Raw genomic sequence first — 46,634 nt, forward strand, 5'->3', positions numbered from 1 at the left:
CCATTGTTAATCACGCCAACACTACAATTAATAGCAGTACTTAAGCTATTTCCTAATTGTTCAAGAGATCCCATATCAACCATAACGATGACATCCGCATTATGATTCATACGATTTAATCGTCCTACTAATACTTCTTTAATTTCATCAACTGTCACATCTAATGGCATATCCACAGCATCAAACACATAATTTTCTAATAAACTGTTCACTGCTTCTGCAATCGAAGTTGCTGTTGAATAACCATGACAAACAATCATTCCAAAAATATTTCGTCTTGAGACTTGAGCATTGTAATGATGTAAATAGATAATCATAATAATAGAGAGAATATCTATCATCTTCATTTCTAAATTTGTATTAATCAGATGTGTAATATCATCAACAATAATAGCTTCATACATCAATTCTGTTTTCATCTGACTTAAGACTTCATCTATCATCGAATGATGTTCAGAATGCCAATTTTGTATAGAAGAACTATAAAGTTCATTAATATAAATTAGTTTTGCAAGTGTACAACAGAATCCACTTGGTAGATTGATATACCTTTTCTTTAAAACAACATCTAAAATATTTGATAAAGAAATTTCAGTTCCTTTAATTCTTTCTGGTGGAATTCTTTGTTTATAAGATAGATAATCACTTAATAAATCAAAATTATGTTTACTATCTTGTAGTGCTAAGAGAAAGTCTTTTGTATGATAAAGCGGTTTGATAATACGATCAAAGTAATCTAGTATATAATCAATTTCTTGGCTTTTTTTGTAAGTTGTTGTATCGATGTAAATGATTGCTTCATCTGTGGCTATTGGCATTGTACGTAAGATCTGTTCTGGTAAATCATAAGTATGAATAATAACTTCTTTTTTACCTGCACTCTTTCTTAATGCTGTGGCACACATGATTTGAATTGTTGACTGCATTCCTAACATATTGTTTTCATAATCACCATTGACTAATGCTCTTAAAACAGCACTTGAAATTTTAATGATTTTATTCATCTTTAATCCTTCATTTTGAATAAAATGAATAATGAGTTCTTCTTTTTCTTCTTTGCTCTTATATTGAAGTTTAGGAATATCTAAGATAAGAGGTATGTTTTTAAGAAGTCTTTCACTCATATAAAGATGAGGATGAATATCACTTAAAATCATATAACGAATATTTTTATTCTTATACTTGCCTTTATGAACTGTAGTATTCTTATCTGTATCCATCAATTGACATAAATATTCTTGAAATTCATAAGACATATGTTGTGCTCCACATATGAGGAATACCAGATAATCATGACTATCAACAATCCCTAACTGATTATTTTGACCAAAAACCTTTACCAATAATTCATGACTATTCGTTGCTGAAAATTCTAATTTCACTAATTTTGTATTTTCATGAATTGTTCCTTTTCTTGCAGCATTTTCAAAAATTGTTGTACATAATGTTCTTTTGCCAGTTCCTTTCTCTCCACATAAGATGACTGGTAACCCAGCTGGTGGATATTCAAAACTTTCACGTAACTGTTTAATGACACCTGCTAACGATTTATCAGAACCAATGATTTTTGAATAATCACCTTCGCCATAAGAATGATTAGAAACATATTGTTTTACTTCCTCTAAATCATAGAAGTCATCATCTTGAAAAGTTGTTTTATAGAGTTCTTCCATTTTTTTACGATGTAAGAAATAGACCGGTCTAGAATTAATTTTCATAACAACTTTTTCTTTAACGAGTTCATTGAGATACTGGCTTGCAAGGCTTCTACTAATATGCATTTCATCACTAATTGAACTTGCTGTAAATGCATTAACTTGAGTAAAGTCAAAGTTTTCTGTCAGATCACTCATATAATTTAATATCAAATCTTTTGTACTATTTGCCATTTGTATCCTTCCTTTCATGAGTTTTCTGATTCATCCCTGCCTCACAACACCACTATATCGTATTATGACATCTTATAACATTAGTGTTGAAAGATTTGACACACATTTATTATTTTTTATCTTTTTCATACTTTTTCAACACTGTTCAACACTTCTCAACACTTATTTTCATTTGTTGCAAGATAGAGACGAATCTCCTTTTATTTTACAACATCTGACAACGGTTTCGGACTTTTTTCTTATTTCGTAATAAGTGTTGTTAAATTCACTGCCCATTCCCCTTTTTGATAACGTTTTAAGCCAAAATAGACACGAATAATCTGTTCTAACTGACAAATTAAGAAAACAAAAGCGATACTTTGAAGATGTAAAAAATGAACACTTATAAAAGCTAAAGGTATACCAATTCCCCACATGAGTCCACTATCTAATAATGTTAGCATTTTAGAATCTCCACCAGCACGAAGTGATGAAAACACAATCACAATAAAGAATCTTAAGGCAATTCTTAAAGCAAAAACTTTAACAATTAAGATAGCTTCTTTAATGACTTCAAAACTATTTAAGTGGAAAATTGAGACAAAAAATTCTGAGCATATAAATATCAATCCCATGACAGCAATAGATAAACAAATGGCCATACCAATAAAATAGTTTCCCTCTCGCTTTGCTTTTTCAATATCTCCTGATCCTAATGTTATACCAATAACTGCAGCAACTGCATTTGAGAAACCATTTGCAAATGCATAGAATATATCTGATATTTTTGCACCAACATAGTAAGCATCCATTGAAGCAGTTCCTAATGTTCCAAATGCCTTAATGAATAATGTAGAACCAAATCCAAAAAATAATTCATTTATAATGATTGGTCTTGTTTTACGCATAATAGGTTTTATGAAACGATAATCTAGAGAAAACATTTCCTGAAACGACCCAATAAATGGTTGCTTTGTACGATAAGCATATAGAAAATGACAAATTACACCACTCATATGTGCCATACAAGTTCCAAGTGCGGCTCCCTGTATTCCTAATTTAGGAAAACCATACATACCAAAGATCAATATATAGTTACAGACAATATTAATAATCATTGTCATCAACCCAATTATTAAAGGAATACGTGGTTTATTAATATTTCGATAGATAATATTAAAGGCGAATTCTAATGCTAAAAAAACATATGAAAACATTGCTATTCTAAGATAAAGCAAGCCATTATTAATAACAGATATGTCCTGAATATAGAAACATAATATCTGTCTGCCAAATAATGCTGCTAAAACAAGCCAAACTCCCCCTGAAATGACTGCCAAAATCATACTTAACCCAAATGATTTCTTTAGATTTAATATATCTTTAGCCCCAAAGAACTGGACTGAAAAGATACCTACACCTGCTGCACAAGCCCATGAGACAGCTGTACATAATGTTTCTATTTGAACTGCTGTTCCTACAGCTGTCACTTGTCCTATCCAGGAAACCATTAAAGAATCAATAATCCCCATACAACTTGTTATAAGTTGCTGCAACCCTAATGGTATTGCAATTAAACTAACATATTTATAAAACCCAATAGACCCAATATAACTTCTTATTCTCTCCATTTTCCCTAACCCCCTTTTTGTTAATTCTCATTATAATTTTTTCAAATGAAAACAAAAAAAGTGTTTAAAGACTCAACACTCTTTTGAGAATTCAAACACTTGATTTTCTATTTTTTGACTTATCTGACAAACGAATACTTTTCTCCAACAATATATTGCAAACTATAATGAACAGGTTCACCATGCTCATCACCCATAATTCCATCCATAACAAATAATGGTGCTCCAATAGGAACCTGTAATATTTTAACCAAATCACCACTTGCTGTCGTGACAGTAATCACAGTTTTTAAAGAACGGTCACAAATAATTCCTTTTTTCTCAGCCAATAATTCATATAATGAACCTGTTAATGGTTCATTATAAAGAAATCCATACTTTTGATAAGAATAATAATTATTTTCTATCATTAATGGAATTCCATCAGCTAATCTTAATCTTTGAATATATAAGACCTGATCATTATCATCTAATTTTAATATATCTTTCATACGATCATCCATTGGATGAATCTCTCTTTTTAATACAACAGAAGAACTTTGCATTCCAGCATTTTTACATGATTCACTAAATCCTACACTATCTTCCAACGGTCTAAATAGTTTTGGAGTTGTTGCAAAGGTTCCTTTACCTTGTTTTTTAATCAAATATCCTTCATTTTCTAAATCAGCTAATGCATTTCTGACTGTAATACGACTAACATCATATTTTTTGCAGAGTTCATTTTCAGAAGGGATTTTTTCACCCTTTTGAATTTCGCCACTATCAATTAAACCTTTAATTGTATTTTTTAACTGAAGATATAAAGGCATTGAATTATTATCATCTAGTTTCATATATATACCTCTCTTATTCTTTATTATATCCTTTTTTGAAAGAAAAAGCGATAGTGAAACTATCGCTTACTCGAATAATTCTATGACATCATGTAAAGAAGAAACAATGGCAAGTGCTTGTTGTTTTTGAGTTTCCCTAGGTGCTATTAAATCAGGAATCATAATACAAGGAATGTCTGCTCTATATGCTGCTTCTACTCCAACAATTGAATCTTCTAAAACTAATGCTTTTGAATGATCAATTTGAAAGTGCTGAACAACTTTTTGATATATTTCTGGATGTGGTTTACGTTTTGTCACTTCATTACCGCAGAGAAGATAATCAAAATGATGGAGTAGATTTAATCTATCTAATCTTTCTATTGTTAAATTTCGATCAGTTGCTGTAGCAACTGCTTTTGGAATGTTTAATTCATTTAATAATTCAAGGAGTTCATAGATTCCTGGTTTGGGATCAATATGTTCATCCAATAGCTTTTTCCCATAGACTCGTGCTTCTTCTAAAATCATTTCAGGATTAAGATGTTCATTTCTTAAATCATCATAAACGATTTGCTCTACTTCTTTTCCATTTCTCCCCACACATCTTAAAAAAGTCGTATATCCTAAATCATCTATTCCGTGTTTTAGACCTACTTCCTGCCAGGCCTGCTGCCACCTCGCTTCAGTATCTAGCATCAAACCATCAACATCAAATATAACAAGTTCTGGACGCATAACGTTCCCCCTTTTCCCTACAATTTATATTAGTATTCTAATTTCCACATATATCTACGTTTTGTAAGTGGATGATTTCTCACAATTGCTAATTGTTCGGCATAAATTCTTAAAACTGCTGAAATAATCATTGGGCTATAATATTCTGCAACCCCACCTGGTACTCGTGATCCTAGACCAAAGTCTTTTGCATCAATAACTGTTGTTTTTGCATCAAATCTTTCTAAGAATGTTAATGCTCTTGAATCCATTGCACGTGTACGTCCGTCATTCATTAATAAGATAAATGGAACATCTTTGTCTGTAATTTCAAATGGACCATGGAAGAATTCACCATCATGGAATGATCCAGAGTTCATCCATTGCATTTCCATTAATAAACAAATTGAGAATGAATAAGCGACTTTGTGAGTTGCTCCTGATGACATAACATAAATCACTTCATCATCTTTATAAGCTTCAGCAAATGTCTGTGCTGCTGGCACGACACTCTTCACTGCATCATCAATGATACCATAAATAGCTTGATTTGCTTTAATCATAGCATCATATGTTTCAAATCCTTCATATTGGTTTAAAATTTCTACTGCAACCAATAAAGCTTTATTCATTTTGTCCATTTTTGCTGAGTAACTCCCCTCCCAATCATGAACAACTAAATGATGACAAGCTTTTGCTAATGGAGAATTTCCATTGTTTGTGATTGCAATTACTGCTGCTCCTTTTTCCATTGCTAATTTTGAAGCGGCAACTGTTTCTGGTGTTGTTCCCCCTAATGAACAAGTCACAACAATTGCATCTTCATTTAACCCTACAGGTGTTGCATAATTAAATTCATTTGCTGTATATAAAGCAATACGTAATGTTTTTGCATTCGCTTCTAAAAAATATTTAGCAGGATATAACTCTGCTTGTGATGCTCCACATCCAACATAATAAACTGATTTTATATTTGGTTTCCCTTTCTTAATTGTTGCAATAATGTCTTTAATTTCCATTTTCTTCTCTCCTTTTAGTTTGTTTTAATACATCTTATAACAACTCACATACATAATATAACATCTTATTACAAGTATGTCAATGATGAAAATAAAAAACTTTAAAAGATTTATTTTAATCCTTTAAAGCCTTTTCCTAGCACTTGATTCACATCACTAATAATCACAAATGCATGCTGATCTATACTTTTCACGGTATCTACAAATACTTGAACTTGACGAGGAGAAAGAACACTCATTAAAACAGCTTTTTCCTCATTAGAATAGCATCCTTTGGCATATGATAAAGTCATACCACGATATGTCTTTTCAAGAAAATGATTACGAATTTCTTCCGGATATGTTGTAATAACCTGACACATTTTGGCCTGATCACCACCAACAATAATCACGTCACTCACTTTTCCACTTACAAAAAATTCAATAATTGAATAATAAACCAATGTATAACTCTGCGTAGCAAGAGTTGCAAGAGTAATGACAACAGCACTTAAAATCATTAACATCTGCCCCGGTGTCATCCAAGTCATTTTATGTAAAATAAGTCTTGCTAAAAGTTCAGTTCCTCCTGACGACATTCTTGAACGATAACAAATCCCTACACCAATTCCTTCAATGACACCACCAAACAATGCACTTAATATAACATCATCACACAAAATAGGCATAAAACTTAAAAAGTCTGTAATCACCCCCAGTATCAAGGTTGTTATAACTGCATCAATAATAAACTCTTTTCCTTCTTTCAAAAATGCTAACATAAATAGTGGAATATTTAATATAATGATAAGTGTCCCTATAGGTACATCGATTAAATGATGAATAGCAATGGCTAAACCTCCAAACCCACCAGTAACAAAACCATGTGGCGAAATAAATCCATTAATTGCAATAGCCATCAAAAGACATCCTAAACAACACAATGTATACTTTTTTACATATTTCATAGTATCCTCCCGATCATAATATAACATTATATTACAAGTATAAATAAAATGTTTATTTTGTCAACTATGAATTATTATTATCAAATTATTTTATAGAAAAAGTGTAGCTAATTCACTACACTTTCTAAAATAACAATTCTTTTTTTCTTATATATCCAATACATTATAACACTGATCACTATCACAATAATAATAATCATCATAAAACAATGCATGAAAAATGACTCAGGTAAGATAGTAATTACAGGATCTGTTGTATAATCAAAAATCCAATAATTATTTCTAAAGACAATATTATGGAATATAACAAATGCCTTGTCAAAATCTAAAGCTACAAAAAAGCCTAATATTGCTGGAATGCCAACCGAAAAGAAAGAAGTTAATTGTAAAAAGCGATATTCTTTCTGTTTTAAATTTTGGTAAATCATAATACCAGATATGACTCCAGTCACAACAAAAGTTATTTGTATAACTTCAAAAACTCTTTTCACTTCTTCAAAATGAATACGACCAGTTGTTGACATGACAAAATTGGGCATATTTAAAGTTCCTTGATAAAAGATACTCTGATACTGTATCAAAATATCATAATTTTGTTTAATAACTTCTTTTGATAGACCTGTATTTTTAGCAATATGAAGATAATCAATATCGAAATAATATAATTGTTTAAAGAAAACTGTAACTATCACTGCCAAGCATATAATACAAATCGTCAACAATAAAGCTAAAACAATATCTTTCTTTCTATTCATAAATAAAGTCTGCACCTTTTTGAACCTCTACCTTTGATAATTTTGGATAATCTTGCTGACGTAAGACTTCATAGATTCCTATTGCCACACAATTGGATAAGTTTAAGCTTCTTGCGTTTCCATCCATTGGAATACGAACACATTCATCAAGATGATCTTTTAATATATCATGAGGGATTCCATCATGTTCATGTCCAAAAAGGATATATTGATCTTGATCAGATACATAGTTTTGATCTGTATAACATAACTTAGAATAACGTGTAAAGAAATGAAAATCACCATGATTTTTTGATAGAAAATCTTCCCAATTTTCATATATTTCCATTTCTAAATCTTTAATATAATCTAACCCTGCTCTTTTCATATGTTTGTCATCTAATGAAAATCCCATTGGTTTAATAATATGTAACTTTGAATGTGTAGCTACACATGTTCTCATAATATTTCCAGTATTCTGTGGAATAGCTGGATGGACTAAAACAATATGATTCATTCTTATTTCTCCTTTAATATTTGATATAGTTTTTTGAGTGCTTTTGCACGATGTGAATATTGATTTTTTTCTTCTAATGTTAATGATGCAGAAGTTTTATGAAGTTCAGGCACATAAAAGATAGGATCATAACCAAAGCCATTTTCTCCTTCAATACAATCATTAATTTCTCCATTGAAATATTCTTCAATGAAAATAGGTTCTTCATCAGGTATACAAAGTGCCATTGCACAAACAAATCTTGCCCCTTTTTCTTTTCCCTTTACAGCATCTATAATATACTGATTCTTAATATCATAACTTGTATCATGTCCCATAAAACGTGCTGAATAAATACCTGGTTCTCCATTTAATGCATCAACTTCCAAACCAGAATCATCAGCTAATGTTGGTAAATGTATCATATCACAAATTGTTTTCGCTTTAATATAAGCATTCTCTTGAAAAGTTTTACCTGTTTCTTCAATTTCTATTTCTTCATCAAAGACATCTTTTATAGATTTCACTTCTATTCCTATTTCATTTAACATGGCTTTTATTTCTCTAATCTTTCCTTCATTTGTAGAGGCAACAACGATTTCTTTCACTTTTTTCACTCCATTCCTAAGGCTTTTTTAACTTCTGGTATTGGCATCTTTTGTCCTGTCCAAAATTCAAAAGAGACAGCACCTTGATATAAAATCATACCTTCACCATTCATATATTCTAAACCTTTTTCTTTTGCCATAGATAATATTTTTGTTTCTAACGGGTTATAAATAATATCAGCTACTTTTAATTGAGATGATAAATAAGATTTATCAATGAGACACTGATCAGTATGAGGACTCATTCCTACATTTGTTGTTTGTATTAATAAATAAGTATCACTTAAATCTTTTTTCAATTCTTCATGATGATCTAATGCTTTTAATACAATTGAACAATTTAATTGCTGTGCCAAACTTCTTATAAAAGGTTTATCACTACGATTATAAACAATAATTTCTTTAGCTCCAGCTTTTGCTAGGGCTACAAGAATTGCACATGCTGCTCCACCTGCACCCAATATAACAATTTTCTGCCCTTGTACATGCCATCCTTTGTTTAGACATGCCATCACAAAGCCTTCACCATCACTAATATGTCCAATTAACTTACCATTTTCATTTTTAACAGTATTCACTGCCTGACATAACTGTGCTTCCTGCGTTAATTCATCTAAATACTTCATGATTTTTATTTTGTATGGCATAGATATATTAAAACCTTTTATATTCAATGTTTTTACACTTGTTATATAATCACTAAGTTGACCTTCTCCTACTTCAAAAGCTAAATAAACATCATCTATCCCTAATACCTGGAATGCAGTATTATGCATCATTGGTGAAAATGAATGTTTAATAGGATTCGCAACAATCCCATATAAACCTGTATAACCTGTAATTGTATTTTTATTCAAGTTCTTCATCTCCTTACATCTCCCTTATTATATAGCAATATACTTCAGACAGAAAGAAAAAAATTGAATCTTATTTTCATAATGTTAAAATAATTTCCTTTTTCTTTCTTTTCGCTATATAATGGATATATATACGGGAGGATATAACAATGATTAAAAAACTGATTATGAATGCTGATGATTTTGGAATGACACAAGGAAATTCTATTGGTATCTTAATGGCACACGCTCAAGGTGTTTTAACATCTACAACTTGTATGATGAATATGCCTTATGCAGAATTTGCCTTAAATGAAGCAAAAAAATTCCCTAAACTAGGTGTAGGAATTCACTTTGTATTAACTGCAGGTAGACCTCTAGTAGATGGTGCGAAATCATTTACTGATAAAGATGGGAACTTTATCCGTCCTAAAGACTATCCAGATAAACAACCCCATGCTGACCCTGAAGAACTATATGTAGAATGGAAAGCACAAATGGAGAAATTCATTGCTGTTGCAGGACATAAACCAACACATATTGATTCACATCATCATGTTCACCTTTTACCTTGGCACGTAGAAGTTGCAAAAAGGCTAGCAAAAGAATATGATTTACCAATGCGTCAAAGAGAACAAGTTTTAGATACTTATGAATATGCTCGTTGTGATGATCGTATGTATGGTGATGATGCAAACTATGACTTTGTTACAAAAGCATATAGTGTTGATGAAAATATTCTTGAATTTATGTGTCATCCTGCTTATGTTGATCAAAGATTATATGATATGACAAGTTATTGTTTACCTAGAATGAAAGAATTAGAATTAATTCTATCTCCTGAATTAAAACAATTTATAGAAGATAATCATATTGAATTAATTAATTTCTCAGACATTAAGAAAGTGGCCTAAGCCACTTTTTGTTTACCAATTTTTATGAACATCCTCTTTTGTAATAGATCGAATCACTTCACATGGATTTCCAACTGCAATCACATATGGTGGTATATCATGAGTCACAACACTCCCTGCTCCAATAATTGCTCCCTGATTAATTTTCACTCCAGGCAAAATCGTCACATTTCCGCCAATCCAAACATTATCATAGATAATAACAGGTTTTGTATACTCTAGTCCTTTAATTCTTTGCACTTCATTGTAAGGATGTGATGCAGTATAAATATTGACATGTGGTCCTAAAATGACATTATCACCAAAACTAACTCCACCCTGATCTAAAATTGTTAATCCTACATCACTATAAAAATTAAGACCAATTGTTATATTATAACCATAGCTGCAATAAAAAGGCTGTTCAATGCATAATTCCCCTTTACATTTTAGTAACTTCTTTAATATAAGATCTCGACTATCTTTATCTAAAGGATTTAATAGATTATATTCATGCAGCAATCCTTTGCAAAATTCTCTATCTTTATAAAGTTCACTGCTATAAGGCTGATATAAATGCCCTTCTAGCATTTTTTGTTTTTCACTCATAACGTCTCCTTATTTTTATAAAAATTCTCTATTTGACCTAATAAAGCATCACAATCATAAGTTGCAAATGTTGTCGGATCTATACATTCAACAACTGTAGGTTTTAACTCCTGTGACAAAGTCACAACCTTATATCTTAATTGCGGAGCAATTAAGATTAAATCATAATCTTTATAAATTTGATTCAAATGATAGGCAGCTGTTGCCTTAATGTCATAAGGTATTTTATTAAGCTGACAATATTTATTCATCTTTTCAGCAAAATAACCTGTGGTCATACCACCTGTACAACATAATAAAATAGATTTCTTTTCCTCATTTTCTTCTGTTAGTTTTTCAACCATTCGATAAAACAAATCAGTCGCAAAATGAAAATTATAAAACTGATAATGCAAATAGAATAAAAGTTCCTCCCCTTGAGTTACAGCTTCTTCTACTATCCCAATTGGCCAAACAACAAACCTAGCCACTTTATCTTTATAAAATATTTTATACGTTCTTGAATCATACTCCTCTAAAGTCAATCGAGAATCATTTAAAACTTGATAATATACCCATTTCTTAAAAATTTCTATGTTTTCAATACGATAGAAAGGATCCATATCCTCACCCCTTTTTACATCTGTCCCTTATTTTGTTTACATCTTACAGAATAACTATATCACATATTTGAAAAGAAAAGAAAGATATAAATATCCCTTCTTTAAAATCCTTTGTATTTATCTCATTATTTTTACATTAATATATTTATTATATCATCTTTTTAAATTATATTGAGATTTATTCGGAATCAGAGGCTTTTCATCCGGAATCCGCCTATTTATCATTAGTTTTTATCATATCACATATTTTTAATCTATGCGTAATTTGTAATCAAATGGTCAATTCTTGTAATCATTCGGTCATTGAACAAACTTATTATTATAACATTTTTTCATTTAATGATGAGATTTATTCGGAATCAGGGGGGTTTCATCTGGAATCCGCCTATTTATGATTAGTTTTTATCATATCACATATTTTCAATCTATGCGTAATTTGTAATCAAATGGTCAATTTTTACAACTATTCGGTTATTGAATAAATAATTTATTATATCATCTTTTTAAATTATATTGAGATTTATTCGGAATCAGGGGGTTTTCATCTGGAATCCGCTTTTTCATGATTAATTTTTTATCAATCTTACTCATCTGTTTCTTCTTCACTGATATGGTTTTCTTATGCCATGTCTTCTAGGATTTCAGTATACCTCTGGCTTCACTAATAGCACTTAGTAGTAAATAGTCGCTTGTATGATAGATGTTCTTTAAATACTTTGGATTCATCTTATGATCATAATATTCTTCTCTGTAGGCCTTATGAAGTATAGATTGATAGAGAACAATATCATGATGAACAGTCAATGCATCATCAAGAGATAAATCCTTATAATAGACACGCGTTGAAGAAATAGTGATCCTAAGCATAATAGACTCCTTTCAGTAGAATAAAGAAAGGACAAAACAAAGACACATATCACATGCATATTCATCTCATCCTCAAAAACTTCCGCACCCATATTATATCACAATCAGCAAATATATTTCATAAATATTTGACGAATCCAAAATTCTTTATAGACAAAAAAAGAAAGATATTTCTATCTTCCTTGATTATAACTTCTCACCATTACTTTCAATAACTTTTTTATACCAGTCAAATGACTTTTTCTTTCTTCTTTCTAATGTTCCATTTCCTTGGTCGTCTTTATCGACATAAATAAAACCATAACGCTTACTCATTTCACCTGTACTGGCTGCTACTAAATCTATACAACCCCAGGTTGTATAACCCATCAAATCGACACCATCTTCAATCGCATCTTTCATTGCTTTGATATGTTCTCTTAAATAATCAATACGATAATCATCACTAATTGAACCATCCTCTGCAATTTCATCTTTAGCACCCAATCCATTTTCAACAATAAACAATGGTTTTTGATAACGATCATATAAAGCATTTAAAGTAATTCTTAGTCCTAAAGGATCAATTTGCCATCCCCAATCAGATGTTTGTAAGTAAGGATTTTTAACAGACTTGACAACATTCCCATCTGTCATTCCCATTTTTGGATTTGCACTGGCACAACGTGACTGATAATAACTAAATGAAATAAAATCTACAGGATATTGTTTTAAAATTTCTAAATCACCATCATGAATATCCAAATAAATATCTTTTTCCTTAAATACTCTTTGTGAATAACTTGGATAATACCCACGCACTTGAATATCAATAAACATTAAATTTTCTCTGTCTTTATTCATGGCTAACCAAACATCATTGGGATCACAGCTATATGGATAGAATTGCCCACCTGCTAACATACATCCCACTTTATTATTTGGATTGATTTCATGTGCTATTTTTGTAGCCAAAGCACTTGCTACTAATTCATGGTGAGCAGCTTGATATTTGACTTGTTCACGATTTTCACCTGACTGAAAACTAATTCCCGCCCCTGAAAAAGGTGAATGTAATAAAATATTAATTTCATTAAATGTTAACCAATATTTGACTAATCCATCGAATCTTTCGAAACAAACTTTCGCATATTTCGTAAAACAATCAATCATTTCACGACTTTTCCATGAATCATATTTTCTAACTAAACCCATTGGGACATCAAAATGACATAATGTCACTAACGGTTCAATACCATACTTTTGACATTCTTTAAACATGTCAGTATAAAAAGCAATTCCTGCTTCATTAGGCTTTGATTCATCACCATTCGGAAAAATTCTTGCCCACGCTATAGAAGTACGAAATGTTTTAAATCCCATTTCAGCAAATAAAGCAATATCTTCTTTATAATGATGGTAGAAGTCAATCGCTTCATGACTCGGATAATTTTCACCAGTTATTTCTTCAACCGGATACATATCTCCTAATTTTACAAACATTCTTTTTTCACCATGAGGAATCATATCAACAGTCGTTAACCCTTTACCATCTTCAAGATAAGCACCTTCGGCCTGATTGGCTGCAATTGCTCCACCCCATAAAAAATCTTTAGGAAATCCCATAACTTCTCTCCTTATCTGTTAATTCTTGATGTTCCTGCTTCCATAAATGATTCAATTTCAGCAATATGAAACGTATTGGCATCGCCATGAATTGTATGTTTTAATACTGAAGCACAGCATCCAAATTCCAAACTATAATCAATATCTTTCTGATTCAATAATCCATAAAGAACCCCAGAAAGATAAGCATCTCCTCCACCTACACGATCAACAATGTCATCAATATGATAAGTTTGAGAAATATGTAAACAATTATCATATAAATAACCTGTTAAATCATTCACACTTGTTGAAAGGATATCTCTTTTTGTACATGTGATATATTGAATATTTGGATACATCTTTTTTATTTGTTGGTAATAATCTGCTAATTGTTTTTCAAAAGTCTCTTTAGAACTTGTTAATCCAAGAAAATTTTGTGCATCTAAATGTCCTGCTGATAAAATAGTCACATAAGGTAAGATTTGTTTGAAAGCTTGTCCAGCTTCATCAATTGTCCACATTTTGGCACGATAATTACTGTCATAAACGACACATTTATTATTTCCTCGGCAATATTCAAGCATTTTCAGCACAGCCTGACGAACTGTCTCATTTAATGCTACTGTTATACCAGATACAACAAAAATATCAATATCCTTAAAAAGGTCTTCCATGTCAATGTCATCCAAACAAAATGATGTCATGGCACTATACTTACGATCATAAATGACCTGACTTGTACGATTGCCACTGCCATTTTCTAAAAAGTAACTGCCAATTCTCATATCATTTCTTAAAATCTGTGTTGTATCAACATCATATTTTTTTAAGAATGAAATGACTGCATCTCCTAATGCATGATTCGATAATTTGGTTAATAATGTTGTATCAAAACCATACTGTGCTAAACTTACAGCAATATTTGTTTCACTTCCACCGATATGAACTTGGAAATCAAGTTCACTAAAGCGATGTCCTTTATGCGTTGAATATCGCAGTAAAGTTTCTCCCATACATAACACTCTCATGGTTATTTCGCCTCTCTTGTACGACTAACATACTGACTTGCTATTTCAGTGACTTCATCAAACTTTCCTTGAGCCCCCAATTTATTTAATTCGCCACCAACACCAATTGCATCAACACCAGCCTTAAACCAATCCTGAACATTGTCTAAATTGACACCACCAGTCACCATTAAAGAAACTTGTGGCAAAGGAGAGCGAATAGCCCCTATATATCCAGGTCCAAAGGCACTGCCAGGGAATAATTTAATGATTTCACTACCTGCTTCCATTGCTGTGACAATTTCTTTAATTGTCATACATCCAGGAATATACGGAATACCATAACGATTACAAAGAATAGCTGTCTCTTTATCAAACGAAGGAGAAACGATATATTTTGCACCTGCAAGAATAGCCATTCTGGCTGTTGGTGCATCTAAAACAGTCCCAGCTCCAATACACACTTCCTGATCTTCTTTATAGATTTCACAAAGCTGTTTGATAATTTCAGAAGCACTGGTATTTGTATAAGCCATTTCAATAGCTTTTAATCCACCTTTAATACAAGCTTTAGAAATTTCAATTCCTTCTGATAAACTATGACCTCTAATCACAGCAACAACACCTTGTTTTTTTAATTCCATAATTGTTTCTGATTTTTTCATGATGATATTCCTCCTGTTAATAATGTAAATAAGACAATCATATAAATAATACAGACAGCTGTTTGTATCCCTTTTTCATTTTTATTAAATTCTGAATTTTTGTTCCATATACGATACAAGGCATAGGGAGGAAACAAAATATTAAATATATAGGTAATGATTTTATATGGTGTAAATACACGAATAGCATTAGGATCAGGTTTATTTAACTTTTCACGTAATTCAACGATATGTTTTTGACGATCTGTTAAGCCATCCATTTGACCTTTCTTTTGTTTCTTTGTTGCCATTATTTCATATACCCACCTTTCATTGGTGAAACTGCATGCTCTGTATAAAGTGCCAATACACCTTTTTGATATTTAGGTGTTTTGGGTTGCCATTTTGCTTGTCTTTCTTTTAAAATTTTATCAATCAAATCCAATGGTGTTCTCTTTCCATGAATACCAACAATATTTAAAGAACGATTTTTCACGCTAATTTCAATCAAATCACCATCTTCAACCAGTGCAATTGGGCCACCACTGGCAGCTTCTGGTGATATATGTCCAATCGCTGGTCCTTTGCTTGCTCCTGAAAAACGGCCATCAGTCAATAAAGCAATAGAAGCAGATAATTCAGGATCACTAGAAATAGCTTCTGTTGTATAGAACATTTCAGGCATTCCACTTCCTTTAGGTCCTTCATAACGAATAAATACAGCTTCCCCAGGATGAATATAATGTTTTAAAATCGCATCAATAGCATCTTCTTCACAATCAAACACACGAGCTGATAAAACGACTTCATGCATTTCTCTAGGAACTGCAGAATGTTTGACAACTGCACCTTCAGGAGCTAAGTTTCCTTTTAATATGGCAATTGCACCTTCTTCATTTAAAGGTTGTGTGACAGGATAAATAATATCTTCTCCTTTCACATGAATATCTTTTAAGAAAGCGTAACATTTTTCATAATAGCCATTGCATTTTAACTCTTTTAAGTTTTCACCTAATGTTTTTCCAGTGACAGTCATAACATCAAGGTGCAAATGTTCTTTTATCACTTCCATGATGGCAGGTGTTCCTCCTGCATAATAATAATATTGAGCAGGATAGAAACCACTTGGTCTTAAATTGAGTATATATGGAATTTTACGATGAATACGATCAAAATCATCACCAGTTAATTCAATTCCTGCTTCATGTGCAATTGCTGGCAAATGCAATAATGCATTTGTTGATCCAGCAATGGCAGCATGAACCATAATCGCATTCTCAAAAGCCTCTTTTGTTAAAATATCAGAAGGTTTAATATCTTTTTCAACCAAGAATTTTATATATTTTCCTATGTTTTTCGCAACATCTTTTAATGCTTCACTTGTTGCTGGTAATAAAGATGTCCCTGGCAATGCCAAACCAAGTGCTTCAGCCATGATTTGCATTGTGGTTGCAGTCCCAATAAAACTGCAGGCTCCACAACTTGGGCAAGCATTGTGTTTATAATAATTAAACTCATCTAAAGTAATCTCACCACGCTGATATTGAGCAGAATATTTACCAATCTGTTCTAATGTTAATAAATCTGGTCCTGCATTCATGACACCACCAGGAATCATAATAGCTGGTGCATTCAATCTCGCAATTGCTTTTAAATGAGCGGGTACAGCTTTATCACAACTTGATAAAAAGACACAGCCATCAAATGGTGTCGCACAATACTGAATTTCAATCATATTGGTCATCATTTCTCTTGAACATAATGAATAATTAATCCCATCATGACCTTGAGCTTCTCCATCACAAATATCGGTTGTATAATATTTTGCACCTTTGGCATTGACTGCTTGAAGACTTTCTTCAACATACCCTACCAATTCATTAAGATGCACACTTCCTGGGTGAGAATCCCCATATGTACTTCCAATAAAAATTTGCATTTTTTCTAATTCTTCTACTTTCCAACCTGTTCCAATTCTTAACGGATCTAATTCAGGTGCTATCTTTCTTAATTCCTGGCTTTTCAATGCTCTAACCTCCTTCTTTATTTATAAACGTTCTCTTCATCCTCTATTTCAAATTCTCTTGTTTGAATCATATTTTGATAAAAGTAAGCTGATTTTTTAAGATGTCTGTTACGGTTATCTTCTAAATCTATTTCAACTAATCCATAACGATTTTTAAAAGCATTCATTGGAGAAACATTATCTGTAAATGCCCATAACATATAACCTTTACAATTAGAACCTGCTTGAATACCTCTTAATAACCAATCTAAATGCATCTTGATAAATTCAATACGATAATTATCTTGAATCATACCTGTTTCATCTTTATACTGCTTTTCATTTTCCACACCCATGCCACTTTCAGCAATAAACCATTCAAAGTTATTGTAATGATTTTTCATACGCATTGCCATATCATACATGATTTTTGGATAGATTTCCCAGCCACGATGAGGATTCATCTTCTTTCCTGGCATATTGAAATCTTCATAGTAGAAATCTGGATGGAAAGGCGCATCGGGATGAATCGCTGTTGTACGTTCCTTGACACGATTTGGATGATATAAGTTAATACCAACCCAATCCACTGTATTGTTTTGGATAATTTCTAACTCTTCTGTCGTATAATCCATTAAAATATCATGTTGATTGAGTAAATCAAAGAACCCATTTTCGTAATGTCCTAAAATGGCAGGATCCAAGAATACACGGTTATAGAATAAATCGTATTTATCAGCTGCATCTAAATCTCTAGGACTATTACCTCTAGGATAAGCTGTTTCTACATTGACAATTGTTCCAAACTTACCACCATCAATGCGATAACCACCTTCCTTATAAACTTTCATAATCATATTTGTTGCAAGAGCCTTGTTATAATTCCACTGCATCCATGCTTTACTATCCTGATAAAATGGATAACGTAAAGCATCTAAATGAATTCTTGTTTGTACAACCACAGGTTCATTAAAGGCAAACCAATACTTCACTTTATGTCCAAATCTTTGAAATGCTTTTTCAGCATATCTTACAAATAAGTCAACAACATGTTTGCTGGCAAATCCATCATACTTTTTGAATAATTCTCCAGGTATTTCATAATGTTCTAAACATACCATTGGTTCTATCCCTTGAGCAATCAATTCATCTAACATAGCAGCATAATAAGCAGCATAATCTTCATCAACAATCACATTCTCATAATCAATTAAAAATCTTGACCAATTGAGTGATGTTCGATAACAATTCATGCCAATCTCTTTCATATAACCAATATCTTCCTGATAACGATGATAATAATCCGTAGCAATTGCTGGCCCATAACCGTTGTGCCATACATCTTTATTTTCTTTATACCATAAATCTATATATGAATCTTGATGTTCTTTTTTTCCTGTCCAACCTTCAGTCTGCCAAGCACTGGCAGCAGCCCCTAAGAAAAAATCATCAGGTAACTTTACTCTTTTTTTCATCTTATTTTCCTTTCAAAGCATCAATAATCCCACCCAAGTACATAGCGCCAAGTGCACGATCATATAAACCATAACCTGGTTTCCCTTTTTCTCCCCAAATCATCCGTCCATGATCTGGTCTTATATACCCTTCAAAACCAGCTTCTATATATGCTTTCATTAATTCAACCATATCAAGTGATCCACAACTTGAATAATGAGCGCTTTCTTCAAAAGAACCATCTGCCAATAATTTCACATTTCTGACATGTGCAAAGTGAATTCTTTTCATTGCTCCATATTTTCTAATTAATTTTGGCATATCATTGAACGTAGCACACCCTAATGAGCCACTACATAATGTGAGACCATGATGAATATCATCATATAAATTGAGAAATCTATCTAGATTTTTTTCATTTGTAATAATTCTTGGTATTCCAAAAATTGACCATGGTGGATCATCTGGATGAATGGCCATATTAACATCACAAGCACTTGCAACTGGCAAAATTTCTTTAATAAAATAATGCAAATTTTCCCATAGACCTTCTTCTCCTTGAATTTTATAGGCCTCTATCAATTCACTAACCTCTTCAACAGAATAAGATGCATCCCACCCTGGTAAACTTAGTTTTGTTGGATCAAGTTGATCCACTTCTTCTTTATAATAAACCAAAGCATATGAACCATCAGCTAATTGGTGATCTATTGATGATCTTGTCCAATCAAAAACTGGCATAAAATTATAACAAATACATTTGATTCCACACTTTGCTAAATTTTGAATTGTTTCTTTATAATTATCAATATATCTTTGATAATTTCCTCTTTTTAATTTAATGTCTTCATGAACTGGAACACTCTCAATCACTTCTAATTCTAATCCAGCATTCTGTACAGTTTGTTTTAATTCTTCTATTCTCTCCATTGGCCAAACTTCACCAACAGGTATATCATAAATGGCACTAACAACTCCTGTCACATTAGGAATCTGTTTAATATTCTCCAAAGTCACTGGATCATCTTCACCATACCAACGAAATGTCATTTTCATTTTCATACCTCTTATGCATAACCAAGTTTTGCTGAAATTTTTTCAGCAACTTCTTTAACAATAAGACCCAAATCATCTAAATTGATTTGACTCTCATAAAAACCTACACAACTAATTGCAGCAATAACTTTCCCATCATGATCACGAATCGGTGCAGCTGCAGCAATTTGTTGAAGTGTATCTTCACGGTCGCTCTTTGCATAACCTAATCTTCTCACTTCTTTTAATTCATCTAAATATTTCTCAACTGATGTTATTGTATATTCTGTATAAGCAACAAACTCTGTTTTTTGAATAGTTCTTTTTAAATCTTCATCTGTTGCAAATGCTAACATGACTTTACCTAATGCTGCTGAATGAACTGAACGTCGACTGCCTATATTGGCTGTTGTAATTATTGTCTTTTCTGATTCATATTTATATAAATATGTCACCATATCGTCATCCAATATAGCCATGAAAGTTGTTGACTGCATTTTATTTGCCAAATCAATTAAGTCTTGTTTAGCAACATTAACAATATCTATATCATTTAAGTAACTGCTACCAATAAGAAATGTCTGTAAACCTATTTTATATTTTGTAATACCTGTCTGATTATCTTCAACAATCATATTTTTATAAACCAATGTTTTGACAATATCAAAAACACTTGATTTTGGAGAATCTAATAATGAAGATAATTGAGTTAGTGTATATCCTTCCTTTGTCTTAGATAGCAATTCAAGAATCTCAATTGCTCTTAATAATGTTCGATTCAATTTCATATGATCACACCTTTCCTGTTAAGATAATCATAGCATAGGTCATAACAAATATAAATACAAACCACCCTTATCAGGTGGTTATATTTATTTATTCAGATACGATCTTTTGCTTGTTAGCTGCCATCACAAATGGAATATAAATCAAAATAGAGACAGCAATACAAATCACTTGTGTGATAATACAAGTCATACTTCCACCACTTGCTAACCAAGCACTTAAAATCGGTGGAGTTGTCCATGGCACTGCATAAACAAGTACATCAGCAAATCCAATTGATGTTAAGAAATAACCAATTGTTCCAGTAATTAATGGTGTGATAATAAACGGAATAGCCATGATTGGATTTAACATAATTGGTAATCCAAATGTCATTGTTTCATTAATATTAAATATACCAGGTACTAATGATAATTTTGCAATTCCTTTATAATCTTCACGTTTTGAGAATAAGAAGATTGCAATAACTAAACCAATAGTTACCCCAGAACCACCCATAGACATATAAACATCCCAGAAAGACATATTGATGATATTCAAATCTCCACGATTAAAACTTCCTGAATTCACTAAATCCGTATTTGCCATAATTGCAGCATTCAATAATGGTTCACGTACTGGTTTAATAATTTGATTCCCATGAATACCAATTACCCAGAATAACTGTGCAACTAGCATTAAGATTAATAATCCAGGTAATCCCTGCATAACTGCTTCTAATGGTTTTTGTAACATTGTATAAATAATGTCATATAAAGTCATACCAGTTACTTGTGTAATGCCAAAGTTAATTGCTGCGAATGCAATAATTGTGAACATCGCTGGGAATAAAACATTAAATGAGTTAGATACATTTGGTGGTACTGAATCAGGCATTGATATTTTCATTTTCCCTGACTTAACAACCCATGAGAATAACTCAACAGATAACATTGCAATAACCATCCCCAAGAACAATCCTTTAGCAGCTGTATAATCTTTACCAAATACATCAGCCACTTGAATAACCTCTTTATTTTCTAAGGTAAAATTAATAAAAGATGGGCAACATGCAACATAAGAACATAATGCAATAAATGCAGGTGCATATCCTTTCATCTTATTTGTCTGACCAAGTTCAAGACCAATTAAAATAACTGCACCAATTGTAAAGAAATTCAATGTTGCATAGTTTGCAGATGTAAAGATTGGCTGTAAGAATTCTAACCAAGCCATACCAGGTACCTTTGCAAGCGAGATACCATTTGTTGTTGTAGAACATACAACATTTGAAATCAATGTACAGAATGCACCAGTGATAATAACTGGCATTAAAGTTGAGAATGCATTTTTAATTGCACTCATGTGTTTTTGATTACTGATTTTATCAGCAACCATCAGCAACTTCTCAGTTGCCGCTTCCGAAAAATTCATTCCTCTTCCTCCCTTGTACGTATTTACGAATTATATACGTAATTTCGTATTACATATTAAATATATCTATAAATGGACCACACGTCAATAAAAATTTGACAATTTTTTCATCTTTTTTACATTGTCCACAATACCGTTTAATTCTGTTCATAAATACGATTTAATAGATGTTTTTATCAAATCTCTACTTCTTTTCTTTCAAAATAAAGAGAGCAACAAAAAAATAAAAAGTAGGAATGACTAAAATCAAACCTACTTCTAACACTTACTTTAGATTTTCTCCATGACTTTCTATAACCTTTTTATACCAATAAAATGAATCTTTTTTATATCTCTGATATGTCCCATTTCCATAATCATCAACATCAACATAAATAAAACCATATCTTTTTTTCATTTCACCTGTACTGGCTGCAACTAAATCAATACAGCCCCATGGTGTATATCCAATTAAATCCACTCCATCTTCAATAGCTTCAGACATTGCTAGTATATGTTCTCTTAAATAGTCTATACGGTAATCATCATGGATACTTTTATCTTCTTCCAATTTATCATCTTGTCCTAAACCATTTTCTACAACCATAATTGGGATATGATAACGGTCATAAATCTCATTGAGAAAATAACGTAATCCATGAGGATCAATTTGCCAACCCCATTGACTCTTTTCTAAATAAGGATTAGATACACCAAATATTAGATTTCCTGCTGTCTTATCTTGAGTAGTATCAGTTGTCACACAACCTGTAGAATAATATGAAAACGTGTAAAAATCCACAGTCCCATTTTTCAAAATATCTCTATCATGGTCTTCAAATTCAATATGTATATCATTTTCTTTAAAAAAACGATCAATGTATTTTGGATATTCACCTTTCACTTGAATATCTGAACAATAATAGAAAATATTTCTCCTTTCTCTTTGTACCAAAAGCATATCCTCTGGTCTACATGTCAATGGATATTGTGTAATACCTGCAATCATACACCCAAGTTGATAACCCTGATCTATCTCATGTGCCATTTTCACAGCCAAAGCACTTGCTACCAATTGATGATGTAAAGCCAGATATTGTTTGACCAAATCTTGATGTTGCTTAGAAATTGTGAATTCATCTAAATCATCTACAATGCCTGCACCCATATCTTTGCTTGAAGAAGATAGTATTCCTCCAGAGAAATATCCATTTCCTCCTAAGATCAAACTATTGATCTCATTAAATGTTAACCAATACTTGACCAGTCCTTTATATTCCGTAAATAGAGTTTGACAATATTTCAAGTAACAATCTATTGTTTTTCTACTCAACCACCCATCGTATTTTTCAGCCAAATGAAATGGTAATTCATAGTGAGATATCGTCACTAATGGCTCAATACCATATTTCTTTAATTCTAGAAAAACATTTCTGTAAAATTCTATACCTTTTGAATTAGGTTGTTCATCATCTCCATTTGGATAGATTCTCGTCCAGTTTATAGACATTCTAAATATTTTAAAGCCCATTTCTGCAAGTAATGCAATATCTTGTTTATAATGATGATAAAAATCACTTGCTTTATGCGCTGGATAAAAATATTTATCTTGATCAATATCATAAGTAAACAATCTGGGTTCTTTTCTTGAACCGAGAGTAAAGTGATCAGCTGTTGAATCTAATTTACCATCTTCATTCCAGGCACCTTCAAATTGATTAGCAGCAGTAGCCCCACCCCATAAAAAATCATTAGGAAAACTCATTATCTACACCTCTTTTTCTTCTATTCCTAAAATATAAGTTAATACAAATGTAACAACAATACCTATAACAGCAGCAATCAAGAAATAAACTAGATTATTTCCAGGACCTGCAAAAGTCACAATCGCAAACATTCCTCCTGAACCAGGAAAAGCATAACACGCTACACCTAATAATCCAGCAACAAGTCCTCCAGCTGCATTTCCAATCATAGCTGCATATAAAGGCTTTTTATATTTTAATGTCACACCAAACATAGCTGGTTCTGTCACACCTCCAACAATAGCCGTAACGGCACATGACATTGCTGTTGATTTGACTTTCTTTGTTTTAGCTTTCAGTGATACAGCTAACGATGCAGAAAACTGGTTCAAATTTGATATAATCATGGCTGGCAAGAAAAATGGATCATACCCCAAACTCGCAAATGCTGAAGTCCAATATGGTGTCATCATTGTATGCATACCTGTCATAACCATTAATGGTAATAATGCACATAAAACAGAAACACCTAAGAATCCAATTGTTTCGTAAATCCAAATAACTGCATCAGCAACATAAGTTCCAATATAATATCCTAATGGTGCTGTGATAACTAACATGATAGGTAACATAATTAATAATGAACCTGTTGGCACAACAAATGATTTTAAAATATCAGGGCAATAACGACTTACCAATTTTTCCACTTTACTCAATACAAAGACAGTCATAATAATTGGGATTACTGTTGTTGAATAATTAGCTACATAAACGGGCAATCCAAAAATAGACAATGCTGTTCCTTCTGTGGCAGCAGTAATAAAACTTGGATAAATCAGTAATGCTCCAAGCAACATTCCAATCCCTTGGTTGGCACCAAATTTCTTAGCAGCAGTTGCTCCTAAAAAGACTGGAAAGAAATAAATAAATGCATCTCCTAACCAAAATAAAATCTGATATGTCGGACTTGTTTCAGGTAATATCCCTGCCATATTGGCTAACATATAAAAGACTTTAATCATTCCTCCACCAATCATCATTGGAATAATTGGTGTTATACTTCCTGATATGCCATCCATAATAGCCATTAGTACAGATTTAAAACTCAATTTCTTCTTTTCTAAATTGCCATCTAGATTCTCATCAACTGCTTCCTCTTTTTGTAAACCTCCAAAATCACAAATTTCTGCATATGCATCAGCAACTGCTGGACCAATAATAATCTGTAATTCATCATTAGACCATTGAATACCTAATACTTGATCAGCATTTTCAATAGATTTAGTATCTACAATTCCTCTATCTTTTAAATTAAAGCGTAATCTTGTTGTACAATGTTGAAAATATGTAATATTTTCTTTACCACCGATAGAGTTTAAAATAATCTTTGACAATTCTTCATACTTCTTTTTCATTTTCTCTCCTCCTCATTTATATATACAAAACATCGTATGCGCGCTATACAATGTCATGAACATTGAAAAACCTCAAATACATAAATATTTCTTTCATGTATCTGAGGTTATGCCCTTTTGGTTACAGTCCTCTCTCGTTAATAGTCTATTCACATGTAATATTAAATATAAAAGTTCTTCTTCATCTAACTTCCAGTTCTTTTTTCTATTTAAGTAACGCTTCATTTGATAAACACATTGATATGTCTCTGGTGTTTCTTTTTGTAATGATTGAAATATCTTTAGGTTATCACTGGATATCGCTTTATCTTGAGATATTCTTTTGAAGAGATATCTTAAATGTGTAGCAAATCGAGAATAATTCACTGATGTTTGATCAATAGTCATGTGAAAATAATTCTCTATAATAACTGTCATATGTATAATTAATTCATTAAAATCTTGTTCGTTATTTGGTATTGATGAATATAATTCTGAATTAATGATATTCATTGCAATCCCTAATACTTCTGTCTTTGGTAATTGAATATTAACTTGTTCTTTAATAAGTTTTAAAGCATATTTTCCAATTTGTATTTCTTTTGAATAGAGTTGTTCAAAATCATATGTTAATGGAAATTCAAACACTATATGCTTTTTATATCTTTCAATACTAAAATGAATATGATCTGCAAGAGTAAATATCAAATTAGGATTAAGACGATTCTTTAACTTATTTTTAGCAAAATCAACTACTTTCACTGATATATTTAGAATATCCTCTGGAATTTCATTAAGTAATCCTATATATTTTGAATCTATATCATAATAAGTTCGAGTAATAATACTTAAATCAGTAATTGTACAAGGCATTTTTATAAATCCTATGCCTCTACCAGATACAATAACTTCTTCACCTTGACTATCACATGCCAATGCAAAGTTATTATTAATCTTTTTGATAAGTTTCATGAAAATACCTCCCTTCATTAATAACTAACAATTAAATCTTTTACTTCTACCATTTCCCCTAGTTTTTGTTTTTTCATTGAATTTGATTGATTTGTAACAATAACCATTGTTGTCAAATCATAATTTTGACTTTCAATATTTATTTTATCAAATTGAATAACAGGTTCACCAATCTTAACATGTTCATTCACTTGTTTAAATGATACAAATCCATTACCATTAAGTTGAACTGTATCAATACCAATATGTATTAGTATCTCTTTACCATCTTTCATCTTGATTCCAAATGCATGTTTTGATGGAAATATCATTGTAATCACTCCTTCACATGGTGAACAAATGACATTATCATCTGGTATAACTGCAAAACCATCCCCCATAACCTTTGATGCAAAGACCTTATCTTTTACCTCAGCAATATCTATACATTTTCCTTTAATAGGAGCATATAAATTAAAATCTGTTTTCTTTTTTAAAAACTGAAACATATCTCTCATCCTCTCAAAATAAAAACTCTTCAAGTGCAACCAAAAATACTTTTGGTTATGCCTCCCGAAGAGTTACAGTCCATTCCATTTTTATTTCTTTATCTACATTTAGATTATCACGATATGAAAACGCTGTCAACATATTTTTTATTTATTATAGTTTTTATTGAATGAAAAAGTAAATTCCCGTTATTTTCACCCTACGGGAATTTAGTCTTACACAACGAAAAAACAAATAAAAAAAGTTAGAAATCTTTCCGTATGTATTATAACTGATTTGATTAAAAAATAAATATTTTATTAATAAAACACAAGATTAAGTTCCCGTTATCAGCATTTTTTAACGGGAACTTACTTTTACATTTTAACTTATTATAGTTTTCATTTATGCACAAATATAGTTGTATTTAATAATAACATTGACTTAACTGTGTAATAAGATATATTTCATTACCTTCCTATTTATTCAAATATATAATCATCATGCATTAACAATTCATCAATAATTGAATAAATAATATCTGATGTTGAAAATAGGCTTATACAGCAAACTTTCTTTCCAGCATCTTTACTAGATGCTCCACAATGATAGATCTTTTCTGTATCTGTTTGATAATCTATAATGATAAATCTATCATGACATCTTTGATTATTTTTCTTAATAGACAAAGTTGGATACTCTCTATTAAAATTATCAAACTCTAATTGATTTAATTTTCCACTACCTCTTCCCTTATTATCTGAGAAAACAATAACATTAACTTCCTTTTTCTTTGCAGACAATAAAGATAAAGTATGACAATTAATATAATCATCTGCAATTAAATAGAATGTTTTGCTTCTTTATAGATATCCATATAAGCAACATTTGCTTCAAATGGCTGACTATCCTTAAAAACAAATTGTTTCAATTCTTCTTTAGGAATAAAACTATTTAATACTTTATTCATAGAAGCTTTCATATCATTTTTAGTGACCATATTTTCTTTAATCCCATCAATTTCTGTCTTTAGTTCTTTATGACCATTGTACATTTCTTCTTTAATCTTTATGTTATCTTGTATTAATGAGTTCAATATATCTGTACTACCTAATAATTGTCTGTTTTCATTAATATAATGTCTCATCTTTTTAAATGTTCTCATAATTATTAAACTCTGATGGACTGCAACTTCCCCTTTTAATACAGTCGCAAGCATATAAACACCTTGTTCAGTAAATGCATTAATTTTATAAGTTCTTCCACCTTTAATATCAAATGTCTGTATCGAGGTCGCAAATTGCGACCTCGATAATTCAAGCATTTCATCTTGCGTTAATGGAAACATAAAATCTTCTGGAAATCTTTCTTTATTTCTTTTGACTTGCTCATTAAGTCTTTTAACTTCATATCCATACAACTTCGCTAAATCAAAGTCAAGCATAACTTGTTGTCCACGAATTTCATATATCATCCCTTGAATATCTAAGTCATTATATGACGGAAGAAATTCTTCTTGATTTTCTTTATTTTTCAATGCAATTGCTGTTTTGTCTTTATCCATTTTTTACCTCCAATTTATAATATTATTTGTATTTATCACTGTGAATCTTCTAAAAACAAGGGGAGCAAAACAAAGCACATAAAATACATGTATCATTATCTTACCCCAAACACTTCCATACTCTTAGTATATCACAATTAGCAAACAAAGAAAATGCTATAAGCAATTTTTTGCACAATTAAAAAAGGAAACTGACGCAAAATTTATTCAAATAGGCATACTCTTGTATATAATATTGAAATTATATTAATGGAAAACATGAACAAATGACGACTTCTCCCTTTCATACCAAATATCTGCATCGAGGTCGCAAATTGTGACCTCACGAAATTTATTTCTTCTCTAGTTAATTAAACATAAAATTATCTAGAAATCTTTCTATATTTTTCTTACCTGTTGATTCAATCTTTATATCATATCTATATAACATTGCTTAATTAGACTCAAGCCCCACTTTTTACCCTCGAATTTCATATACTATTCCTTGGATATCTAAATCGTTATATTTAAGAATAATAATTTCATTATCTGCCTTGTTTTTGACTGCAATTGTCGTTATGTCCCTATTTTCTCTATGTTATTATCATCATTCTACTTACCCAAATATATCTCTAATTTATTATTCTTGTGTTAATATATTTATAAAATAAAAAAAATAATGGAGCAATACAACGATACATCAACAAGATATATAATCATTTTACTCCGAAATCTTCCATATTCACTGTTTATCACAATCAGTAAACCAAAATAATACTTAAAGTAAATATTAGCTGTATAGATTTTTAAATTTCAAAGACATATGCATATCCTTATGCTAATTTTCGTTTAAACACAAATACAAGTATCACTATCCATAAAACCGATATGAATAATCCCATAAGCATAAAGAAAACTTCTACATTGACTAATCCCTTTCCTATCCAAAAAGTTGGAACCCATGCAAACACATATGAATATGCATTGTGCATAAAATAAGGGATTAATACAACAAATGATTCTAGCGAAGCCATTTTTGCTACTGCCATTCCTTCTAATTTATGTGACGATAAACTGACAACCAGTAAAGAAACAATCAGCCCTTGCATACATCCCAATATACAAATCAAAATCATCATATCAAATGGCAAAGATGAAATATGAAATATTGGTAATAATATACATGTAAAAATGAAACTCATCAATGTTGGTATTCCTAACCTCGAAATTAAATACCCTATCTTCCCTAATGGAGTGACAAATAAACCATTGATTATATGATCGTCTCTTTCTTCTAGAATGATCAAAGCAGAAACAATACACAGCATATCAGAAATGAGTATTCCATAAAAGGTATCAATCAAAGAATAATACTGATGAAAATCAATCTTAAAATATTGTATAGACATTTGATTGAATATTGGAACTCCATAACGAAAGATAAAACCACACAATATAGGTACAAAGCAAATCAGTAACAACATTTTATCCTTTTTAACCATAAATAATAATTGTTGAAAACTTATCAAGAGAGATTTCATAGATGAACACCTCCTACGCTTTTCCACATTTTCTTTGTCATATAAACAGCAATTTTCCATAAACAAACAAGCATAATCACAACAATCAATATACTTAATAAATCATTCTGACTTTTTCCATTGATAAGTGATAAACAATGTGTCATAGGATAGACCATTAAATATTGATTTTCAATAAAAATAGAAGCAAGAGGTGGAACAAAACAGAGGATTTCAACTGGAACTGTCCATAAGATAAACTGATTAAGACTGTGAATCTTTGTCGATACGATGAGTCCTAATAGGCTAAAAATAAATGAAGATAATAATGTTCCAATAAAAACCATAATGAGATTTTGATGATGGGAGATAACTGCTAATATCATAGCAACTATTTCTGAAATCAAAGCAAGCGAAATGATTTTTGATAAAATATATTCTGAAATATGAATAGGTGAAACAGCTAAACTATTGAGAACTCTTTGACTCTTTTCAAATAGGATAATAGCTCCCATAAAGAATAAACCCATTGCAGCAGGATCAGAATATATCATTATACTCGCAACTGTTTCCTGCCAAGTCTCTGGTAAAATGACTAAAACAAAAGCATAAAGAACTGTAAAAACAACATAGAGGAAATAAAAACCATATTTGATTTGAAATACAATATCTCCTTTTATCAAATGAATCATTCTCATAATAAAGTTCTCCCCGTTAATTCTATGAAGATATCATTTAAAGTTGGTTCGCTACTATGAATAGAAAGAATCTTATTCTGTTGCATGAGTTGATGCAATCTTTCATCATCTGATATTTGTTGCAATAAACAGTTGGCTGTTTTGAATCCATTATCTTCATATGTGTAAGTCACCTGTTTGGCACCATGAGATAAAATTAAATTTTGAGGACTGTCTATTGCACATATTTGTCCATTAATGATAAAAGCAACCTGATCACATAATTCTGTCGCATCTTCCATGTTATGGGTTGTTAAAATAATTGTTTTGCCTTTATTTTTTTCTAATAGAATCAAGTCTTTCATCATACGGCTATTGGTTGGATCCAAACCACTTGTTGGTTCATCTAAAAAGAGGATATCTGGATCATTAATTAGCGCTTTGATAAAATTCAATCTCGATTTCATTCCTTTAGAATAGTCGCTGACTTTTTTATCAGCATCATTTTGTAATCCAACAGATTCTAACAACTGATCTATAGAACGCGTCTGGTGAGTATAGAGTGATGCAAAAAATTTAAGATTCTCTCTTGCGGTTAGTTTCTCATATAGTGTTGGAAACTCAAAGTCTACACCAATATTCTCATAAAAAGCATTCGTATGATGTTTACATTCCACACCATTCACAATCGCATGTCCTTTATAGTTTGTGATTAATCCTGTTAATATTTTCTGTAATGTAGATTTTCCTGCACCAGATGGTCCCAAGAAACCAAATATCATCCCTTTCTCTACTTTAAAATTGATTTCTTTGATAAATTCATTCTTGTTATAACTGAATTGTAAATCTTTGACTTCTATCATATTTATCTCCTTTTTTGACCGTTTATATATATTTAGTCAAATAAATATATAAATGAACTTGGTTCTATGACCAAGTTATTGTTTCAAAAATTGTAAAACTAAACCTTGAATTAACATCTTTAATGATTGCTCGTCTTGACAGCAATCCGAAAACATAAACATAAATAAATCTCGAAATGCTCCAGATAACGCCTTGATATCTATATCTTCCTGATGAGGAATATACATCAAAATCTCTTCTAACATTTGATGATCATGTTGAAAATGTTCATTCACTATATCTGGAGGTAATTTCATTGCAAGTAACTCTAATTCTCCAGATGTTAAGACTTGAAACAAAGGGTTATCTTTGGCTTTTAGAAAGAAGTCAAGAATAAAATCAGTAAGTTGATGAACATCCATATGTTGAAAATCCAACTGTGATAATGCTATTTTCATATCTTTTTCAAAGACTTCATGAAACTCAAGCAGAACCTCAAATACTAATATTTCTTTAGATTTATAAAACAAATAAAAGGTTCCTTTAGGAATATTGACTTCTTTTACAAGTGAATCAACTGTTGTTTTTTTAATTCCATTTATTGATAAACTTTTCCTTGTTGCTTCTTTTAATCTGTCTTTAATATCATCTTTTTCACTCTGAGAATAAACCTTTGGCATTTGACCACCTCTTTTTTGACTAAACATATATTTTTAGTCATTATAAATCTATTTACATATAAAGTCAATTCAAATTAACTTATTAATCTTGAAATATTTTTTTGAGTTTATTCTTTATTTTCATAATCAATTGATTATTCTCATCTAATTGAATAATCCAAATACCATGAGATAACCTATCAATTCTATATTCATTCAATTCATCTTCTATATCTTTAAGCACTTCACCTTCAATACCCTCAATATCTTTAAAAACACTTTCAATCATTCTCATTTGATTTTCATCTTTACTCTCACTAACATCGTTCAATTGAATAACCCATAATCCTGGCAATAATTGTTTACATTCCCATTTCTTATAATCATTATTTTCTTTATTCATATACGTTTCCTCCTTATACATCTATCTTATCTTATAATTGAACAAATCTATAAAAAAGTCCGAATACTCGTACTAATAATATTCCTATTATGTTATAATAACGATACAATGGAGGTTAATTATGGAAAAATATGGTTGTACGATTCGTAAAATTCGATTAAATAAAGGTTTTAGTCAAAAAGAAATTTATTCAGGACTTTTAAGTAAGTCATTTTCCATTGACTTTGAAAAAGGAAAGTATGATATTAAGTTTTCAATTATGATAGAAGTTTTAAAACGTTTAATGATTTCTGTTGAAGAACTTCTTCTTATTCATAACAATTATCAGGAAACACCTATTAACAAAGTACTTACACAGTTAGACATAAAAAAATTTGCAAATAATACAAATTATGCTTTGAATATCACAAATATAATTAATGAAAAACGAAAAGAAAATTCTGATTATGTTAATCATTTAGAATATTGGCAATTGCTGATACTACAATCAATATATTCAAATTTCCATGACACTTCATCAAAAGAGTATTTAAGAGCGAAACAAAATATCCAGAAACACTTATTTAACATGGAAACATGGACATTATCTGAAATAAGATTATTTTCTAATATGCATTTTCTTTTTGATGATACAAAGATAAAAACAAGTTTATTTCTTACTTCCTGGAAATCAATGGAAAAATACCAATATCATCCAGAATTTATGACTTATATATCTCATCTTTTAACAAATAATCTTTTCTTTTTAATTTATACAGAACAATATGATCTGGTAAATCAAGTTATAAAAAGACTATATGAACTAACTGATGATATCACAATGATGACATGGAAAGTTATGTTATATTTTTTAGAAGGACTTTACTACTATGCTACTGATAAACAAGAAAAAGGATTACAACTTATTAATAAAGCAAAATTAATTTGTAAACTTACAGATAACGAAAACATAATTGAACAAATAGAAACAGGATTAGACATTATTCAAAATAAGAAACATATCTCCTGAAAATATGCTCTACACACATAAAAAGATATTGAAATCATATATTCAATATCTTATTTATGATTGATTTTATACAATTTTCTTTCCAAAGATACAAAGAAATGATCTTTTGTTGATTGATCATACTTTACTAAATAAATCGTTAAAAGTATTCCTCCAATCACTGCCACTAACATGTCTGTTATTGTATCATGAACACCTGTTACATTTCTAATAGCATCATATTGAAAGAAAACAAGTAGCGCATACTCATAAAACTCCCAAAGCAATGCAACACTAGCATTAACTGCATTGATAAATAGACACATCACTATTTTTCTTTTCTCATTTCTTAAAAGATATTTATATAACATATACGCCAACTCACAAATCACAATTCCACTTGCAAAATGTGTAAACTTATCATAATAAGGTGTTGAATAACCACCTAAACAACTGCCCCATAGACTTGCAAAATAGATAAAAATAATATTCAATAAATAAAATTCTTCAGGAACTTTTATTTTGATCATTTTCATAAACAAGGGTGCAATAAATGGTGTTAAACAAGCAACAAATGTCATACCAAAATATTTTCCTTGCCAATTGATATAAAAAGCATAGCCTAAAGTTATCACATAAATCACCATACAAATTTTTATGAATATATTCAGTTTCTTATTCTTCACAAATGACACCTTCTTTAAAATTATTGTACCACTTCTTAACACAAATAAAAACACTAAGTATTTTCTATTATAGACAATAAAGGATATCTTCAACAATAAAGATATCCTCAATAATTATCCTAAATTTTCACCTTGAGATGAAATCACTTTTTGATACCAATAGAAAGAATCTTTTGGTATTCTTTGATATGTTCCATTTCCCTGATTATCAACATCAACATATATAAAACCATATCTTTTATCAATATTACCAGTCGATAATGCCATTAAATCCATAATACTCCATGGCAGATAGCCTATAATTTCAACACCATCTTCTATTGTTTCTTTCATAGAAATAATATGTTCTCTTAAATAATTAATACGATATTCATCATGAATACATCCATTTTCTACTTTATCAATTGCTCCTAAACCATTTTCAACAATCATGATAGGAATTTGATATCTGTCATAAACTTTATTTAAGAAATATCGCATTCCTACTGGATCTATTTGCCATCCCCATTCACTTTCTTGTAAATATGGATTCCTTAATCCTGATATCAAATTACCATTACTTTTTTGTGCATTTTGGTCATATCCAATACAATTTGTCATATAGTAACTACATGAATAAAAATCTACTGTTCCTTTTTTTAAGATATCTAAATCTTTATCTAAAATTTTTATGTGAATTCCTTTATCCTTCATATATCTTTGAATATATGAAGGATATTTTCCTCTAATCATAACATCACTACAAAACATATTTTTTATTTGATCATCTTTAAGAGAGAGTAATACATCATCTGGATGACATGTTAATGGATAATTACACATAGCAGCTATCATACAGCCTATTTGAAAATCTGAATTAATTTTCTTTGCTAATTGGACTGCTTTTGAACTTGCAACAAATTGATGATGGAGAGCTTGAAAACGAATTGTTTCAGTATTTTTTTGAGAATCAATAGGGCTAAAAATACCACCTGCTGTCATAATTCCAAAAGGTACTAATAAACAATTAATTTCATTAAATGTAATCCAATACTTCACTTTCTTTTGATATCTTGTCATGATGATTTCACAAAAATGTAAATAGTCATCTATCGTTTTTCGATTTGCCCAGCCACCTTTTAATGATAAATAATATGGTGGTTCATAATGAGAAATTGTAACAATTGGCTCTATTCCATATTTTAAGAGTTCATCAAAGACAGAATCATAAAATTTTAATCCTTCCTCATTTGGTTCTTCTTCATCGCCATGGGGGAAAATTCTGGTCCAAGCAATTGACATTCTGTATGCATTAATTCCCATTTTAGCAAATAAAGCTATATCTTCTTTATAATTATGATAAAAATCAACAGCTTTATGTGAACTATAATATCTACCTTCAATAACACCATTTGTCTCTTCTCTTTTATTAGTCCCCTGAGCAAGAATATCAATAACACTTATCCCCTTACCACCTTCATTCCAGCCACCTTCCATTTGATTCGCTGAAGAAGATGCCCCCCATAAAAAATCTTTATTCAACATTTAAAATAACCTCATTCATTTGAATTGTCTTTTTATTTTGAAATGAAACATTTTTATATTGATCACTATTTGTAACAATCACTGGTGTTGTTAAATCATATCCCTTTTTTTTCATACCGTCTAAATCAAATTCAATTAATAGGTCACCAGCTTTGACATGTGTTCCCACTGCAACATAAGATTTAAAGCCTTCACCATTTAAATTAACAGTATCTAATCCAATATGAATAAGTAGTTCTAATCCATCAATACGTTTTATACCAATAGCATGTTTTGTTGGAAACAATGCAACAATCTCACCATCAAATGGAGCAACAACTTTCCCATCAGTTGGAATAATCGCATATCCTTTTCCCATTTGTTCACTTGCAAAAGCTGCATCTTGAACTTCTGATAAAGCTATAACGTCTCCACTCATTGGTGCATCTACACTTTTTAAATCTTCATTTTTCACATCATCAAATCCTAACACCCACGCAATAATAAATGTGACAACAAAAGAAACGACAACAGATACAATTGCCCAAATAAATGAACTTCCTTCACCAGCAAAAATTGGTAATGAAACAATACTAGGGCTCACAAATGAATAGGCAGTAATACCCATCAATCCAGCAAAACATCCAGCAATCAATGATCCCAACAATACAGCAATAAAAGGTTTCTTAAAACGTAAATTAATACCATAAAGAGCGGGTTCAGTAACTCCAAATAAAGATGAAACACACGCAGACATTGCTGTTCCTTTAATATTCTTATTCTTTGATTTCAAAGCAACTGCCGCTGCTGCACCACCTTCAGCAATATTCGCAATCAATCCACTAGGAACTAATACCGCATCAAATCCTTGTGTTGCAAACATTTGAATCATTAATGGAATCAACGCATTGTGCATACCTGTTAAAACTAATAATGGGAAAATAGCTGCATTAAGCCCCACTGCAACCCATCCCCATGAATTCATGACATTGCAGAATCCTTGGAAATAATCACCTAAAATACCACCCAATGGTCCAATAACAATTAACATAATTGGGGCAACAATCAGTAAAGTAAGCATCGGTCTTAAAAAGACTTTTACAAGACTTGGACATATTTTTTGAGTGAATTTATCTACATATTTCATTAACCAAACACTCAATATAACAGGTAATGCTTGTGCACTATAACTCATCAATTTCACTGGAATACTAAGAAATGAGCTGTATTCATCACCTTCTGCACCTAAAGCTATAAAATTTGGATGAAGCAAAATCGCACTTAATACCATTCCAATAAATGGATCAGCATTCATCTTTTTAGCAGCTGTGTATCCTACAAATAAAGGTAAGAAATAAAAAACAGAATCACCAATAATAGATAATATCTGATATGTTGATGATTGATCTGATAATAATCCAAAATTCAGTAAAACAGCACATAAGACCTTAATCATCCCACATCCTGCAATCACAGGAATAATAGGTGTAAAACATTCTATGAATATATCAAGCACCCCATTTATCATTTCTTTCACTGTCTTTTTCTTTTTCACTTCATGAACTGACTCATGACTCTCTCCCATAAGTTTCATGAATTCTTCATAAACTTTATCAACTTCTGTTCCAATAACAACTTGAAACTGTCCACTCGCAATCATAACATTCAAAACACCATCAATTGCTTCAATCCCCTGACCATCTGCTTTTGAATCATTAACGAGATTAAATCTTAATCTCGTATAACAATGTGATACATTTTTAACATTCTCACGTCCACCAACCTTTTCCAAAATTTCTTGACTTACATTCTTATAATTCATTTTATCCTCCTCTAAAACTAATTTTTACAATTCACATTATACTTTGTGTACCATAATATTTCTCATGAATTCTTATCCACATTTTTATAATTTGTTAATAATTTTGACATTAAATCATGTATACGAAAAAATGAGGTTAATTTTTAAGTATTAAAAATTAACCTCTAATATAAATAAATAATATGTATATGTTTAAATTCATTAGCTTTAAGAGTAACAGATAACTCTAAAGAATTTCCTTTAACAGATCTTTGTAGTAATTGTATAGATGGAATTGAAACTTGCTTTAAAAATTCCAATTCGGAAGCACTTAAAGTCAATGTATCATCTTCTAGCATATTCATCATTGTATCTTGAACACTTCCAAACTGCTGATTCACAGTTCTGATTTTAATGAGGTATGTTCCGTTTTTAACATGGTCCAATCTATAATTTAAAGTCAAATCATCATAATCTTCAAAATATTCATGAAAACTATGAATATCTAGATTGTTTTCTTCAAGATAATACTTATGATTTAATCGCTTGTAATTATGACAAAGAATGACATAATTTCCAGTGCCTGAAGCCGTGATTAAAGAATGCTCATCTTTATCTATATAGTATTGACCAAGATGATTTAAAAAGTAATAAGCAAAATAAACCGGTTTTTTAATTCCATGTTTCGATACAAGTCCTTCAGCACCTAATAAATCCTTACCTTGAAAATCAGATAAAGTTGTTAAATCCAATGGTTTTCCATATGTTAATGCATCAACTACACCAAGACATTCAATCATGTTTTTGACTATATATGCCCCTCTATAACAAGAATCATTTAAAATATTATTTTGGCTTAAAGAATGATTCCAGTTTGTAATACAAATATGATGTGTATGTTCCAGTAATGTTCCACACTGATTTTTTAATTCATTCATTTTATTTTTGATGTAGTTCATATCCTTGGTTCTTTGGATTTCAATTCCATTTTCAGTCTGAATAAAAACAAAAGGTTCTGCTGAAAAAGTCATTGTCTGTATATCTATATTACGTTTTCGCATATTTATTATAAAATTTTCAATATATTGAGGATATCCTAACATCATACATGGGCCATATAAAGAATAATAAGAATCATATTCACCTAAAATATTCTGGATTCTTGTATAAACATCAAAATACTGTTGACTTTTATTATCATTATAAGTTGTATTATAGATGAGTTCAAACTTCCATTTTTTTATATTATCAATACTATATCTATTTGCAAAATGTGATAACAGTTTTCTAAAATAAGCAAAGAATCCTTCATTATTGACTATTCGACGAAAATCAATTTTCAACCAAATTGTAAAGTCTAATTTCATCAAATAATCATAAATACGTTCTTCTTTGTAAAAAGAATAATCTTCATAATGATAATATTCAGGATAAAATATATCTATTCTTAAATATCGAAATGATAATTCTTTTTGAAGAAGTGAAAGTTGTGTTTGAACATCAATATCATTCATATTCAAAATATTACCCAAATTTAGAATTTCTTTCCAATACTCCTGATACTTCTCATATTTTAAACAATCTATCATAAAACAATGGTCTTTGTTTTCTAAATATTGATCTTTTTTCAAAATATCATTAAGAATATCATCTATCATTTCAGGTTGTTTTTCTATATTGTTATTTTGATATTGATATTTCTTTTTATACTCTGAGGGTTTCATTTCATGTAATTCATAAAATGATTTATTAAAAGAATCAATATTAGGAAATCCATTATCCAATGCAATATGTAATAATGTTTTTTGAGACATTAATAGATCTTGAGTGGCATGTTCTAATTTTATTTGAGTCTTATATTTATGAAAAGTAATATTCATCTTTTCTTTAAAATATTTAGAAAAATATTGCGGTGTCATTGAAAAATGTTCACTGATTTCATGAAGTGATATATCTTGGCTATAAAAACTATCAATATAATCAATAACATCTTCTAACTTCTGATTTTCACTACTTTTAAAACTAGAAACAGTAAAGTTATCAACCAAAAAGATCATAAACTCATACTCTATTTGTCTTATTTCAGCATTCTTATATTCATTATTCTCATACATCTTTGATATCATTTTTGCAAGATATCTCTCTAAAATTCTATAATTATCATTCTGTTCAATAGATGAATTACATAAAAAATAATATTTTTTTTGATGAAACAGCATTTTAAATAAATAATAATCTATAATAAATTGAACATATAAACTATGAGATGTCACTGTTATCTTCATAGTATCCATAGAATTCAATAAGATGATATCATTCTTTTTTAATTTATATTCTTTATCAATAACTTGTATTTGAAGATCATCTCTTAAATTAAGTATAATCATTATATTTCTATTATGATGTATCTCTAAGCTATCTTTTCTCACATGATAATGAACTATTCTATCAAGCATTCATGACACCTCACTTTCATCGCTTATTTCAAATGCTAGTTTTCTGATAAGAGCTGATAGAAAGACTCTAAATCCTCAGCAATCATATCAATGGAATTCTGCCAAAATACCTCTGATGTTAAATCAATGCCTACACTATGACCAACATCTTCTAAACTCATCTTACCTGTTAATGATAAGAAACGTTCATATGTTTCACTAAAAGAATCTCCTTCTTTTAAATACAATCCATATAATCCCTTTGCTAATAAAAGTCCAAATGCATATGGAAAGTTATAAAAAGCATAGTCTGCTTCATAATAATGGGGTTTCCATGTCCACATATATGGATGTAAAATATCATGATCCAATCCATGACCATAAGCCTCTTTTTGTGCATTAATCATAAGTTTCTTGATTTCATCTACACTTAAAGGCCCTTCTTCACGCTTTTCGAAGAAATGACTTTCAAATAAGAAACGAGAATAAATATCGACAATCACTTGTGCACAATCTGATAACTCATTTTCTAAAATCATTAATTGCTCAGCCTTTGATGCTTTCTTTAAAGCAGCTTTTTTCACAATTGTTTCACAGAATGTAGATGCTGTTTCAGCAATTGGCATAGGGTATTGAGCATTCATAGCTGTTTGGCTATTTAAACAATGTCCATGAAAACCATGTCCAAGTTCATGTGCCATTGTAATGACATCGCTAAAATCATTTCCATAATTCAATAAGAAACGACTTTCTTCAATACAATGTAAGTTATTACAAAATGCGCCACCTACTTTTCCTTGTCTAGGATAAACATCAATCCAATTTTTTTCTATTGCCATTTTGGCATAATCACCTAAGTTTTGTGAAAATGAAGAAAATTGTTCAATCACAAACTGACTTCCTTTTTCATAATCATATTCACTATTTACATCAACAATGGGTGCATACATATCATACCAAGGTAGACCTTTTTGATAACCTAAATATTGTGCTTTTGTTTGAAAATACTTTTCAAACATAGGCAAGGCTTTTTTCATTGTTGCTAATAAAACATCTAATGTTTTTTGAGACATTCTTGAATCTATTAATGTTCTTTGTAAAACTGAATCATATCCTCTTAATCTTGTAACTGTCAGTGCCTCACCTTTAATTGCATTCAGCGCACTTGCAACACCTAATTCAACATCTTTATAAGCAGCGATTTCAGCTTCATATGCCTTTTTTCTTATCTCTTTATCTTTAGAATAAGCCATATTTAAAACTTCTGTCAAAGGATATTCCTGATCATCTAGTTTGACTTTCATTGATGAAATCAATTGATCTTTATATTTAAGCCATGCACTTGATCCTGTTGTTTTCATATTGGCTAAAACTGATTCGCTTTGATCATCTAATAAATATTGATTTTGTTGTTTGATTTCATTTAAAACAAAAAGATGTTCTTGAATATAATGATGTGTGATGTGATCAAAATCAAACTGTGCAATCCATTTTTGAATTTGTGCACTTGTATCAGCAAAAGCAGCTAACAAGTTTTCAATAACTGATGCATATTTGATAGCCTCCTGATCATTTGTATTAGCATTCATAGTTAAACTGATATAAGAATATACTTTTTCTACCAAATCATCTAATCTATTCTCTTGGTGTAAATAATCTGTCAAAGCAATTTCATTTTGACCTAAATTAAAATATTTTTTCATATCTATCAAAATATCTTCAATTTGCTTTAAATCATTGAAAAAGTTCTCATCTTGAAAAGATGTATACAATTCATCTAAACTCCAGTTTTTATCCATATCAATATCTCCTTATCTTCCCTTATTATACACTCTTCTTATTGAAAAGAGACCTCAAAAGAAGTCACTTTTCAATAAGCTTTTCATATTCTGTTATATCATGACAGCTTAACATAACAGCATTCTCTCCATGCCAATTCACATACGTTGCATCTACATCAACCCAAACTTTGAAATAAGGGTTATAGACTTTCATTTTCTGATTAGTACAATTCCTATGTATCTTTTGAACAGGACAAAACTCACAAGGTTTATCACGTTTCATAAAGACTTTATAACAAGGCATTCCAATCATTGCTTCAGGACATAGCTGTTTTGTTTTCTTATTGATGAATAACATTTGATATGTTTTTGGATTAATAACATAAATCCACGAACTTTGATTATTCAATAAATTCAACAAACCTTCACTTTCTTGTTTTAAAGTTTCTTCAACACGATTCTTTAATAAGAAAACACTTAATATTTCTGAAACGAAAACCAAAGCATCAATCTGTTCCTGAGTCCAATATCTATTCTTACGACATTCATCAAAACCAACATATCCTTTAATTTGACCATTATCTTTAATAGCACATTGTAACATAGATTTAATTCCTTGTGGTGCTAAGATAGCATATTGCAATTTAGGCAAATTATGAATATCTGCACAATAGAATATTCCATTTTCATTAAAATTATCATAATAATTCCCACCCAAGTCATCTTTATAAGATACTTGTTTTAAGTTTTCCATTTGTGGTTCAACACCTTGATTACACCACTCAAAAGTATTACAACAATATAAATCATTCTCAATATTTTCAAAAATATATACACGACTCACATCAAATTGTAATCCCACAATTTCCAAAATAGAAGAAATTGCATATTCTAAATCAGATGAATTATACAGTACTCTAAACACATATTCTGCAATCTGCCCACTAGATATTCTATTATTTTCATTAGAATCAATTTTCTCATTTATTAGAGAACGTGGTTTAGCATTAAACACATACTCATGCATTATTGATTCATTATAAATAACATATTGTTTTTTACCTTCATTCTTCGCCTGATATAATGCCTGATCTGCTTTTTGAAATAATTCTGTAAATTCGATACCATCACGTGGTGTTATAGAAATGCCTATACTACATGAAATATGTAAATGATCATGAGTATCTTCAAGTTTTTCCATCTCATCAAGCATTTTTTGAGCACTCATCTTTATGTTGTTAATACTTTGAATATCCTTGAAAAAGACAATAAATTCATCTCCACCAATACGTCCTATAATATCCGTATACTCAAATTCATTTTTCATTCTTCTTGCTATATCACCTAATATAGCATCACCAAACAAATGTCCTTGAGAATCATTAATTTCCTTAAAATTGTCAATATCAATAATCATCATTGCACCTAATTCATGAATATCTATTTTTGACAAATAATCTTTAATTAAATTTTGAGTTGTTATTTTATTATAAATACCAGTTAATGCATCTTGTTGTGCTTTACGCAATAAATATTGTGAGCGATGCTTTTCTTCATCTATATCTACTATAATTCCAATTGCTCTTAATGGCTTATTTTCTTTATCAAATTGAACAGTTAATCGTAATCGCCACCAACGATACTGATGTTTAGGATCAATCAGTCGTATTTCTTGTTCTATATACTTTTGACCATTTTGTATTTCATTTAAAATATCATCTATCTTACTAACATCATAAGGATGAAATCCCTTCTTTAAATCATCCTTATTAACCTGACAATCTTTAAATTCAAAAATATCATTATCAAAAGCATGAATCCAATTATGAGAAAATCTAAAATGTTTATGAACAATATCCCACTCAATGATAACATCATTTGTCTGTTCCATAATAATATTATATCTTTCCAAACTTAATCTTAATTCTTCTTCAATTTTCTTTTCTTGTGTAACATCAATCATAATGCAATAAAAAGAAGAACATGTCTCATGTGTTTCCTCAATTAATTGACCTTTATCAAAAACCCAAACATAATGTCCATCTTTATGCATAACTCGATATTCTATACGCTTAGTTTTCCCTAACGCCATTTGGCGTTGGACTTCATGTAATGTAGGTTCACGATCTTCTGGTACAATCATTTCCCAAAAGCTGTTATGAAAGCGTTCATGAATTTCTTGACGTGTATATCCAAACATAGATAAGAATCCATCACTCATATAAAGAATCGTTAATTCCTCATTATAAAGGCATTTAAAGATACCTCCAGGTACATTATTTGTTAAAACTTCCAAATCATCATTCACTTGTTTTAAACGTAATGCATTTTCATATTGTATTTGTTTTAAATAAAAGTTTTGTTTTTGAGATGTTTCTTTTTGCATATGATTAATAATTTGTTCTTTTGATTCAAACAAAGACATGACAACCTCATATAAGAAAACATGCTGATGATCTTGTTTAAATGTCAAATAACCATAGATAGTCATTGGACGACAAAAATCACCTTTTTCAATTCTTAACTCTGTTTTATAAGAGACATAACAAAAACAATCATTACAGTCAACATTATCAATATGAACATGATCAACTGTAAGAGAATGTGCATCTTCTTTTTCCCTCATAAGCATGTTCTCAACAGCATCAATTCCTCTTACAATCTGCTGACAGTACAAATGACTCCAGCATATATGAGGATGTAACATTGACACCAAAGCAGAAATATTTTTATCATAATAATTATTTAAAAAATATTCTGCATATTTTAATCCAATTTTTTCCTCTATCAAAATAATTTCACCTCTTATCAAACATGAAAATACATTTTTTCAAATTCAGAAGCAGATACCGGTCTTCCAAATAAGAAACCCTGTATATAATCAGGATCAGTTTTTTTCACAACATGATATTCTTCCTCAGTCTCAACACCTTCAACACAAACTTTTAAATGTGTCACATGAGCCAATTTCACAATATATTCTAAAAATATATACTCGTAACTTTCTTCTTTAATTCCCTGAATAAAACTACGATCTATCTTGATAACATTAGCTGGTAATTCTTTTAAATGGCTTAATGATGAATAGCCTGTTCCAAAATCATCTATAGCTATTCCATAACCCATTTCTTGAATATTTCTAAACTCTTGGTTAATAAACTGTAAATTAGGAATCCAACAATTCTCTGTTAATTCTAAAATACAATGATTAATAGGTGAATGTGAATGCTCATTTTTCAAATATTCTAATAAGGCATTCTCCTTTAATTGAATATAAGAAACATTAATACTCATTGTAAAGTCCTGATTATATTTTTGCCATATTTGACATTGTTTTATAGCCTCTTCAAGTACCCATTTTCCAACTTGAATAATTAACTGACTTTCTTCTAATAATGGAATAAATTCAATTGGGGATACTTCTCCATGCTTAGGCGAATGCCATCTTAAAAGAGCTTCAGCCCCAACAACACTCTTTGTTTTAACATCTATTTGAGGTTGATAATATAATTCAAATTCTTGAAATCCATTTGCGACTGTTGCATGTAAACTTTCTTGCAGTTCAATAATTTTTAATTTTCTTTGATACATTTCTTTTGAGAAGAAAACCAATTGATTTTTACCATTCATTTTTGCAATTTCTACTGCATTTTCAGCATGCCTAAATAACTTCTGATAAGAATGTCCATCTTTTGGATAAAAACAAGCACCAGCTGATAATGAAATATATAAACGCTGATCATCCATTATAAAATGATTTGTAACATATAATTGTATATCTTCATAAATCGCTTGAGTAGATTGTTCAGATCCATTTTTAATCAGAAATGCAAATTCATCACCATCTAATCTATACATTTGACAACCTTTAGGTAAGAGAGCTATTAGTTTTGTTGAAATCAGATTTAAAGCACGATCTCCAAATGCATATCCATAGCGCTCATTTATATTTTTAAAGTTATCTATATCTAAAACAACCACTACACCTTGCGTCTGTTTATCTGAGTTTATAAGATGTCCTAAATCTTTTTCAAACTGTTTCCTATTCTTTAATCCAGTAATATTATCAAATTTATTTTCTTTACCTATATTTGAAATTCTACCAATTAAATATAGAGGATGTCCTTGACTATCTTGACTCACTTTCCCACGACAAGACACCCATATAACTTGCCCTTCTCTATTATAAACACGATACTCCATATCATGATAATCTTTTATACCTTCTTGAAGCATTTGCATATCATTAAGCCAAAGTGGTATATCTTCATTCACCATTATACTCGACCAGACATCTACAACATTTTCTCTAATGGAATGATCGATGTTGAAATCTATAAATGCATTCTCAGAAATATGAAAAACACCATTTTGAATATCCCACATAAAAAGATAATCATCTGTACTTTCAGAAAGCAACTCAAAAAAGATATCAACATTAAGTTCCTCACTCTTTGTTAAACCTGCCATAATATCCTCCTTATCCCTTTGTACCTCTATTATATATGAATTAACTTCCCAATACTAGAATGATTGAATAAAAACAAAAAAAGACTCCTAAGAGTCCATCAATTGAAACGTATACGTTCAATAAAAGCAGTTATAATTGCTACAACAGGAAAAATAATCCACCCTGGATGCCACCAGCCATAAACAAAACCCC

Annotated in this window: 42 protein-coding genes; 2 read left to right on the forward strand and 40 right to left on the reverse strand. The window is 30.4% G+C overall.

The features are described 5' to 3' along the window. From BN350_RS19600 to aroE, 10 genes are all read right to left on the reverse strand, one after another. Positions 1 to 1,889 (reverse strand): PTS sugar transporter subunit IIA domain-containing protein (locus BN350_RS19600; RefSeq protein WP_044600415.1); only part of this gene is annotated, 1,889 nt, incomplete at its 3' end. Positions 1,890 to 2,128: 239 nt separating this feature from the next. Then, positions 2,129 to 3,499, reverse strand: a complete 1,371-nt coding sequence (locus BN350_RS16115) for an MATE family efflux transporter (RefSeq protein ID WP_028044511.1) — start codon at positions 3,497 to 3,499, stop codon at positions 2,129 to 2,131. A gap of 119 nt (positions 3,500 to 3,618) precedes the next feature. Continuing rightward, positions 3,619 to 4,335: a GntR family transcriptional regulator gene (locus BN350_RS16120; protein ID WP_028044512.1), complete on the reverse strand. Its 717-nt coding sequence runs from the start codon at positions 4,333 to 4,335 to the stop codon at positions 3,619 to 3,621. A gap of 66 nt (positions 4,336 to 4,401) precedes the next feature. Further along, on the reverse strand, positions 4,402 to 5,052 hold the full coding sequence (locus tag BN350_RS16125; protein ID WP_028044513.1) for an HAD family hydrolase: 651 nt from the start codon (positions 5,050 to 5,052) through the stop codon (positions 4,402 to 4,404). 29 nt (positions 5,053 to 5,081) lie between these two features. Then, complete coding sequence (locus tag BN350_RS16130; RefSeq protein WP_028044514.1) at positions 5,082 to 6,050, reverse strand: SIS domain-containing protein; 969 nt, start codon at positions 6,048 to 6,050, stop codon at positions 5,082 to 5,084. Between the two features lie 110 nt (positions 6,051 to 6,160). Further along, positions 6,161 to 6,997: a YitT family protein gene (locus BN350_RS16135; protein WP_028044515.1), complete on the reverse strand. Its 837-nt coding sequence runs from the start codon at positions 6,995 to 6,997 to the stop codon at positions 6,161 to 6,163. A gap of 107 nt (positions 6,998 to 7,104) precedes the next feature. Continuing rightward, complete coding sequence (locus BN350_RS16140) at positions 7,105 to 7,752, reverse strand: TIGR01906 family membrane protein (RefSeq protein ID WP_028044516.1); 648 nt, start codon at positions 7,750 to 7,752, stop codon at positions 7,105 to 7,107. Then, on the reverse strand, positions 7,745 to 8,248 hold the full coding sequence (locus tag BN350_RS16145; protein WP_028044517.1) for a tRNA (cytidine(34)-2'-O)-methyltransferase: 504 nt from the start codon (positions 8,246 to 8,248) through the stop codon (positions 7,745 to 7,747). Before BN350_RS16145 ends, BN350_RS16140 begins: the two co-directional genes overlap by 8 nt. A 2-nt stretch (positions 8,249 to 8,250) precedes the next feature. Next, positions 8,251 to 8,835, reverse strand: a complete 585-nt coding sequence (locus BN350_RS16150) for an XTP/dITP diphosphatase (RefSeq protein WP_028044518.1) — start codon at positions 8,833 to 8,835, stop codon at positions 8,251 to 8,253. Positions 8,836 to 8,840: 5 nt separating this feature from the next. Then, positions 8,841 to 9,692 carry a shikimate dehydrogenase gene (aroE, locus tag BN350_RS16155; RefSeq protein WP_231385311.1) on the reverse strand — a complete coding sequence of 284 codons (852 nt, stop codon included), beginning with the start codon at positions 9,690 to 9,692 and terminating at the stop codon, positions 8,841 to 8,843. A gap of 149 nt (positions 9,693 to 9,841) precedes the next feature. On the opposite strand from aroE, the gene chbG reads away from it, so the two are divergent. Next, positions 9,842 to 10,585 carry a chitin disaccharide deacetylase gene (gene chbG / locus BN350_RS16160; protein ID WP_028044520.1) on the forward strand — a complete coding sequence of 248 codons (744 nt, stop codon included), beginning with the start codon at positions 9,842 to 9,844 and terminating at the stop codon, positions 10,583 to 10,585. Positions 10,586 to 10,597: 12 nt separating this feature from the next. Here the strand turns inward: chbG and BN350_RS16165 are convergent, their stop codons facing one another. The 23 genes from BN350_RS16165 to BN350_RS16270 all read right to left on the reverse strand — a co-directional run bounded on the left by BN350_RS16165 (position 10,598) and on the right by BN350_RS16270 (position 32,777). Further along, the gene (locus tag BN350_RS16165) at positions 10,598 to 11,173 is read right to left on the reverse strand and encodes a sugar O-acetyltransferase (protein ID WP_028044521.1); all 576 of its coding nucleotides are present in this window, start codon (positions 11,171 to 11,173) and stop codon (positions 10,598 to 10,600) included. After that, positions 11,170 to 11,775, reverse strand: coding sequence for a PTS sugar transporter subunit IIB (locus BN350_RS16170; protein WP_028044522.1), 606 nt, complete (start codon positions 11,773 to 11,775; stop codon positions 11,170 to 11,172). The genes BN350_RS16165 and BN350_RS16170 overlap by 4 nt, the downstream gene beginning before the upstream one ends. Before the next feature lie 633 nt (positions 11,776 to 12,408). Next, on the reverse strand, positions 12,409 to 12,642 hold the full coding sequence (locus BN350_RS16175) for a hypothetical protein (RefSeq protein ID WP_028044523.1): 234 nt from the start codon (positions 12,640 to 12,642) through the stop codon (positions 12,409 to 12,411). 186 nt (positions 12,643 to 12,828) lie between these two features. Beyond that, positions 12,829 to 14,247, reverse strand: a complete 1,419-nt coding sequence (gene ascB, locus BN350_RS16180; protein WP_044600416.1) for a 6-phospho-beta-glucosidase — start codon at positions 14,245 to 14,247, stop codon at positions 12,829 to 12,831. Between the two features lie 11 nt (positions 14,248 to 14,258). Then, on the reverse strand, positions 14,259 to 15,242 hold the full coding sequence (locus BN350_RS16185) for a sugar kinase (protein WP_231385312.1): 984 nt from the start codon (positions 15,240 to 15,242) through the stop codon (positions 14,259 to 14,261). A 17-nt stretch (positions 15,243 to 15,259) separates the two neighbouring features. After that, entirely contained in the window at positions 15,260 to 15,901 is a 642-nt protein-coding gene (locus BN350_RS16190; protein ID WP_028044526.1) for a bifunctional 4-hydroxy-2-oxoglutarate aldolase/2-dehydro-3-deoxy-phosphogluconate aldolase, read from the reverse strand. Continuing rightward, the gene (locus BN350_RS16195; RefSeq protein WP_028044527.1) at positions 15,898 to 16,191 is read right to left on the reverse strand and encodes a hypothetical protein; all 294 of its coding nucleotides are present in this window, start codon (positions 16,189 to 16,191) and stop codon (positions 15,898 to 15,900) included. Before BN350_RS16195 ends, BN350_RS16190 begins: the two co-directional genes overlap by 4 nt. Further along, positions 16,191 to 17,906 (reverse strand): dihydroxy-acid dehydratase, encoded by a 1,716-nt coding sequence (gene ilvD / locus BN350_RS16200; protein ID WP_028044528.1) that lies wholly within the window; start codon positions 17,904 to 17,906, stop codon positions 16,191 to 16,193. Before ilvD ends, BN350_RS16195 begins: the two co-directional genes overlap by 1 nt. Positions 17,907 to 17,923: 17 nt before the next feature. Beyond that, the gene (locus BN350_RS16205) at positions 17,924 to 19,360 is read right to left on the reverse strand and encodes a glycoside hydrolase family 1 protein (protein ID WP_028044529.1); all 1,437 of its coding nucleotides are present in this window, start codon (positions 19,358 to 19,360) and stop codon (positions 17,924 to 17,926) included. A 1-nt stretch (position 19,361) separates the two neighbouring features. Further along, positions 19,362 to 20,396, reverse strand: coding sequence for a mannonate dehydratase (uxuA, locus tag BN350_RS16210; protein ID WP_028044530.1), 1,035 nt, complete (start codon positions 20,394 to 20,396; stop codon positions 19,362 to 19,364). An 11-nt stretch (positions 20,397 to 20,407) separates the two neighbouring features. Further along, the gene (locus BN350_RS16215; protein WP_028044531.1) at positions 20,408 to 21,163 is read right to left on the reverse strand and encodes an IclR family transcriptional regulator; all 756 of its coding nucleotides are present in this window, start codon (positions 21,161 to 21,163) and stop codon (positions 20,408 to 20,410) included. 88 nt (positions 21,164 to 21,251) lie between these two features. Next, the gene (locus BN350_RS16220) at positions 21,252 to 22,574 is read right to left on the reverse strand and encodes a PTS sugar transporter subunit IIC (protein ID WP_028044532.1); all 1,323 of its coding nucleotides are present in this window, start codon (positions 22,572 to 22,574) and stop codon (positions 21,252 to 21,254) included. 265 nt (positions 22,575 to 22,839) lie between these two features. Beyond that, positions 22,840 to 24,318, reverse strand: coding sequence for a glycoside hydrolase family 1 protein (locus tag BN350_RS16225; protein ID WP_028044533.1), 1,479 nt, complete (start codon positions 24,316 to 24,318; stop codon positions 22,840 to 22,842). A 3-nt stretch (positions 24,319 to 24,321) separates the two neighbouring features. Continuing rightward, a complete protein-coding gene (locus BN350_RS16230; protein WP_028044534.1) occupies positions 24,322 to 25,713 on the reverse strand; it encodes a PTS transporter subunit EIIC in 1,392 nt (463 codons plus the stop codon). A gap of 93 nt (positions 25,714 to 25,806) precedes the next feature. Beyond that, positions 25,807 to 26,664 carry a PRD domain-containing protein gene (locus BN350_RS16235; protein WP_044600417.1) on the reverse strand — a complete coding sequence of 286 codons (858 nt, stop codon included), beginning with the start codon at positions 26,662 to 26,664 and terminating at the stop codon, positions 25,807 to 25,809. A gap of 17 nt (positions 26,665 to 26,681) precedes the next feature. After that, the gene (locus tag BN350_RS16240; RefSeq protein ID WP_028044536.1) at positions 26,682 to 27,152 is read right to left on the reverse strand and encodes a PTS sugar transporter subunit IIA; all 471 of its coding nucleotides are present in this window, start codon (positions 27,150 to 27,152) and stop codon (positions 26,682 to 26,684) included. Between the two features lie 462 nt (positions 27,153 to 27,614). Next, positions 27,615 to 27,935: a hypothetical protein gene (locus BN350_RS21500; protein ID WP_231385313.1), complete on the reverse strand. Its 321-nt coding sequence runs from the start codon at positions 27,933 to 27,935 to the stop codon at positions 27,615 to 27,617. A 38-nt stretch (positions 27,936 to 27,973) separates the two neighbouring features. After that, a complete protein-coding gene (locus BN350_RS19605) occupies positions 27,974 to 28,696 on the reverse strand; it encodes an ORF6N domain-containing protein (RefSeq protein ID WP_231385314.1) in 723 nt (240 codons plus the stop codon). A gap of 812 nt (positions 28,697 to 29,508) precedes the next feature. Further along, complete coding sequence (locus BN350_RS16250) at positions 29,509 to 30,216, reverse strand: hypothetical protein (protein WP_028044537.1); 708 nt, start codon at positions 30,214 to 30,216, stop codon at positions 29,509 to 29,511. After that, complete coding sequence (locus BN350_RS16255) at positions 30,213 to 30,893, reverse strand: fluoroquinolone export ABC transporter permease subunit (RefSeq protein ID WP_028044538.1); 681 nt, start codon at positions 30,891 to 30,893, stop codon at positions 30,213 to 30,215. Before BN350_RS16255 ends, BN350_RS16250 begins: the two co-directional genes overlap by 4 nt. Next, on the reverse strand, positions 30,890 to 31,735 hold the full coding sequence (locus BN350_RS16260; protein ID WP_028044539.1) for an ABC transporter ATP-binding protein: 846 nt from the start codon (positions 31,733 to 31,735) through the stop codon (positions 30,890 to 30,892). Before BN350_RS16260 ends, BN350_RS16255 begins: the two co-directional genes overlap by 4 nt. 75 nt (positions 31,736 to 31,810) lie before the next feature. Then, the gene (locus BN350_RS16265; RefSeq protein WP_028044540.1) at positions 31,811 to 32,395 is read right to left on the reverse strand and encodes a TetR/AcrR family transcriptional regulator; all 585 of its coding nucleotides are present in this window, start codon (positions 32,393 to 32,395) and stop codon (positions 31,811 to 31,813) included. 82 nt (positions 32,396 to 32,477) lie between these two features. Further along, complete coding sequence (locus BN350_RS16270) at positions 32,478 to 32,777, reverse strand: hypothetical protein (protein ID WP_028044541.1); 300 nt, start codon at positions 32,775 to 32,777, stop codon at positions 32,478 to 32,480. Positions 32,778 to 32,898: 121 nt separating this feature from the next. On the opposite strand from BN350_RS16270, the gene BN350_RS16275 reads away from it, so the two are divergent. Further along, entirely contained in the window at positions 32,899 to 33,786 is an 888-nt protein-coding gene (locus BN350_RS16275; RefSeq protein WP_028044542.1) for an Rgg/GadR/MutR family transcriptional regulator, read from the forward strand. Between the two features lie 50 nt (positions 33,787 to 33,836). Here BN350_RS16275 and BN350_RS16280 read toward each other — a convergent pair whose 3' ends face one another. The 7 genes from BN350_RS16280 to BN350_RS16310 all read right to left on the reverse strand — a co-directional run bounded on the left by BN350_RS16280 (position 33,837) and on the right by BN350_RS16310 (position 46,441). After that, complete coding sequence (locus BN350_RS16280) at positions 33,837 to 34,451, reverse strand: DUF2238 domain-containing protein (protein WP_028044543.1); 615 nt, start codon at positions 34,449 to 34,451, stop codon at positions 33,837 to 33,839. Between the two features lie 114 nt (positions 34,452 to 34,565). After that, on the reverse strand, positions 34,566 to 35,975 hold the full coding sequence (locus BN350_RS16285; protein WP_028044544.1) for a glycoside hydrolase family 1 protein: 1,410 nt from the start codon (positions 35,973 to 35,975) through the stop codon (positions 34,566 to 34,568). Then, a complete protein-coding gene (locus tag BN350_RS16290) occupies positions 35,965 to 37,776 on the reverse strand; it encodes a beta-glucoside-specific PTS transporter subunit IIABC (protein WP_028044545.1) in 1,812 nt (603 codons plus the stop codon). Before BN350_RS16290 ends, BN350_RS16285 begins: the two co-directional genes overlap by 11 nt. Positions 37,777 to 37,940: 164 nt before the next feature. Beyond that, a complete protein-coding gene (locus BN350_RS16295) occupies positions 37,941 to 40,211 on the reverse strand; it encodes a helix-turn-helix domain-containing protein (RefSeq protein WP_028044546.1) in 2,271 nt (756 codons plus the stop codon). A gap of 35 nt (positions 40,212 to 40,246) precedes the next feature. Continuing rightward, complete coding sequence (locus BN350_RS16300; RefSeq protein WP_028044547.1) at positions 40,247 to 41,989, reverse strand: M3 family oligoendopeptidase; 1,743 nt, start codon at positions 41,987 to 41,989, stop codon at positions 40,247 to 40,249. A gap of 64 nt (positions 41,990 to 42,053) precedes the next feature. Then, complete coding sequence (locus tag BN350_RS16305) at positions 42,054 to 44,762, reverse strand: sensor domain-containing diguanylate cyclase (protein ID WP_049945599.1); 2,709 nt, start codon at positions 44,760 to 44,762, stop codon at positions 42,054 to 42,056. 17 nt (positions 44,763 to 44,779) lie between these two features. Then, complete coding sequence (locus tag BN350_RS16310; RefSeq protein ID WP_028044549.1) at positions 44,780 to 46,441, reverse strand: bifunctional diguanylate cyclase/phosphodiesterase; 1,662 nt, start codon at positions 46,439 to 46,441, stop codon at positions 44,780 to 44,782. Positions 46,442 to 46,634: the final 193 nt, after the last annotated feature.

Origin of the sequence: Candidatus Stoquefichus massiliensis AP9 (assembly GCF_000455285.1) — a bacterium.
Lineage (GTDB): Bacteria > Bacillota_I > Bacilli_A > Erysipelotrichales > Coprobacillaceae > Stoquefichus > Stoquefichus massiliensis.

What these genes read in the sequence shown, in the direction of transcription:
- BN350_RS16115 (WP_028044511.1), bottom strand. Translation starts at nt 3,499, where the DNA reads ATGGAGAGAATAAGAAGTTATATTGGGTCTATTGGGTTTTATAAATAT.
- BN350_RS16120 (WP_028044512.1), bottom strand. Translation starts at nt 4,335, where the DNA reads ATGAAACTAGATGATAATAATTCAATGCCTTTATATCTTCAGTTAAAA.
- BN350_RS16125 (WP_028044513.1), bottom strand. Translation starts at nt 5,052, where the DNA reads ATGCGTCCAGAACTTGTTATATTTGATGTTGATGGTTTGATGCTAGAT.
- BN350_RS16130 (WP_028044514.1), bottom strand. Translation starts at nt 6,050, where the DNA reads ATGGAAATTAAAGACATTATTGCAACAATTAAGAAAGGGAAACCAAAT.
- BN350_RS16135 (WP_028044515.1), bottom strand. Translation starts at nt 6,997, where the DNA reads ATGAAATATGTAAAAAAGTATACATTGTGTTGTTTAGGATGTCTTTTG.
- BN350_RS16140 (WP_028044516.1), bottom strand. Translation starts at nt 7,752, where the DNA reads ATGAATAGAAAGAAAGATATTGTTTTAGCTTTATTGTTGACGATTTGT.
- BN350_RS16145 (WP_028044517.1), bottom strand. Translation starts at nt 8,248, where the DNA reads ATGAATCATATTGTTTTAGTCCATCCAGCTATTCCACAGAATACTGGA.
- chbG (WP_028044520.1), top strand. Translation starts at nt 9,842, where the DNA reads ATGATTAAAAAACTGATTATGAATGCTGATGATTTTGGAATGACACAA.
- BN350_RS16165 (WP_028044521.1), bottom strand. Translation starts at nt 11,173, where the DNA reads ATGAGTGAAAAACAAAAAATGCTAGAAGGGCATTTATATCAGCCTTAT.
- BN350_RS16170 (WP_028044522.1), bottom strand. Translation starts at nt 11,775, where the DNA reads ATGGATCCTTTCTATCGTATTGAAAACATAGAAATTTTTAAGAAATGG.
- BN350_RS16175 (WP_028044523.1), bottom strand. Translation starts at nt 12,642, where the DNA reads ATGCTTAGGATCACTATTTCTTCAACGCGTGTCTATTATAAGGATTTA.
- ascB (WP_044600416.1), bottom strand. Translation starts at nt 14,247, where the DNA reads ATGGGATTTCCTAAAGATTTTTTATGGGGTGGAGCAATTGCAGCCAAT.
- BN350_RS16185 (WP_231385312.1), bottom strand. Translation starts at nt 15,242, where the DNA reads ATGGGAGAAACTTTACTGCGATATTCAACGCATAAAGGACATCGCTTT.
- BN350_RS16190 (WP_028044526.1), bottom strand. Translation starts at nt 15,901, where the DNA reads ATGAAAAAATCAGAAACAATTATGGAATTAAAAAAACAAGGTGTTGTT.
- BN350_RS16195 (WP_028044527.1), bottom strand. Translation starts at nt 16,191, where the DNA reads ATGGCAACAAAGAAACAAAAGAAAGGTCAAATGGATGGCTTAACAGAT.
- BN350_RS16205 (WP_028044529.1), bottom strand. Translation starts at nt 19,360, where the DNA reads ATGAAAAAAAGAGTAAAGTTACCTGATGATTTTTTCTTAGGGGCTGCT.
- uxuA (WP_028044530.1), bottom strand. Translation starts at nt 20,396, where the DNA reads ATGAAAATGACATTTCGTTGGTATGGTGAAGATGATCCAGTGACTTTG.
- BN350_RS16215 (WP_028044531.1), bottom strand. Translation starts at nt 21,163, where the DNA reads ATGAAATTGAATCGAACATTATTAAGAGCAATTGAGATTCTTGAATTG.
- BN350_RS16220 (WP_028044532.1), bottom strand. Translation starts at nt 22,574, where the DNA reads ATGAATTTTTCGGAAGCGGCAACTGAGAAGTTGCTGATGGTTGCTGAT.
- BN350_RS16225 (WP_028044533.1), bottom strand. Translation starts at nt 24,318, where the DNA reads ATGAGTTTTCCTAATGATTTTTTATGGGGTGGGGCTACTGCTGCTAAT.
- BN350_RS16230 (WP_028044534.1), bottom strand. Translation starts at nt 25,713, where the DNA reads ATGAAAAAGAAGTATGAAGAATTGTCAAAGATTATTTTAAACTCTATC.
- BN350_RS16235 (WP_044600417.1), bottom strand. Translation starts at nt 26,664, where the DNA reads ATGAAACTTATCAAAAAGATTAATAATAACTTTGCATTGGCATGTGAT.
- BN350_RS16240 (WP_028044536.1), bottom strand. Translation starts at nt 27,152, where the DNA reads ATGTTTCAGTTTTTAAAAAAGAAAACAGATTTTAATTTATATGCTCCT.
- BN350_RS19605 (WP_231385314.1), bottom strand. Translation starts at nt 28,696, where the DNA reads ATGGATAAAGACAAAACAGCAATTGCATTGAAAAATAAAGAAAATCAA.
- BN350_RS16250 (WP_028044537.1), bottom strand. Translation starts at nt 30,216, where the DNA reads ATGAAATCTCTCTTGATAAGTTTTCAACAATTATTATTTATGGTTAAA.
- BN350_RS16255 (WP_028044538.1), bottom strand. Translation starts at nt 30,893, where the DNA reads ATGAGAATGATTCATTTGATAAAAGGAGATATTGTATTTCAAATCAAA.
- BN350_RS16260 (WP_028044539.1), bottom strand. Translation starts at nt 31,735, where the DNA reads ATGATAGAAGTCAAAGATTTACAATTCAGTTATAACAAGAATGAATTT.
- BN350_RS16265 (WP_028044540.1), bottom strand. Translation starts at nt 32,395, where the DNA reads ATGCCAAAGGTTTATTCTCAGAGTGAAAAAGATGATATTAAAGACAGA.
- BN350_RS16270 (WP_028044541.1), bottom strand. Translation starts at nt 32,777, where the DNA reads ATGAATAAAGAAAATAATGATTATAAGAAATGGGAATGTAAACAATTA.
- BN350_RS16275 (WP_028044542.1), top strand. Translation starts at nt 32,899, where the DNA reads ATGGAAAAATATGGTTGTACGATTCGTAAAATTCGATTAAATAAAGGT.
- BN350_RS16285 (WP_028044544.1), bottom strand. Translation starts at nt 35,975, where the DNA reads ATGTTGAATAAAGATTTTTTATGGGGGGCATCTTCTTCAGCGAATCAA.
- BN350_RS16290 (WP_028044545.1), bottom strand. Translation starts at nt 37,776, where the DNA reads ATGAATTATAAGAATGTAAGTCAAGAAATTTTGGAAAAGGTTGGTGGA.
- BN350_RS16295 (WP_028044546.1), bottom strand. Translation starts at nt 40,211, where the DNA reads ATGCTTGATAGAATAGTTCATTATCATGTGAGAAAAGATAGCTTAGAG.
- BN350_RS16300 (WP_028044547.1), bottom strand. Translation starts at nt 41,989, where the DNA reads ATGGATAAAAACTGGAGTTTAGATGAATTGTATACATCTTTTCAAGAT.
- BN350_RS16310 (WP_028044549.1), bottom strand. Translation starts at nt 46,441, where the DNA reads ATGGCAGGTTTAACAAAGAGTGAGGAACTTAATGTTGATATCTTTTTT.